Genomic DNA, 53,579 nt, shown 5'->3' with positions numbered 1-53,579 from the left:
TCCGCCGCGGCCGGGGGGGGGGGGCCCGGCCCGGGCCCCCCCCCCCCCGCGCGCGCCCCGCCCCCCCCCCCCCCCCCCCCCCCCCCCCCCCCCGCGAGTCTGCGGACCGAGCCGGTCCGCTACTCCCCCGCGTACGCCTTCTCCAGGGCCGCGATGTCCAGCTTGCCCATCTTGAGCATCGCGGCGGTCGCGCGAGCAGCCTTCTGCGGGTCCGGGTCGACGACCATCTCGACGAGCCTCACCGGGACGACCTGCCAGGAGACGCCGTACTTGTCCTTGAGCCAGCCGCAGGGGCCGGGCTCGCCGCCGCCTTCGGTGAGCTTGTTCCAGTAGAAGTCCACCTCGTCCTGGTCGTCGCAGTCGATCTGGAAGGAGATGGCCTCGTTGAAGGTGAACTGCGGGCCGCCGTTGAGGGCGATGAACTTCTGGCCATTGGCCACGAACTCGACGGTCACCACGGAACCGGCGGGTCCGGGCCCGGCCTCCGTGTACCGGCTGATCCTGCCGAGCTCGGAGTTCTTGAAGATCGAGATGTAGTGGTGCGCGGCCTCCTCGGCCTGACCGTCGAACCACAGACAGGTGGTGAATCCGCTGCCGGACATGAGTGCCTCCTCGGGCGGGGAACGTCGTCACTTCTGTCGACCGATGTTCGCCCGGAAACTCATCGGCGGCGCGGTCACGGGATCCGCCGTCGTGCCCGGTGTTCCGGGGTTGGGGGACGGAGTCCGGCCGCGATGGGCATTTCGCCGCGTCGGAGGTTCCGGAGTTGCTCGTCGCGGATACGGGGACCTGCTTCCGGTCGCTTCGCGGGACCGGCCGAGCCCACGGCGGCCGGCCGGGCCGGGATGGCTCCGCGCGGCTTCGGGTCCGCCACGTACCCGCCCGCCTCCTTCCTCCTCTGCCCGTAGCGAATCTGCTGCCGGCCGAGAAAGCTGATCCCGAGCGGAATCGGTCCGAGAGTGGAGATCGCGGCGACGAGAACCGCGCCGCGCCGACACCTCACGGAGGACCGATGACTCCACTCATCACCGGCTGGGACCCGGCCCGCGCACCGCGGGCCGAGGACGGCGAGACGCCCGCCACCCGCTTCGACGACCACCTGGCCGCGCAACTCCTCTCGCAGCGGATCGTCCTGCTCGGCACGCAGGTCGACGAGGTCTCCGCCAACCGGGTCTGCGCGCAGCTGCTTCTGCTGTCCGCGGAGGACTCGCGGACCGACATCAGTCTGTACATCAACAGCCCGGGCGGATCGGTGACCGCGGGTCTGGCGATCTACGACACGATGACGCTGATCCCGAACGACGTCTCGACGCTCGCCATGGGATTCGCCGCGAGCATGGGGCAGTTCCTGCTCAGCGTCGGTGCGCGCGGCAAACGCTTCGCCCTGCCGAACGCGCGGATCATGATGCACCAGCCGTCGGCCGGTATCGGCGGGACCACCGCGGACATCGAGATCCAGGCACAGAACCTGGAGTTCACGAAGAAGGCCATCGAGCGGATCACCGCGGAGCACACCGGCCAGAGCGAGGAGACGATCTCCCGCGACGGCGACCGCGACCGGTGGTTCACGGCCGAGCAGGCGAAGGACTACGGCATGGTGGACCGGGTCGTGGAGTCGCTCGACGACGTCCGCCCGGCCGCGTCACGGCGACGGATGGGGCTCTGACATGGGTAGTTACACGATTCCGAACGTGGTCGAGCGGACTCCGCAGGGTGAGCGCTCCTACGACGTCTTCAGCCGGCTGCTGTCCGAGCGGATCATCTTCCTCGGCACGGAGATCGACGACGGGGTCGCCAACGTCGTCATCGCGCAACTCCTCCATCTGGAGTCGTCGAGCCCGGAGAGCGAGATCGCGATCTACATCAACTCGCCCGGGGGATCGTTCACTTCACTGATGGCGATCTACGACACGATGACGTACGTGCAGGCGCCGATCTCGACGGTCTGTGTCGGGCAGGCGGCCTCGACCGCGGCGGTGCTGCTGGCCGGGGGCGATCCCGGGCGCCGGTTCGTCCTTGAGCACGCGCGCGTGCTGCTGGGACAGCCCGCGAGCGGCGGACGGCAGGGGACGGTCTCCGACCTCGCCCTTCAGGCCAAGGAGATGCTCCGTATCCGCTCGCAGGTCGAGGAGGTCCTCTCGCGGCACACGCATCACGATGTCGCCACCCTCCGCGCGGACATGGACCGCGACAAAGTCTTCACCGCGCCGGAGGCCGTGGCGTACGGGATCGCCGACGAGGTGGTGAGCCGACGGATTCCGGTGATCTGACACCCGGGCAGGACGGTCGGGCCGGTCAGGCTGCGAGGCACATGCCGTCGTACCGCGAGGACGTCGTGGAACGGCTCCGCGCGGGCCTGGCCTGAGCGAGTCGGCTGAGCTCGTCCTGGGCCAGCGAGAGCAGGTCGCCGAGGCCGAGGCCCAGGGCGCGAGCCGCGGCCGCCAGGACTTCGGAGGAAGCCTCCTTGCGGCCGCGCTCCAGCTCCGAGAGGTAGGGCATGGAGATCCGGGCCGTGTCGGCCACGTCCTTGAGCGTGCGTTCCTGCGCGAGCCGTTCGCGCCGCAGGACGTCACCCACGAGGTCGCGCCAGAGCGGCTCCTTGGTCGCGGGAGCGGGGGCCGGTGGCGCCTGGCGGGGCGCGAGGACCGGACGGGGGCGCTGCGGCACTCGCGCCGGAGCGGCGGCCGGAGTCGGCGCTGTCGCCGGGCGCAGAGGGATGACGCGGGCTTCGTTCGGCGCTTGGTTGCTCACCCCTTCAGCCTAGGGCCTGAAGCGGTGAGCCCCAGGGGAAAGGGACCGGCGTTCCGCTCTCGGTGGAATCGCCCGTCGGCGGTGCGGCGCCCGCGCTGAAGTCCGCGAATCAAGTGCCGTACGGTCGCGGCGCGTCAGCGTGCAAGGCGCCGAGCAAAGCGAGCGAGTCGGCGTCCGCCGTGCCCGGTTCGGCGCTGCCGACGAGCAGGCACTGCCCGGGGGCGTCCTGCACGTCGAAGGACTGGTACGTGAGCGTGAGGCGACCTACGTCCGGATGGTTGAACACCTTGGTCTTGCTGCCCAGCCGCCCGACGGCGTGCTCGTGCCACAGCGCCGCGAACTCCTCGCTGCTGTCGAGGAGTTCGTCGACCAGCGCGCCGGTCTCAGGGTCGCTCCGCTGGTGTCCGTACGCCAGTCGCAGCGCCGCCACCGTGTCCCGTGCGACGGCCGGCCAGTCGGCGAACAACTGCCGGGCGGCTGGGTCGTGGAAGAGCGAGTGGACCATGTCTCGCGGGTTCGCGAGGGGCGAGAGCAGGGCCCGGGCCGGAGCGTTCGAGGCGAGGATGTCGAGGCGGCGGTTGGTGATGTAGGCGACGGCGGCGGGAAAACCGTCCATCAGCCGCAGCAGGGCGGGAGCCACCCGCTCCTGTCGGCGGCCGACGGGCGACGTCTTCGGCACGAGGCCGGCCAGCCGGTACGCGTGCCAGCGGGCGTCCGTGTCCAGCCGCAGCGCCCCCGCGAGCGCATCGATGACCTGCCCGGAGGGGTGGCGTTCCCTGCCTTGCTCCAAGCGCGCGTAGTAATCGACGCTGACGCCAGCCAGGACGGCGACCTCCTCGCGCCGCAGCCCGGCGACCCGGCGTGCCCCGGAGCCCGGGAAGCCCACATCGGCCGGGTTCAGGCGGGACCGCCGTACCCGCAGAAACTCGCCGAGCTCATTTCCGCTCATTCAGAAATCGTACGTCGGTGTTTCCCGTGTCACCGCTTCCTGGGTGTGGCGCACCCAGGAAGCCACGTCCTGCCCCCGCGGCGGGACCGGGCGCATGCTCGGACCCTGACCGGTAACAGATCCGCAGGTAGCGGACATGTCCGAAGGGGTTCTCATGACCGTCCCATCCACCACCGACGCCTCCCTGGGCAAGGTCGTTCTGATCACCGGGGCAAGCAGCGGGATCGGCGAGGCCGCGGCCAGGAGGCTGGCGTCGGCCGGCCACCGAGTGGCCCTCGGGGCCCGCCGCACGGACCGCGTCGCCGCCCTCGCGAAGGAGATCCGGGCCGACGGGGGCAGCGCACTCCACCACGAGTTGGACGTGACCAGCCTGGAAAGCGTGCACGCCTTCGTGCGGGCCACGCAGGACCAGTACGGACGGGTCGACGTCCTGGTCAACAACGCGGGCGTGATGCCCCTGTCGCCCCTCGCCGCCCTGAAGGTCGACGAGTGGAACCGCATGATCGACGTCAACATCCGGGGCGTCCTGCACGGCATCGCGGCCGTACTCCCGCTCATGCGCGCTCAGGGCGCCGGTCACGTGGTGAACATCGCCTCCGTCTCGGGGCACCGCGTCGACCCCACCGCGGCCGTCTACAGCGCCACCAAGTTCGCGGTCCGCGCCCTCTCCGAAGGCCTGCGGCAGGAAAGCCGCGACCTGCGCGTCACCGTCATCAGCCCCGGCCTGACCCGCAGCGAGCTCACCGACGGCATCAGCGACACCGGGGTACGGGAAGCGGTCCAGGATCAGATGGGCATCGCGATCCCCGCCTCGGCGATCGGTGAGGCGATCCACTACGCCATCAGCCAGCCCCTCGATGTCGACGTCAACGAACTCGTCATCAGGCCGACGGCGCAGGGGTGAGTGCGGTGGTGACGAAGCAGCGGGTCGAGGCCTGGGTCGAGGAGTATGTGCGGGCCTGGAGGAGCAGCAGCCGCAAGGACATCGAGGCGCTCTTCTCGGCGCACGCGGAGTACCACGAGTGGCCGTACGCAACGGACTGGATCGGCCGTGAGGAGATCGTCGAGGGATGGCTCGGCCGGTCGGCGTGGCAGGAAGGGGGCTGGGAGTTCGAGTGGTCCGTCCTTGCCGTCAATGGGGACACGGCGGCCGTCGAGGGAACCGGCCGCTACAAGGAGCTCGGGACCTTCGCCAACCTGTGGACCGTGACCTTCGACGGCCGCGGGAAGTGCGCCATGTTCCGCATGTGGAACAACGAGGTGTGATCCCCGCGCCGCGCAGGGACGGCTATCGGCCCGCCCTTCCGTCGATCGGCTCGCGCGGGAGGTCGGCGTGGCCGTTGTGCTGGGCGTACTCCTCGATCATGAGAGCCCCGGGGAGGTCGCGGACGACACCGGGGCGCTGGAAGCCGAAGACGCCTCCGTCATCGATGAGGTCGTCGTCTCCGTCGTCGTGGCCGAGGACGCCAGGTCGGGTGACGAAGACGAGTCCGGTGCCGTCGTCGGAGGCTCGGAGGGCGGGGACTGCGAGTCCGGCTCCGACTCCGAGGGTGCGGACGAGGACGACGAGGGCGAGGACGGCGCCGTGGAGGTCGACACGCACACGCTCGGACTCGGAGAGCCGCTCGGCGTCGTACCGGGCGAAGAGGCGCAAGGCGACTCGGAGTTCGGCGTCGGGGACGAGACGCTCGCGGACGGGAACGGCAGACGCGCCGGCGGCTCGGTCTTCTCGTCGTGACGGCCCGTGTCGCCCTTGTGCCGGGCGATCCACTCGTCGTTGTGCGGGTCGAAGATGACGAACACGTTGATGACCGTCGTCGAGGGCGCGACGACCACGACGTTCTGCGTCCGGTACGACGGCCACGAGTCGCCGGTCGGCGTGGGCGTGGTCTTCTGCGCGACCGGCTCTCCCAGCGGGTTGCCGCAGGCGCAGCGCACTCGGGGGACACCGTGGTCGTCGACGAGGACAGCGGTGCCCGCCTGGAGGACCGCCTGATAGCCGGTGGCGGCGCCGTCGCGGTAGCCGTGGTTGGTGACGCGGGTGTCGTAGCCCAGTTGCACCGGGGTGAGCGCGCGCAGATAGCCGGGGACCTGGGAGGTCCGCAGGCCCGCCACCGAGGCGAACGCGTTGTTCTTCGCCGGGTCCGCCTGGAGGAACCTGATCTGCTTCTCCACGTCGCAGCTGGAGACGTTGCGGGTGCCGCCGTAGAGGCCGGGGGCCGAACCGTCCACGCCCCGCGTCACGTTGGCGGATTCCGACGCGGTGGATGGCGAGGGTGTGGCGGGCGGGGTGGAGCTGTCGTTGGCCGTGGACTCGGTGAACGGGTCGGGTCCCGACTTGCCTGCCGCCTGGAGGAAGACCTCGCCGCCGGCCGCGGACGTGTCGCTGTCGCCGTTGCCGCGGGTGAAGACCAGGCCGAGGATCACGGCGGCCACGAGAACGCCGGTGATCAGTGCGACGCGGGGCGCCGATTTCCACCAGGGGCGGTCGGGCCCCTTGCCCGGCTGACCCGGTCCGCCCGGTCCGCTCGGTTCACCCGGTCCGCCGGGTCCTGAGGATCCACCCGCGCCGCTTCCGCCCGAGCTGCTTCCGCCCGCGCCGCTCGGCGGCCCCGAGGGCACGCGGCCACTGGGCTGAGTCGGACTGGGCTCGGACGGACCCGGCTGGGACGGGCCCGACAGCGGGCCCGAAGGCGGTCCGGTGGGGCGGCCTGAGGACGGCGGTTCGACGCTCACGAGCTCTTCTTCCCGGTGTAGGGGTCCCGCGGCACTTCAGAAGCGTTGGACTGCTCCAGACTCGAGTTCTGTGAGGCTTCAGAAGCTTTGAGCTGCTTTCTTACGTTTGCCATCGCTTTCTTACACAACACGCCCATTGTGTGCTCGGGTCCCGTACCGCCCGCAAGCGGACGCGGTCGGCCCCTCCCGGCGGGCGGACCGCGTCAGCGCTGCTTAGCGTGGCAGTGTGAGCCCCCAGACACCGTCCGACCAGGCAGTTGTCCGCCCCGGTGGCAAAGTGGCCGCCCACCATGGCTGGCTCCAAGCCGTCCTGGCGGTGCTGGCCGGGATGATCGTCATGGGTGTGGTCGCCGCACTCGGGCTGTGGGCGGCCGGTGCGGCGGACCTGCCTGACAAGGCGTACCCCCGGGTGGTCGCGGCCACCGTCGTCACGGCCGTCGGCGGCACCATCGAGCTGTCGGGCGGTGCCGGTGTGATCGCCGACACCAAGGCGGGCCTGACCGTGGTCCCCCTGTCGGTCACGCTCGCCGGAGCGCTGGTGATGGCCGCCGGCTTTCTGCGGCCGATGCGACACCGGGCCGTCGCCGGAACCACCGAACTGGCCGGGTGGGCCGCCCGGATCGCGGTCCTGTGGCTGCTGGCCCTCGTCGCCCTCGCGCTCTTCGCCCGGCAGAACTTCAGCATCTCCCTCGGGGACGGAACGATCAGCGACATCGGCGACCTGTTCGGTGCCGCTCCCGAGGTCGGCTTCAAGACCGATGTGCCGCTGACGCTGGTCTTCGGTGTGCTGTGGCTCGTGGGCGTCCTTGTCCTCGCCCTGCTGGTCTCGCGCGCGGCCCCGCTCCCGCCCAGGCTGCTGCGCTTCCAGGAGTCGGTGCGTCCGGCCGCGTACGCGATGGTCGCGCTGCTCCTCGCTTACGTCGTCCTCGGCGTCGTCATCGCCCTGGTGGTCGCGGCGACGCGCGGGCATACCGCGGAGACGTTCGCCGTGCTCCTCCTCGGTCTCCCGAACCTCGTCTGGCTCGCTTTCACTCTCGGGCTGGGCGTCACGTGGTCCGGGCGGGTGGACGGGCCGTTCGGGCTGCCGATGCCGCATCTCCTCGACCAGGTGCTGCGCACCCCGGACATCTCCACGCTCAATCTGCGCACCCTCGCCGACTTCGACGCCAAGGTGTGGTGGCTGTTGGTCGTCGACGCGGTGCTGCTCCTGGCGGCCGCGTTCCTGATGGCCGCCCGTTCACCGGCCCGGATGCGTCTGTGGCAGCACGCCGTGCACATGGCGATCGCGCTTGCGCTGACCGCGCTCATGATCTGTCTCATGGGCCGGATCTCCGCGCACTACGGTCTGTCGGTCCTCGGCATCGGCGACATCGGCGGCGGGCTGAACGGTGAACTCTTCCTGCGGCCCGAGCTGTGGACCGCCCTCGGGTTCGCCGTGCTGTGGGGCCTGGTCACCGGGTTCCTCGGCGGCCTGCTGGCGAAGGGCGTCCGCCGGCGGGGCGAGATCGGCGCCGAGGGACCCGGAGTCAGGTCCTAACCGCAGTAGGTGTCCCGGTCGGGACGCTCCCCCGTCGCCAGGTAGTGGGAGACGGTCCGGTCGCCGCACTCGTTGCCGTTGGCGAGGTAGGCGTCGTGACCGGTGGCGTTCACCGTGACCATGGTGGCGCGCTTGCCCAGGGCCTCGCGGAGCCTCAGGGCGCCACTGAGCGGTGTGGCCACATCGCGCTCGTTCTGGATGAGCAGGATGTTGGACGGGCCGCGATCGGTGATCCGTACCGGGGGCTCCTTCGGCGTGAACGGCCAGGCCGCGCAGACCATCGCGTTCCTGGTCATTCCGGCGGTCAGTGGGTACCTGGCCCGGCTCCAGGCGACCCCCTCCTCGTACGCGGCGGCCGACTTGGGCCAGGCGATGTCGTTGCAGAGGGTCCCGGCACCGACTGCGGTGACGTTCTGCAACACCGACTCGGGCGGTGCGGCGGGAGCCGGCGGCAGAGTGCCCTTCTGCGCGGCAAGGATCAACTGAGCCAGGTCGGGGAAACCGCTGGGCGCGTAGAGGCTGTCCAGCATGGTCTGGCGCAGCACATTACCGTTCAGCTCCTCCGGGTTGGCGCCGGGCCAGGGGATCGGTTCGCGGTCCAGCTTCGCGGCGAGGTCCAGGAACAGCGGCCGGACCTCGTCCGCCGTTTCGGCCAGCCGGTCCGGATTGCCGGGAGCGGACGCCCACTTGGCGAACTCGGGGAAGGTGTCCTCGACACCGGCCTCGTGACCGGCGAGCCAGGCACGGGAGACCCGGGTGTGGTCGGGGTCGTCATTGCTGTCCAGCACGACGCGGTCGGTGCGGTGCGGGAACAACTGGCTGTAGACCGCGCCGACATAGGTCCCGTACGAGACACCCCACGCGGACAGCTTGCGCTCGCCGAGGGCCGCCCGGATGCGGTCGATGTCGCGGGCTTCGTTGGCGGTACTGATGTGCTTGATGAGCTCGCCGCCGTTGCGCTCGCAGGCGTCGGACAGCCGCTGTGCGGTGGCCATGTTCTCCGTGATCGACCCGTCGGGGGCGGGCCAGGGACGCAGTTTCGACGTGGCGAGGTCGCTGTGATCGAGGCCGCAGGTGACAGGGGTGGAGCGACCGAGCCCTCGGGGATCGAATCCGATCAGGTCGTAGGCGTCCCGCACCTCCTGCGGCAGCTGCTGCCCCTTGCCCGAGGGGTCGTTGAGGCTGGAGCCGCCGGGTCCGCCGGGGATCAGCAGCAGAGCTCCGCGACGTGCCTGCGGGGTCTCGCTGGGGATCCGGGAGACGGCGATGCTGATCTTCCGGCCGCCGGGGTCGGCGTAGTCCATCGGCACCTCGACGGTCGCGCACTGCTGCCGCGGGTCGAGCCCGCTGCCCTCACACTTCGCCCAGTCGAGGGTCCCCGGCGCATCAGCGGTCGAAGCCGTCGCGGAGAGCGGTGCGGTGAGGCCGAGCACGAAGGCGGAGGCGGCGAGCAGGGCGGCGTTGCGCTGGATCTTCGTCATGCAGACGAGCTTCGCCGCTCTTCTCCGCCCGTCCCATCCTGCCAACCGGCGTGTGTTCAGGGGGGTTTGCCCCCCGCCACAGAGGCGGAGCCGCCGGCTAGGGATCCGGAAACACCGGCCTGGCCCAGCCCGGCGGATCCGGTGGCGGACCGTACGCGGGTGTCCCGGCCACCCGGCCGTCCACCTGGGTCGGCGCGTGGCCGGCTTCCGTGGCGCCGGTCGCGGCGACCCGCAGCGCTGCCACAAAGGCGAGGCAGGAGTCGTACCGGTCGTCGGGGCTCTTCGCCAACGCCTTGGCGAGGACGTCGTCCACCGCGGCGGCGATGTCGGGGCGTCTGCCGGTCAGTGGCGGCGGCTCGTCGTACTGGTGGGCCCAGAGCAGCGCCATGTCGTCGTCGCGCTGGAAAGGCGGTTTCCCGGCCATGGTCTCGTACACGACACAGCCGAGGCTGTAGACGTCGCACCGGCCGTCCACCGGTTTCCCCGAGATCTGCTCGGGAGCCACGTAGTCGAGCGTTCCGACGAACTGGCCCACGCTGGTGAACCCGGTGAGAGACAGCGACTTCTTCGTCAGGCCGAAGTCCGTGAGGTACACATGCTCGGGGTGGTCGCTGTCGGTGCCCTGGGCCACCAGGATGTTGCCGGGTTTCACGTCCCGGTGCACCAGACCGTGATCATGGGCGGCGTCGAGCGCGGAGGCGACCTGGACGGCGATCCGGGCGGCCACCTTGACCGGCAACGGGCCTTCGCGGTCGAGCAGATGGCGCAGGTCGCGCCCGGCGACGTACCGCATGGCGATGTACAGGACACCGTCCGTCTCGCCCGCCTCGAAGACCGGCACGATGTTCGGGTGGTCGATCGCGGCGGCGACCCGCGATTCATGGGTGAAGCGGCCGCGGAAGGTGTCGTTGCGAGCCAGCTCGGGCGCGAGCAGTTTGAGGGCGACGGTCCGGTCGAGCCGCAGGTCCCTGGCCCGGTAGACGACGGCCATGCCGCCGCGGCCGATCTCCCGCTCGATCCGATAGCCGGCGATCCGCCGTCCGATCAGGTCGGACGGGCGCCCGGAGAAGAGGCTGGTGTCGTGGCGCCGGCCGTCGCCCATCAGAGGTCACCCCGGCCGTTCTCGTTGTACGTGACGACCCTCGTGGGTTCGTGGCCCACCGGAGCTTCCTCCCGTACGTGCTCCCCGGCCGCTGCCGCCGGGCTCTGTCCCGCCGCGTAGGTGCTCAGCCGTGTGCCGTCGCAGTACACCCAGCGCTCGTGCTCGCCGTCGTACAGCCAGAGCGACTCGCCGTCGACGATCACTCCGATCCGCTGGCCCTGCGTACGGCCGCGGAAGGACTGCCCGTCGAGTCGTCCGGCGGCGAGATCCTCGGCGGCGCCGCGATAGCGGGAAAGCGCCTCCTCGACGCGAGCCAGGAGCGGGCGTGGATCGGCTGTCCGGGTGAGCGGGCTGCCCGCGGCGGGCGGCGCCTGCGGTACGGCGACCAGCAGGCGGCCGTCGACCCAGGCCGACCAGCCGTTGGCGCAGAGGACCCGGCCCCAGTCGCCGAGCCGGTCGATCAGCTCGACCGGCAGCAGCGCGTCGAGCGGCACGGTGGGCCGCGACGGATCCGGGGTCTCCCAGGCGGGCAGGCCGTTCTGGGGGATCACGTGGGTGGGGCGGAACTCGGCTGTCGTCATCGCGCCTACTTCCGCATGACAGCGGGTTCGTGCCGCCGCAGCAGGCGGATCACCGCGTACCCGAAGACGACCGAGAGCACGACCAGCATCCCCATGTTCAGCAGCCAGACGTTCGCCTCGTGCCGGAAGAGCGGGTCACCGGTCAGATCCCCGGGAACGATTTGGGACAGCTCGATGGTCCCGGCCATCGCGCCCAGGGCCCAGCGTGAGGGCACCAGCCAGGCAAGCTGCTCGATGCCGGGCACGCCGTTCAGTTTCAACAGCGCGCCGCAGAAGACCACTTGGACGATGGCCAGCAGCACGAGCAGCGGCATCGTGACCTCCTCCTTGCGCACCATGGCGGAGACGAGTAGGCCGAGCATCATCGCGGTGAAGGCGAGCAGGGCCACGGCCACCGTGATCTCGACGAGCGGCGGCATCAGGACGCCTTCGCCGCCGGGCGCGTTGAGATCGACGCCGAACAGACCGACGAGGGTCAGCACGACGGCCTGCAGCACGGTGATGGTGCCCAGAACAACGACCTTGGACATCAGGTACGCCGATCTGGACAGGCCGACGGCTCGCTCGCGCTGGTAGATGACCCGTTCCTTGACCAGTTCGCGCACGGCGTTGGCGGCGCCCGTCAGGACTCCGCCGACGCACAGAATGAGCAGCGCGTTCATCGCCGTCTCCTGCGTCAAGCGGCTTCCGGCCAGTGCCCGGGCCATCGCACCCATCACGAACGGCAGCGCGATCATGATGATGAGGAAGGTCCGGTCGGCGCTGAGGGCTGCGGCGTAGCGGCGGACCAGGGTGACGAGCTGGGCGCCCCAGCTCTGGGGCTTCGGCGGTGGTCCGACGGCGGTGACCGGGGCGGCCTGAGCCGGATACGGCTGCGAGGTGGAGTTGTCGATGTACTGGCGCTGGAAGGGCGACACCCGGTATTCCCCGGCCCAGTCCCGGTCGTGGTCGCGTTCGAAGTCTTCGAACGCCTCCGGCCACTGCTCGTAACCGAAGAAGGCGAGAGCGTCCTCGGGCGGTCCGTAGTAGGCGACCTTTCCGCCGGGCGCGAGCACGAGGAGCCGGTCGCAGACGTCGAGGCTGAGCACACTGTGCGTGACCACGATGACGGTGCGGCCGTCGTCCGCGAGGCCGCGCAGCATGTGCATGACCGAGCGGTCCATGCCGGGGTCAAGGCCCGAAGTCGGTTCGTCGAGGAAGAGCAGCGAGGGCTTGGTCAGCAGTTCAAGGGCCACGCTGACCCGCTTGCGCTGGCCGCCCGAGAGGCTGTGAATGGGCTGGTCGGCGCGCTGGCCCAGACCCAGCTCGCCGATCACCTCGTCGACCCGGGCCCGTCGCTCCGCCTTCGCGGTGTCCTGCGGGAAGCGGAGTTGGGCGGCGTACGTGAGGGCTTTGTGCACGGTCAGTTGGGTGTGCAGGATGTCGTCCTGCGGGACGAGGCCGATGCGCTGGCGCAGCTCGGCGTAGTCGCGGTAGAGGTCGCGGCCGTCGTAGAGAACCGTGCCGTGGTCGGCGGGGCGCTGGCCGGTCAGGGCGTTCAGAAGCGTGGACTTTCCGGCGCCGCTCGGGCCCACGACGGCGAGCAGGCACTTCTCGCCGACGGGGAAGGACACCCGGTCCAGCAGCGTCTTGCGTCCGTGGTCGACGGCGACGGTGAGGTCCTGGACGTCGAGGGAGACCTCGCCGGTGTCGACGTACTCCTGCAGCTGGTCGCCGACGAGACAGAACGCGGAGTGACCGATGCCGACGATGTCACCGGGTGTGACCGCCGCGCGGTTCACGGGCTGGCCGTTGAGGAAGGTGCCGTTGTGGCTGCCGAGGTCGACGATCTCGTACGACCCGTCCGGCAGCGCCCGCAGCTCGGCGTGCCGTCGCGAGACGACCAGGTCGTCGATGACCAGGTCGTTGTCGCCGCCACGGCCGATGCGGACGGTGCGGGCGGGCAGCGGTCGTACGGTGGTCGGCCGCCGGAAGGTGCCGGTGGCGGAGGGCATGGAAACGGCCGAGGGGCGCTCCGGGGTCCGGCCGGCGAGTACCGCACGGGGACCGTCGGAGGGGTTGCCGAAGCGCAGGACGCTGCCCGGTCCGACGCCCCACTCGTGGACGCGCCGGCCGTCGGCGTACGTGCCGTTCGTACTGTTCTCGTCCTCGATCGTCCAGTGGTCGGCCTCGGGGCGAAGTACCGCGTGGTGCCAGGAGACGCGGGCGTCGTCGATGACGACATCGCTCAACGGGTCCCGTCCCACGTGATAGTCGCGGCGGGGGCTCATCACCACGGAACCCGTCTCGGTTTGGAGCACGAGTTCGGGCGCGATGGGCTCGACTGGCCGCTCTGCCATGCCTGAATTCTAGCTATTCGTTCACATATACGCCTACCGGGTGCCTTCACCAGGGGCGTGACCGGGGGCCGGTACCGGGTTGCGGGCCGGGCGAGCAGCCACCTCGGTCAGGCCGCCGAGCTGCCGAGCACGGCGGCGGTCCGCTGCATGCGCCGGGCGTCCACGGATTCGGCCATCAGCTCGTACTCGGTGGTGTCGTCGTTGGTGGCGATGCGGACGAGCCTTCCGGCGGCCAACTCGTCGGCGACCAGGTCCTGTTGCGTCGCGTCGCCGCACCAGGCCCGCAGGATGCTGGGCACGTCGGGTACGGACGGCCCCACCGGGGCGATGGAGTTCGGCGGAAAGGTCGGATCCTCGGGCTGCGGGTCGAGCCGCTCGGCCATCCACGCGGCACGGTCCCGCATCCACCACAGGGCGAGCGCCAGCGTGGGCGCGCGATAGCTTCCCAGCGGAACGCCTACCCGCTGACCGCCACATACTCCGTACGCGGTGACATAGCACAGGAATTCGTCGTGCACGATCGCTCCCCCATCGCGTCGCTCGCTGCCGGAACTGCCTCACTTTCGCTGCGGCTCGTCTGCTGTGCATGATGGCGCTGTTGTGCATGATGACGATGTACGGGCTTGGCTGAATTGCCCTTGGATTCGAGTATCGCCACTCCTGACACTCTGTCACCATGCCATTCCAGCCAGTCTCCTGGCATATTCGTCACCGGGTTTGGCCGAAACGAAGCAGGCCCCCTTTACCCGAGAGGTAATCGACGCCTCCGAGGGCCCCGGGGCATCGTTGCGACATCGGATCCCAGCAACGAACCACCCACCGGAATCCGGTCCGTGACCTGTACAGATCCCGCTGTGATGGAGGCTGATCAATCATGTCCGAAAGCAACGACCGTTTCGAGAGTGCCGTCGTCCGCTACTTCGATGCCTGGAACGCCGTCGAGCCGGACGCGCTCGCGAAGGCGGTCGCCGCCGCATGGGTCGCGGAGGGCGGTTACACCGACCCACTGGCCCAGGTCCGCGGCCATGAGCAGATCTCCGGCCTGATCGCCGCGGCGCACGAGCACTTCCCGGGCTTCGTCTTCCGCCTCACGGGCAAGGTCGACGGACACCACGACACCGCCCGCTTCGGCTGGGAGCTGGTCCACGAGACGGACGGTTCGGCGCCGGTCGCCGGATTCGACGTGATCACCCTCGACGGCGAGGACCGCATCCGGAGTGTGTACGGATTCCTGGACCGCGTACCCGCGCAGGTCGCCGGGGCCCCTGCAGGCGGCGCCCCGCGATGAGTTTTCCGACTCACGGTGGTCTCTTGAGTAGGGCATCCAGCGAAAGGGAGAATCCCATGAGCACCGTGAGCAAGGTGAACGCGCACTTCACCGCTGTGCTGAAGAAGAGTCCCGAAGCCGGCAGCTGGACCTACGTCAAATGGCCGGAGTCCGTCGCGTTCTTCGGAACCCGCGGACTGGTCAAGGTCAGCGGCACGATCGACGGCCATCCTTTCCGTAGTTCGTTCATGGCCCTGGGGGACGGCACCCACATGCTGCCCGTCAAGGCCGAGGTGCGCAGAGCGATCGGCAAGACGGAGGGCGACACGGTTACGGTGCGGCTGGAGGAGCGGCTCAACGCTTGAGGCCCGGCGGCGGCTCAGTTCGGTCGTTGTACTCGACGACCACGGTCGGCCGAGCCCGGGCCCGATCCGGTCCCGGGCCCCGAGCGGCAGCTCAAGGCGGGTCGAGCAGGGAGCGGCCACCAGCGCGATGTGCGCCACCGGCCCCTGCTCGACTCCCGGGGCGGCCTCCACCGCGAGAACAGTGACGTCGCTCCCCCGATGTCGCTGGAGGAGGGCCGCGCCGGACCCTCATGAACAGCTCCTGAAAGGCCGGCGTGCCGCCCTACGCCGTAGACCCCGAGGCGGTCGACCGCCTCGGGGAGCTCAGCGAGCGTCTCATCGACCGGCGGGCTTGATGATCGCGTCGATCCGGGCCAGCTCTTCCGGGTCGAAGTCCAGGGTACGGGTGGCCGTCACGCTGTCCTCAAGCTGCTGAGTGCTGCTCGCCCCGATGAGCGCCGAGGTCACCCGGCCGCCGCGCAGCACCCAGGCCAGCGCCAGCTGGGCCAGGGACTGGCCACGGGACTTGGCGATCTCATCCAGTGCGCGCAACTGTCGTACGAGCTCCTCGGTGACCGTGTCGGCGCTCAGGAACGGACTGTCACTGGCGGCGCGCGAGCCCTCCGGGATGCCGTCGAGGTAACGGCTGGTCAGCAGGCCCTGCTCCAGCGGCGAGTAGGCGATGGAGCCGACCTGCAGCTCGTCCAGAGCGTCCAGCAGCCCTTCCTCGGGGCGGCGGTCGAGCATCGAGTAGCGCGGCTGGTGGATCAGCAGCGGGGTGCCCAGTTCACCGAGAATGCGGGCGGCCTCGCGGGTCTGCTCCGGCGAGTAGTTGGAGACACCGACGTACAGTGCCTTGCCCTGCTGGACCGCCGAGTGCAGGGCGCCCATGGTCTCCTCCAGGGGAGTCTCCGGGTCGGGGCGGTGCGAGTAGAAGATGTCCACGTAGTCGAGGCCCATCCGGCTCAGGCTCTGGTCCAGCGAGGACAGCAGGTACTTGCGCGAACCCCATTCGCCGTACGGGCCCGGCCACATCAGATAGCCCGCCTTGGTCGAGATGACCAACTCGTCGCGGTAGGGCGTGAAGTCCGCCTTCAGGGCGTCGCCGAGGGCGGACTCGGCGGCGCCGGGCGGCGGGCCGTAGTTGTTCGCCAGGTCGAAGTGGGTGACGCCGAGATCGAAGGCGCGGCGCAGGATCGCGCGCTGGGTCTCCACCGGCCGGTCGGGGCCGAAGTTGTGCCACAGGCCGAGCGACAGCGCGGGGAGCTTCAGGCCGCTGCGTCCGGTGCGCCGGTAGGGCATGTCCGCGTAGCGGTCGGTGTGTGCGGTGTACAACGTGGACTCCTGAGATGCCGGGAAAATCAGGCCTCCACTCTCGCGCGCGTCCGCGCAGCGGTCCAACGGGAGAATCGGATGAGATTCAGCGCCGTCGCTTCTCAATCCGTGAGGCCGGTTCGCTGGGTGGCGACTACCCTTGCGCCTCATGGAACTGCGCCAACTCCAGCATTTCGTAGCGGTCGCGGAGGACCAGCACTTCACCCGGGCAGCCGAGCGGCTGATGGTGTCGCAGTCGGGCCTGTCGTCCTCGATCCGCGCCCTGGAACGGGAGCTGCAGGCTCCGCTGTTCGTCCGTACCACCCGCCGCGTCACGCTCACAGCGGCCGGCCGGGCCCTGGTCGGCGAGGCGGAGAGGATCCTGGCCCAGGTCCGCTCGGCCCATGACGCCGTGGCCGCCGTGCAGGGCGTGCTGCGCGGCTCGCTCACCCTCGGCGCCGAACAGTGCATCGCCGGGGTGCACGTGGCCACGCTCCTCGCCGCGTTCCGCCGCCGCCATCCTGACGTCGAGATCTGTCTGAGGCAGGCGGGATCCGGGGCACTGGCCGAGGAGGTCGCCGCCGGGCGGCTCGACCTGGCCTTCGCCGTGCGGACCCAGGCGGACACCGACCAGCTGCGTTCGGTGCCGCTGACCAGCGAGCCGATGACCGTGCTCTGCCATCCGGAGCACCGCCTCGCGACCGCCGCGGTGCTCACGCCCGAGGAGCTGGGCGGCGAGGGCTTCGTCGACTTCCATCCCGACTGGGGACCGCGCCGCACCACGGACGCGGCCTTCGCCGCCGCAGGTGTCCAGCGGACCGTGACCCTTGAGGTCAACGACGTGCACAGCCTCCTGGAACTCGTCCACGAGGGCCTCGGAATCGCCGTCGTGCCACGGCACTTCGGCTTCAAGCGCGAGGCGGGCGAGCTCACCGCCCTGCCCTTCAAGGGCGTGTCCGAGGCCTCGTACGAGACAGTCGCCATGCTGCCGCCGACGGACGCCACCAGTCCCGCGGCGCGGGCGCTGATGGTCCTGCTCGACGCCTCGGAGTAGAAGCCCGACGGCCCGCGGGAGTGGCGCGCGCGGGGGACCACGATGCGCGATGGTGGACGCATGCATGCAAAGGACATCCTCATCGACGCGTTCAGCCGCATCCAGGAAGAGGTCCATGCCACGGTCGACGGGCTGCCCCCGGACCGCCTCAACACCCCTCCTGCCGTCGGCGCCAACTCGATCTCCTGGCTGATCTGGCACCTCACCCGCGTCCAGGACGACCATGTCGCCGACGCGGCCGAGTTCGAACAGGTCTGGCTCGCGCAGGGCTGGGCCGACCGCTTCGCGCTGGGTCTCCCCCATCGGGACACCGGGTACGGGCACGCGGCCAGGCAGGTCGCCCAGGTCCGGGTGGAGTCGGGCGACCTGCTGCTGGGTTACTACGACGCCGTGCACGAACAGACGCTGGGCTTCGTCCGCGGACTGGGCGCCAAGGACTTCGAGCGCGTCGTGGACGAGCACTGGGACCCGCCGGTCACCCTGGGCGTGCGCCTGGTGAGCGTCCTTTCCGACGACCTTCAGCATGTCGGCCAGGCAGCATACGTACGCGGATTGCTCTGAAGCTCGGGCCTCAAGCGCGCGACCTCGTACCGGATTGTTCTAGAGCGCGGCCTCAAGCGCGCGACCTCGTACCGGATTGCTCTGAAGCGCGGCCTCGTACCCGGGCAGCACCACGTCACGGAGAAGGGCGTTGCGCTCGTCGAAGGGGAGGAACGCGCTCTTGACCGTGTTGACGGTGACCGTGCGCAGGTCGTCGACGGTCCAGCCCGCCTCCTCGACAAGGAGCGACATCTCGCGGGTCATCGTGGTGCCCGACACCAGACGGTTGTCGGTGTTGAGGGTGACCCGGAAACCGAGGTCGCGCAGGGTGGTGATGGGGTGGTCGGCGATGGAGGTCGCCGCGCCGGTCTGGAGGTTGGACGTCGGGCACATCTCCAGGGCGATACGGCGGTCGCGGACCCAGCCCGCGAGACGGCCGAGTTTGCCGTCGACGATGTCCTCGGTGATGCGGACCCCGTGGCCGATGCGCTGGGCGCCGCAGACCTGGAGGGCCTGGTGGATGCTGGGCAGACCGTGCGCCTCACCGGCGTGGATGGTGAACGGCACGTTCTCGCGGCGCAGGTGCTCGAAGGCGGCCAGGTGGTCTGCGGGCGGGAACCCGTCCTCGGCGCCCGCGATGTCGAAGCCGACGATGCCACCGTCCCGGAAGGCCACCGCGAGGTCCGCGATCTCACGGGTGCGGTCGAACATCCGCATCCCGCACAGCAGCGTGCCGACGCGCACCGGAGTGCCTGCGGCGGCCGCCTTGGCCATGCCCGCCGCCAGGCCCTCCTGCACGGTCTCGACGACCTCGGGCAGCTTGAGCCCGGCGTTCAGCATCAGCTCCGGCGCGTACCGCACCTCTCCGTAGACGACGCCGTCGGCGGCCAGGTCGAGGACGTACTCCTCGGCGGTGCGCAGCAGGCCCTCGCGGCTCTGCATCACGGCGAGGGTGTGCTCGAAGGTGGCTATGTAGCGCACCAGGTCCCCGGAGTTGGCGGCCTCGTAGTACCAGGCGGCCAGGGCCTGCGGGTCGGTGGTGGGCAGGGTGTGGCCGACCGTCTCGGCGAGCTCCACGAGGGTGGCGGGGCGCAGGCCCCCGTCGAGGTGGTCGTGCAGGACGGCCTTGGGGAGCCGGCGGATGGTGTCGATGTCGATGCGGGGCGCGGTCATGCGTGTGTTTCCTCGGGTGGTTCGTTCGTTCGGTGGCTCAGGCGGTGGGGGCGGGCTGGAGCAGGTCCCAGCGGTTTCCGTACAGGTCCTGGAAGACGACGACCGAGCCGTACGGTTCGTGGCGCGGCTCCTCCAGGAAGGTGACTCCCGCGGCGCGCATCCGCGCGTGGTCGCGGGCGAAGTCGTCGGTGTGCAGGAAGAAGCCCACCCGCCCGCCGGTCTGGTCACCGATCCGCGCGCGCTGTGCCTCGTCCTTGGCGCGGCCCAGCACAAGACCGGTGTTCTGGCCTCCCTGTCCTTCCGCACCTGGTTCGACCACGACCCAGCGGGAGCCGTCGGGCCGTGGTGTGTCCTCGACCAGCCGGAATCCGAGGGCTTCGGTGTAGAAGCGGATCGCCTTGTCGTAGTCGTCGACGACAAGGGTGACCAGGGCGACGCGTCTCATCGGGACCTCTCCGGCACGCTCGTGGGTTATACGTAACACGTATAGTACGGCATCCCGGACCGGGACATCGACGGACCGCCGTTCATCGAGTGGCTCGCGACACGGGAACGATCCCGGCTCCGCGATCGTCTACAGTTGCGTCGATCGTCTACAGGATTGTAGTCAGCGTGGATGCGGTCGTCCGCCGCGCCCGCGCGCCGTCACGGAAGGGGTCCACGCCGATGCCCGCAGCGCCGCGCACCGCGCCGCCGCTCCAGGACGCCAGGGACCTCGCCGGTTCCGTCGCGGTGGGAAGCCTGGTCGCGTTCGTGCTGCTGGCGCTCACCGTGTCCGGCCGGAGCGGCGCCACTCTGTTGGGTGACGAGGACGTCACCTCGTGGTCCGTGGGCCACCGTCCGGCTGTCGCGGTCGCCTTGGCACGTCTGGTGACGAACAGCGGCACAGGGATCATCCCGTTCGTCCTGGTCGGCGTGGCCGGGTTCGTCCTCGGTCGCACCGCCGGGCAGCGGATCATCGCTGTCGCGGGCTGCCTCGGCTGCCTCGCCGCCGCGCAGTCGGTGCGGTACGGGGTGATGTCCTGGGTGGCCCGACCCCGTCCCGCGACAGCCGACTGGGCCACGCACGCCACCGGCTGGTCCTTCCCCTCCGGCCACACCACCACGTCCGCGGTCACCGGCGGGTTGCTCATTCTCGCGGTGCTCGCACGGGCCGGGCGCGGCAGAAGGCCGCTCGCCCTGCTCATCGGCTGCTGGGCCGTGCTGGTCGGGCTGTCCCGTGCCTACCTGGGCGTTCACTGGTTCTCCGACGTCCTGGGCGGCTGGCTCTTCAGCCTCTGCTGGCTGAGTCTCACCGCGTACGCCGTCGCACGGTTCGCTCCCGGCGTCTGCTCCGCACTGTCGGCGCCGCGGCTCCGCCCGGATACGGCGGCGGAAGAGGGCCACCATGCAGCCACCCAGCACCGCGAGGTCCCCGCTCACCCCGCGCCACGGCCTTCTCCTGCAAGCCGTGGGGACGGCCTGCGTGACCGAGAGTTGGGTGCCGGGCCGGGAGGAAGCACCTCAAGCACGCGTGGCATGGTGGAGATCGACTCGGGGCCAGTCCCGCCGTACCCCCACCCGATGCTGCCTTCCCAGGAGTTGAGTGCCATGTCCGAGCTGCCGAAGTCGACCGGAGCCCCCGCCCATCAGAACGTGACGTTCCCCAGCGCCGGGGCCACCGCGCACGGCTATCTCGCGTTGCCGCCCTCCGGCCGGGGGCCCGGCGTCATCGTCATCCAGGAATGGTGGGGCCTCACCGATCACATCGCGAATGTCGCCGACCGGCTGGCGGCGGAGGGATTCGTGGCTCTCGCACCGGACCTGTACGGCGGCAATGTCGCCCACGAGAAGGACGAAGCGCTGCGGATGATGAAGGAGCTTCCCGTGTCGCGCGGCGTCGAGCTGCTCTCCGGCGCGGTCGACCACCTCCTCGGGCTGCCCGAGGTGACCTCCGCCACGGTGGGTTCGGTCGGCTTCTGCATGGGCGGCGGCTTCGTTCTGTACCTGGCAAGTGCGGACCAGCGTGTCAGCGCTGCGGTGCCGTTCTACGGCGGGATCCCGGACGCGGAGCACGACTACTCCGGCCTCAAGGCACAGATCCTGGGTCATTACGGCGAACTCGACGCCAGTATTCCCAAGGAGAGCCTGGGGCAGATGAGCGCGGCGATCGAGCGGCAGTCCGGCATCACTCCGGACATCCGCCTGTACCCCGCCCAGCACGCCTTCTTCAATGACGGACGGCCCAGCGTGTACGACCCCGAGTCGGCCGCGCTGGCCTGGCAGCGCACGGTGGCCTTCCTGCACGAGCAGTTGAGCTGACCCGGCCGAACCGTGTTTCCGGAGTTCGGTGCTCCCGTTTTCGCGCGTGCGTTGCCGACCTCGACTCCGCTGGGGCGGGAGGGGTATCGACAGGGTGGCGGTATGCGTTGACTCCTGCCCGCCGGCCGGGCACCACCTGAACTCCTTCGTGTCATTGCGCCGGATCCGGAGCCCACGAAGGAGACATCGCACATGAAGGTGCCCTTTTCCGTCGACGTCCCCGACGCGCTGGTCGCGTCGTACGGCAAGCCCGACGATGCACCCGGGCGCGCCTGGCTGGCCGCGCTGCCCGCGTTGGTCGCGGACTTCCTGGACCGTTGGGAACTGCGGCCGGACGGTCCTGCCGGGCACGGCATGGCCTCGCTCGTGCTGCCGGTGATCCGCGCGGACGGAATGCCGACCGTGCTCAAGCTCCAGCCGCCCAGTGAAGAGAACGCAGGGGTGGCCACCGGTCTGCGAGCGTGGAACGGCAACGGCGCGGTGCGCCTGCTCGACCACGACCCGGTCAGCAGCACCCAGCTGCTGGAACGGCTGGACGCGGCGCGCCCGCTGTCGTCTGTGGCCGACGACACCACCGCCCTGCAGATCCTGGCAGAGTTACTGGCACGTCTTGTCGCGGCGCCCGCGCCCAAGGGCTTGCGCAACCTGGCCCACATCGCCACCGCAATGCTCGGCCAAGTACCAGGCGCGGTGCTTGTTCTGCGGAACCCATCCGAGCAACGGCTCCTGCACACCTGCGCGTCTGCCGTCGCCGAGCTGGTCGACGAACCCGGCGACCGCCTGCTGCACTGGGACCTGCACTACGACAACATTCTCGCCGGGCAGCGTGAACCGTGGCTCGCCATCGACCCCGAACCGCTCGCAGGCGACCCCGGCTTCGATCTGCTCCCCGCACTGGACAGCCGGTGGGACGACGTAGTGGCCACCGGAGATGTGCCCCGCGCGGTGCTCCGCCGATTCGACGTGCTGACCGAGACGCTCCACCTGGACCGGCAGCGGGCGACCGGCTGGACACTCGGTCGAGTGCTGCAGAACGCGTTGTGGGACATCGAGGACGGCAAAAGCGCACTTGAGCCGTCCCAGATCGCCATCGCCACGACGCTGCTGCGCCGCCGGGCACTCCCCTCCACTGACCACCGGTGATGTTCAGCGGACAGCAGCCTTTGGGGCATCGCTCGCCGGGGCGGGTTACGCCCCCTGGTGGTCGGCAAGGCGGAAGAACGGCATCGCCCTCAGTCCCCTGGCCTGTGGTGGGCGTCGAGGCGGGTCGTTTCGTCGTCGGTGAGCCGGAGCGCGCCCGCGGCCACGTTCTCCGCGAGGTGGTCGGGGTTGCCGGTGCCGGGGATGGCGAGTACGTGCGGGCCCTGCCGCAGGGTCCAGGCGAGACGGACCTGCGCGGGAGACGCGCCGTGCGCCCGCGCGACGGCGAGGAGCTCGCCGTCATCGGCCCCGCTCGCGCCCTGTGCGCCGCCCTTGCCCGCGATCGCGAAGAAGGGCACGAACGCGATGCCCTGTTCCCCGCAGACCCGCACGAGTGCGTCGGTTTCGGGGTCCGGGAAGTCGAGGCCGTACTTGTTCTGCACGCTCACCACGGGTGCGATGGCCTGTGCTTCGGTGAGGTGTCTGGATGTGACGTCGGAGATGGCGAGGTGCCGGATCAGGCCGGCGTCGCGCAGTTCGGCCAGCGCCCCGAAGTGCTCGGCTATGGAGTCCTGCCGCATCCGGCGGAGATACACCACGTCCAGATGGTCGCGGCCGAGTTGCCGCAGGTTCTCCTCGACCTGGCCGCGCAGTTGGTCCGGCCTTGCGGCGGTGCCCCACTCCCCCGAGTACTCGCGGTGCGGCCCGACCTTCGCGGCGATGACCAGGCCGTCCGGGTACGGGGTGAGCGCGCTGTTGATCAGTTCGTTCGCGGAGCGCAGCGAGGAGAAGTAGAAGGCGGCGGTGTCGATGTGGTTGACGCCCAAGTCGATCGCGCGCCGCAGCACGGCGATCGAGCGTGCGCGGTCGCTCGGTGTGCCCAGGTGAAACGCCGCACTGCCCGTCAGCCGCATCGCGCCGAATCCGATGCGGTTGACGGGCAGATCGCCGAGTTTCCAGGTGCCCGCGGCTGCCGCGGTGATCTTCGCTGAGGTCATCACGGCAGCTTCGCACATGATCTACGGACAGGTGTACGTGTTCATGGTGCCGTCCCTCATGGGACACCCTCACTGAGGTGAGGTGGCCGACCTCAGCAGTAGAGGTTGGCGCCGGCGGTGGTGCCGAGGATGCCGACGAAGCGGTTGTAGGCGTCGACGCGGCTCTGGACCTGAGCGGGGTTCTTCCCGTCGCATTCCAGCGAGCCGTTGATGCTGCGGATGGTCTGGCCGAAGCCCGCGCCGTTGACCATGGCGTTGTGCGGGGTCATGGTGCCGGGGCCGTTCTGGGTGTTCCAGTACCAGAGGCCGGTCTTCCAGGCCACGGCGGCGTCGTTCTGCACCAGCCAGGGGTTGTTCAGCAGGTCGATGCCGAGCGCGTCACCCGCGGCCTTGTAGTTGAAGTTCCAGCTGAGCTGGATCGGGCCGCGGCCGTAGTACGCGGACTGACCGGCCGGGCAGCCGTAGGACTGGCCCCAGTCGCAGTAGTGCGAGTAGTTGGCCGTGTTCTGCTCGACGATGTAGTAGAGCCCGCCGGTCTCGTGGTTCACGTTGGCGAGGAAGGCCGCGGCCTCCTGCTTCTTCACCGTGTCACTGCCGGTGTTGGCGAACGCCGGGTAGGCGCTCAGCGCGGCGACCAGCCCGCTGTAGGTGTAGAAGGAGTTCCGGCTCGGGAACATCTGGTTGAACTGCGCCTCGGTGACGACGAAGCTGGCAGCGGGGGTCCCGGTGCCGCTGTCGCAGGCGTAGGGCTCCCAGTACCAGGTGCTGACGGTGGGGTCGTAGCCCGGGTTGTCGTGCTCGGCGATGTAGGCCTTGCCGTCGGTGTAGCGGACGATGTTGCCGGTGACGTACGCCTTGCCGGCTACCCAACTGGAGTAGCTCGAACAGGCCGCGGCGGAAGCGCTCGTGGCCGGCAACAGTGCCGGTGCGGCGGTTCCGATGATGACTGCGGCCATGACTGCGGAGATGCGGCGTCTCGACACAGGATCAACTCCTCTTCGGAGCACGGCCGCACCCGACCAAGAGCAAAGCGAAGCAGAGCCTTGTGAGCACGCGCCCGTGGGACCGGACACGGCGTCGGGAGCGGCCGTGGTGGGGGGTGTGGAGGCACACTCAACCGTATTGGTCTGTACCAGTCAAGGTATAGACCAGGTGGATCCGACAACCGTTGACGGGTGAACTCCGGGGCATCCGGCGACAATTGATCAAAGCCAACGAAATCCATTTATTGCGGGACACTTCCGACACTTGAACAGCACGGTGGTCCGGGCCGGTTCACCACCGGCCCGGGCCACTGCCCGCCTCCCACCGCCCGCAGCCCGCAGCCCGCAGCCCGCAGCCCGCATCAGCCGAGCGGCTTCTCCAGCACCGCCTTGCGGTGGCTGAACGTCTCCATCGAGTAGCGCCCGTGGTAGCTGCCCATGCCGCTTTCCCCGACCCCGCCGAACGGCAGGTCGGAGACGGTCAGATGGGCGAGCGGCAGTCCGAAGCCGAGGCCGCCGGACGAGGTCTCGTCGGCGAGCCGCCGCCGGGTGGTGTCCGACTCGGTGAAGACGTACATGGCCAGCGGCTTGTCGCGGTCGTTGATGAAGCCGATGGCCTCATCGAGGTCCGCCGCCGTGATGATCGGCAGGATCGGGCCGAAGATCTCCTCCGCCATGACCGGCGACTTGGGATCGACGTCGCCCAGGACGGTCGGCGCGATGTACTTGACGGAGCGGTCACTGTCGCCGCCGGTGACCACGCGCCCGGAGCCGAGCAGCGAGCTGAGCCGGTCGAAGTGCCGTTCGTTGATGATCCGTCCGAACTCGGTGGACTTCTTCGGCTCGGCACCGAAGACCGTCTCGACCGCCCGGACGAGCTCGGGCTCCAGAGCGCGGGCCGTCTCGGGGTCGGTCAGGACGTAGTCGGGTGCGACGCAGGTCTGCCCGGCGTTGAGGAACTTGCCGCGGACGAGCCGGTCGGCGACGACGGCCAGATCGGTGCCGCGGTCGACGAACGCAGGGGACTTGCCTCCCAGTTCGAGGGCGACGGGCGTGAGGTGCTCGGCGGCGGCGCGCATCACGATGCGGCCGACCGTGCCGTTGCCGGTGTAGAAGATCTGGTCGAAGCGCTCGGCCAGCAGGGCCGTGGTCTCCGGAATGGCGCCCTCGACAACGGCGACAGCGTCGGTGTCGAGGTACTGCGGCAGCAGCCGGGCCAGCACGGCGGACGTGGCGGGGGCCAGCTCACTCGGCTTGGCGACCACCGCGTTGCCCGCGGCCAGGGCGCCGAGCAGCGGGGTGAGCAGAAGCTGAACCGGGTAGTTCCAGGGAGCAATGACCAGGACGACGCCCAGTGGGTCGTACTGCGTCCAAGCCGTGGCGTCGTCGCCGAGGTGTGCCGGGACCGGGGCGGGCTCGGGGCGCAGCCAGGTGTCGAGATGGTCCAGGGTGTGGTCGATCTCGCGCACGGTGAAGTTGATCTCGGTGCGGAAGGCCTCCGTGGAGCTCTTACCGAGGTCCGCGTGGAGGGCGGCGGCGATGTCCTCACCGTGCGTGGTGAGCAGCTCGCGCAGCCGACGCAGCTGGGTCTTGCGCCATTCGACGGGCTTGGTCCGGCCGGAGCGGAAGGTGGAGCGCAGCCGGGAGACGACGTCGGCCGGCTGCTCGGGGGTGGACTGGTTCACGATGCCTCGCTGGTCTGGCGCGGACGGGTGGGGCCACCGCGCGACGTACTCGATAGCTGGTAGAGCCGCATGCAACAGCTGGATGTATATGCCAACCTTTCGTGTGCCCGAATAAATTCCGGGCACACGAAAGCACTCTCTGCGACCATAGCGATCCGGAGAGTCTCAGAGGGCTGTGTCGGCGCCTGCCCCGTCGAGCGTGTCCACCAGGCGTCCCAGCAGGGCCCGCAGCAGCTCGTCGTCGCCGTCACTCAGCACCGGCCCATGGGCGCGGACCTCGCGGTCCAGGCGCCGCCAGTACGTCTGACCGCGCGGGGTGAGGTACGCGAGGATGCGGCGCCGGTCGAGCGGGTCGACCCGGCGGTGGACGAGGTTCTGGTCGACGAGCTGGTCGACGAGCTTCGTCAGCGTCGGGGGCGGCAGGAACGCGGCCTCGGCAATCGCCGTCATGTGATGCCCTTGACCGTCACCGAGCAGGGCGAGCACCCGCCACGCGTCGAGCGAGCAGCCGTCCTCGTCGAGCACGCTCTGGAGCCGGCGCGCGACCAGCCGCTCGGCACGCGTCAGGAGGTGCGCCAGATCCTGGGGCTGACGCTGGGTTGGGATGGGCATCGCGCTCCTCGGTCCCGGGGCTGTACATGGTATGAGACAGACTGGAGTTCACCGGGCGGACCCGAAATCATGGCGCCATGTTCCGGCACGATCCGCCTCCGCCCGACTGGTTCACGGCAGACGACTCCGTGTTCCGGGTGGCGCTCGTGTTCCCCATGCAGGGATCGGCGGGGATCTTCGGACCGACCTGCGAACTGTGCGCGCAGCTTGCCGCCGAGGAGGTCAACCGCGCGGGCGGCGTCCTCGGCAGGGAGCTGCGGCTGCTGCCCGTCGACGGCGGCCGCGGACCGCGCGAAGTCGCCGACCACGTCGAGGCGTTGGTGAACCTGGGAGTCGTACAGGGCGTCACGGGCTGGCACATCTCCTCGGTGCGGCAGGCCTTGGCGCCGAGGATCGCCCATCGGGTGCCGTACGTCTACACCGCACTGTACGAGGGTGGCGAGAACACCACGGGTGTGTTCCTCACCAGCGAGACTCCTCGCGATCAACTACGGCCCGCGATGGGCTTGTTGGCCCATGAGCGCGGGGTGCGGCGCTGGTTCGTGGTGGGCAACGACTATGTGTGGCCCCGCCGTACGGCCAGGGCCGCACACCGCTACGCGCGGGAGGCCGGCGGCAGGATCCAGGGAGAGGTCTATCTCCCCCTGGGCACACATGACTTCGACGCCGTAATGCGCCGCGTCGAGCGGTCGGATGCGGACGGCGTCCTCATGCTGCTCGTCGGCAGCGACGCGGTCCGCTTCAACCGGGCGTTCGCGGCCGCTGGTCTCGACACACGCTGCCTGCGGCTGAGTACGCTCATGGACGAGAACATGCTGATGGCGAGCGGCCCGACGGCCACGGTCGACCTCTACAGCACCGCGGGATTCTTCGCCTCGCTGGCGAACCAGGACACCCTGGACTTCCACGGCCAGTACGCCGGACGGTTCGGCATCGAGGCACCGGCCCTGGGGAGCCTCGGCGAATCCTGTTACGAGGGCGTGCTGTTGCTGGCCGCGCTGATCGGGCAGGCCCGGGCTCTCGACGTTTCGGCGATCGGGGCGGCGGCCGAGACAGTGTCGTACGAGGGCCCGCGCGGGCTGCTCCGCCTGCGGGACGGTCATGTCCGCCAACGCATCTACCTGGCACGGGCGGACGGTGTCGGCTTCGACGTGGTCGCCCAGCTCGACCTTCACGGTTCCCACCCTTGACATGACCGCATCCTCGCCAAGATACTTCCCCCAGGAAGTAACTAGAATGCCTCGGGCGAATTGTGAATTCGGGTCACGAATTCGGCTCGGGGCATTTTCTGTTGCCCCAGAATTTTCCTGCGTTCACTCCATGAGAGCGGGAAGATACCGCCGGGAAAGTATCGCGAAACACCTTGGAAACAGGGTCACTTGAGGCTGTGGACCGCACTTCAGGAGGTCGTCTCCTCCACAGCCCGAGGGGGTTCCTTTGTCCATCGGTTCAAGTGGTTCAAGCGGTTCCAGTTGTTCGACCGGTTCAAGCGATTCACGTCGACTCCGGCGCCGGGTGATGGCCGGCGCCGCCGCACTCGCGGCGGTCGTCGCGCTCTCCGCGTGCGGCGCGAAGACCGACGCGGGCGGTACGTCCGACAAGGCCGCACAGGCGGACGTGAGCGGCGACACCGTCAAGGTCGGACTGCTCAACTCGCTGTCCGGCACGATGGCGATCAGCGAGGTGACCGTACGGGACTCGCTGAAGCTGGCGATCGAGGAGATCAACGCTTCGGGCGGGGTGCTCGGCAAGCAGATCAAGCCGATCAGCGAGGACGGCGCCTCCGACTGGCCGACGTTCGCCGAGAAGGCCCAGAAGCTGATCTCGGAGGACCGGGTAGCGGCCACCTTCGGCTGCTGGACCTCCGCGAGCCGCAAGGCGGTCAAGCCGGTCTTCGAGAAGAACAAGTCGCTGCTGTTCTACCCCGTGCAGTACGAGGGGCTCGAGGAGTCTCCGTACATCTTCTACACGGGCGCGACGACCAACCAGCAGATCATCCCCGCACTCGACTACCTCAAGAGCCAGGGCAGGAAGAAGATCTACCTGGTCGGCAGCGACTACGTCTTCCCGCGCACCGCCAACAAGGAGATCAAGGCGTACGCCAAGGCCAACGGCATGACGGTGCTGGGCGAGGACTACGCGCCGCTGGGCTCCACGGAGTTCAGCACCATCGCCAACAAGGTGAAGGCGTCGAAGGCGGACGCGGTGTTCAACACCCTCAACGGCGACTCGAACGTGGCCTTCTTCAAGGAGTACAAGTCCGCGGGCCTGACCGCCCAGGGCATGCCGGTCATCTCCGTGTCGATCGCCGAGGAAGAGGTCAAGTCGATCGGCGCGCAGTACCTGGAGGGCCAGTTGACGGCCTGGAACTACTACCAGACGACTCCGGGCGCGGCGAACACCAAGTTCGTCAAGGCCTACAAGGACAAGTACGGCCAGGACAAGCCGACCAGTGACCCGATGGAGGCCGCGTACACCTCGGTCTACCTGTGGAAGGCGATGGTCGAGAAGGCGAAGTCGTTCGACCCCGAGAAGGTCAAGGCCGCCTCCGACGGCATCACCTTCGACGCGCCCGAGGGCAAGGTCACCGTGGACGGCGCCAGCCAGCACATCTACAAGACCGCCCGCATCGGCAGGATCGATGGCGACGGGCTGATCAAGCAGGTCTGGGACTCCGGCAAGCCCATCAAGCCGGACCCGTACCTCAAGGGCTACGACTGGGCCGCCGGCCTCTCCTGATCATCGCTCGCGGGGGCCCTTCGCGAAGTGGCCCCCGCGTCCCGCCTCCTCGGAGTCGCCGCATGACCGTGATCCTCGGGCAGATGTTCACCGGCGTCAGCATCGGTGCCGTTCTGCTGCTCATCGCGCTCGGCCTCTCACTCACCTTCGGCCAGATGAATGTCATCAACATGGCCCACGGCGAGTTCATCATGGCCGGCGCCTACACCACCTATGTCCTTCAGAAGTCCATTTCCGGCGCAGGGATTTCACTGATTGTCGCGCTGCCCGTCGCCTTTCTCGTGTCGGGGGCGCTCGGCGCGCTCCTTGAATGGCTGCTCATTCGCCGCCTCTACCTCCGGCCACTGGACACACTTCTCGTCACATGGGGCGTCTCCCTGATGCTCCAGCAACTCGCCCGTGACATTTTCGGCGCGCCCAATGTGCAGACCCGCGCGCCCGACGTTCTCACCGGGAACATCACCGTCATCGGCGGCGACGACCCGCTCACGTTCGCCAACAGCCGCCTGTTCATCCTCGGGCTGGCGCTGGCGGCGGTCCTCGCGCTGGCGCTGACACTGCGGCTCACCCCGCTCGGCCGCCGCATCCGCGCCGTCGTGCAGAACCGGGACCTGGCCGAGGTGTCCGGCATCTCCACCGAACGCGTCGACCGCACCGCGTTCTTCATCGGGTCCGGTCTCGCCGGGGTCGCCGGGGTCGCCCTGACACTGGTCGGTCCGATCGGGCCGACGATGGGCACCAACGTCATCATCGACGCCTTCCTGGTGATCGTGGTCGGCGGCATCGGACAGCTCAAGGGCACCGTGATCGTCGCCTTCGTACTCGGCGTGCTGCAGTCGGTACTGGAGTACTCCACCACCGTCAGCGTCGCGAAGGTGCTGGTCCTGGTGGCCATCGTCGCGTTCCTCCAGTGGCGGCCCCAGGGGCTGTACACACTGCGTACGAGGAGTCTCGTATGACCACCACTCCCCCGGCTTCGAAACAACTCCCCGGCATCAAGGGCCGGTTCACCGCCCTGCGCCCCGCGGCGGGCTTCGCCGTGGGCGCCGTGGTGCTTTTCGCCGTGGCCCCGCTCGCGCTGTCCGACTTCCGGCTCGGGCTGCTCGCCAAATACCTGTGCACCGCGATCGTCGCCGTGGGCATCTGCCTGGCCTGGGGCCGCGGCGGACTGCTGACGCTCGGGCAGGGCGTCTTCTTCGGACTCGGCGGCTACGCCATGGCCATGCATCTGAAGATCGCGGACGCGGGGCCGGGCAACCTCCCCGACTTCATGCAGTTGTACGGCACCGCCACCGAACTCCCCTGGTGGTGGCGGCCGTTCGCCAATCCGGTCTTCGCGATCGCGGCGACCGTGCTGCTGCCGATGGCCGTCGCGGCGATCCTCGGTTCGTTCATCTTCCGGCGCCGGGTGAAGGGCGCCTACTTCGCGATCCTCAGCCAGGCCCTGGCCGCCGCCTTCGCCATCTGGCTGATCGGCCAGCAGGCCACGACCGGCGGCACCAACGGACTCACCGACATCCAGGGCTTCTTCGGCTACGACCTCGACGACCCGGTCAACCAGCGGATGGTGTACTTCATCATCGCCGCGGTCCTGCTCCTCCTGATCGCGCTGGCCCGCCAGCTGATCCACAGCCGGTACGGCGAACTCCTCGTAGCCGTACGGGACTCCGAGGAGCGGGTCCGGTTCCTCGGATACGACCCGGCGAACGTGAAGCTCGTCGCGTACGTCGTGGCGGCGGGCATGGCCGGACTCGCGGGAGCGCTGTTCGTGCCCGCGGTCGGGATCATCTCCCCCGCGCTGATCGGGATCGTGCCGTCCATCGAGCTGGTCATCGGCGCGGCGGTCGGCGGCCGGGCGAGCCTGGTGGGCGCGGTGCTCGGCGCGGTCGGTGTCGCCTGGGCCAAGACGGCGCTGTCGGAGGAGTTCCCCGCTGCCTGGACCTACTTCCAGGGGCTGCTGTTCATCGTCGCCCTGGCATTCCTGCCCGGGGGGCTCGCCTCGTTGGTAGGCATCGTGCGACGCCGCCGCGGATCCTCCCGATCGGCCGCCGACGAGCAGGGAATCGACGAGAAGGCGCCCGCCCGTCCAGTGGGAGAACCGGTATGAGTGAGCTTTCAGGTCTTGAGATACGCCAACTGCGGGTGACCTTCGACGGTTTCACCGCCGTGGACGGAGTCGACCTCGACGTGCGCCCGGGAGATCTGCGTTTCCTGATCGGGCCGAACGGCGCGGGCAAGACGACCCTGGTCGACGCCGTCACCGGACTGGTGAAGGCTCAGGGGTCGGTGCGCTTCGGGGGCGAGGACATCCTCGGGCGCAGCGTGCACCGGATCGCCCGCTCGGGGATCGGCCGGACCTTCCAGACCGCCACGGTCTTCGACGAGTTGACGGTCCTTCAGAATCTGGACATCGCGGCGGGCGCGGGCCGGGGCATGCTGACGATGCTGCGCCGCCGCAAGGGGGTACCGGAGCCCGTCGCCCGCGCGCTGGACACGGTGGGCCTCACCGAGCTCGCCGACAGCCCGGCCGGGACGCTCGCGCACGGTCAGAAGCAGTGGCTGGAGATCGGGATGCTGCTCGTCCAGGACGTACGGCTGCTGCTGCTCGACGAACCGGTGGCGGGCATGAGCCATGACGAACGGCAGGCCACCGGTGAGCTGTTGGAGCTCATCAGCCAGGAGCGGACCGTCGTGGTCATCGAGCACGACATGGACTTCATGCGCTCCTTCGCCCGCAGCGTCAGTGTGCTGCACGCGGGCAAGGTGCTGAGCGAGGGGACGGTGGCCGAGGTGCAGGCGGATCCGAAGGTGCAGGAGGTGTATCTCGGGCACGCGGCCGATACACCGACCGCCGAGCCCCCGATCGGCGAAGGTCCCGTCGGTGAGGGTCCTCTCGGTGAGGCTCCTGCCGGTGAGGCTCCGGTCAGCGAGGCCTCCGCGGGCGTCGCCGTGCGGGAGGCGTGAGCGGACATGATGCTGGAGATCGACGACGTACGCGTCGGCTACCACCGCAGTTCCGTCCTGCACGGGGTCTCTGTCGAGGTCCCGCACGACGGCGTGACAGCTGTGCTTGGACACAACGGCGCCGGCAAGAGCACCCTGCTGCGCACCGCCGTCGGACTGCTCACCCCGCAGAGCGGCACCGTCCGTCTCGACGGTGAGGACATCACCCGCCGCAAGCCCCATGAGCGGGTGGCCCGCGGTATGGCGTACGTCCCCCAGGGGCAGCAGGCCTTCCCGCACCTCACGACCGCGGAGAACCTCCAGCTGGTCGCCGACGGGCGACCGCGCGGCAAGGAGGCGGTCGCCGAGGCGCTGGATCTGTTCCCCGCGCTGCGGACCCTCTCGGGCCGGCGTGCCGGGCTGCTCTCCGGTGGCCAGCGTCAGCAACTCGCCATCGCGCGCGCCCTGGTGACGGGCCCTCGGCTGCTCCTCCTCGACGAGCCCACCGAGGGCATCCAGCCCTCCGTGGTGGCCGAGATCGAGGAGACGATCCTCGCCCTCGCCGCGCGCGGCGGGCTCTCCGTCCTCCTGGTCGAGCAGCACGTCGGCTTCGCGATGCGGGCGGCGCAGCGGTACTACGTCCTGGAGGCAGGGCGGGTCACGTCCGCCGGCGAGGGCGGACAGGAGGCGGAGCGGTCGGTGCGGGAGGCGCTCAGCGTGTGAGGGACGCTTGCACCGTCCGGGTCACCCGTGAGCGCGACGGCCGGCGCTTCGACGGGACGGTGCCCTGGTGCACGGGATGGGGGCTCAGCGACGTGATGCTGCCGGCCGGAGTGACGGAGAGGGACGAGGCGCTGTTCGCGTTCACCGAGGCGCGTGAGCAGCCCGGTCTGCGGCCCTCTCCCCCGATGCGGCTCGCCGGGGGCCGAGGTGCGCACGGCGCACCTCGCCTCGCTCGGCTCGCCCGGCTGAGTCAGCTCGCGAAGGGCACCTGTGCCGCCGGAGCGGCTTGCCTCGCGAACGGGTGCTGCCACAGGCCCTGCGCGGCGAGGCGCGGCAGGACGCCCTCGCCGAACCAGTACGCCTCCTCCAGATGCGGATAGCCGGAGAACACGAACTCATCGATGCCGAGGCGGTGGTACTCGGCGATGCGCTCGGCGACCTCGTCGTGGCTGCCCACCAAAGCCGTGCCCGCGCCGCCGCGGACCAGCCCGATCCCGGCCCACAGGTTGGGGTGGATCTCCAGTCCGTCGCGGCTGCCGCCGTGCAGTGCCAGCATCCGCTGCTGGCCCTCGGACTCGCTGCGCCCGAGCCCGGCCTGGACGGACTTCACCGTCTCCGGGTCGAAGCCGTCGAGGAGCTTGTGGGCCTCGGCCCAGGCCTGCTCGGAGGTGTCACGGGTGATGACGTGCAGCCGGATCCCGAAGCGGACGCTCCGGCCCTCCTTCTCGGCGAGGCCGCGCACCCACGCGATCTTCTCGGCGACCTGCGCCGGCGGCTCGCCCCAGGTGAGGTAGACGTCCACGTGACGGGCGGCGATCTCCCCGGCGATGGGTGAGGAGCCGCCGAAGTAGATCTCGGGAACCGGGTCGGGTACACGGGCGAGCTTGGCGTCCTCGACCTTGAGGTGTTCGCCCGCCAGGTCCACGGTCTTGCCGTCCCACAGGTCCCGGACGATCTGGAGGAACTCGCCGGTACGGCGGTAGCGGGCGTCCTTGTCGAGGAAGTCGCCGTAGGCACGCTGCTCGTGACTCTCGCCGCCGGTCACCACGTTCAGCAGCAACCGTCCGCCGGTCTGCCGCTGGAAGGTGGACGCCATTTGTGCGGCGAGGGTGGGCGAGACGAAGCCGGGCCGAAAGGCGACCAGGAACTTGAGCCGTTCGGTGTGCCGGCTGACCATCGCGGTGGTCAGCCAGGCGTCCTCGCACCAGGCGCCGGTGGGCGTGAGCGCGCCGACGAAGCCCAGGTCCTCGGCGGCACGGGCGATCTGGCTCAGATACGCGACCGTCGGCGGCCGGTCCCGTCCCGAGACGGTGGCCGGGGTGCCATGGCCGCCGCCGACGACATGCCGGCTGTCACCGTTGGTGGGCAGGAACCAGTGGAAGGTGAGGGACACGTGAGGTCTCCGTTCAGAGCAGGCCGTGCCGAGGGGGCAACACGCCGTTGAGCACGTAACGGCCGATGTGCTGGATCTTCCAGCGAGCCGGGTCGTGCAGGGTGTGGGTCCGGGCGTCGCGCCAATGCCGGTGCAGATTGAGGGAGTTGAGGGCTGAGCGGGTGCCGGAAACCTCGAAGAGGGCGTCCGCCACTTCCACGGCGGTGGCGGCGGTGTGCACCTTGGCTGCGGCCACCGCGATCGACGCCTCGGCAGCCGAGTCGTCGTTGAGGTCCTCGCCGGCCGCGTCGACCGCGCGGGCCGCCGCGCCGAGCAGCGCCTCAGACGCCCGCACCTGGACGGCGAGTTCACCGAAGCGCTGGATGAGCAGCGGATCCTCGGCCGCGGTGTCGAATCCGCTCTCGAACCACGGCCGGCTCTTGGTGCGGACGAACTCGACGGCCTCGGCGAGCGCGCCCGCGGCGATCCCCGCATCGATGGCGGCGTGCAGCAACTGTGCGACGGCGCCGTGGAGTTGGGGGCCCTGGAAAGTGAGGTGGTGGGGCACGACCCGGTCCGCGGGGACTGCCACGCCGTCCAGGCGGACGGTGCCGCTGGCCGTCGTACGCTGCCCCATGCCGTCCCAGTCGTCGACGACCGTGACCCCGGCGGCCTCCCGTGGGACGTACGCGACGTGCAGGTTGTCGTCCTCGGCCCGGGCGAGGACGGGGATCCAGTCGGCGAAGAGCGCGCCGGTGGAGTAGTGCTTGACGCCGGTGAGCGCGTAGGAGCCGTCCGGCCGGGGCTCCAGGCGGGTGCGGATGTCCTGGACGTGCTTGGTGCCCGCTTCCGACTGCGCGTTGCCGAAGCGGCGCCCGGCCAGGACTTCGGCGAAGAACAACTCCTGCTGTCGTACGGTGCCCTGACGGCGTATCACGTTCACGTACACGAAGTGGTTCTGCGGGATCTGCGCGAGGCTGGCATCGGCGGAGGCCAGCAGCCGGAAGATCTCCGCGAGGGTCTCCTGGCGTACGTCGGCGCCACCGTGCGCGGCGGGCACGGTGACGGCGAGCAGTCCGGAGGCCGAGAGCCGTTCCAACTCCTTTCGCGGGAGCCTTCGTTCGGCATCCCGCGCCGAGGCACCGGCGCGGAACTCGTCGGCGAGCGCGGCGGCGACGGCCAGCGCCTCGACGTCGTCGGCGATCACTTTGGCGGTCATGGTGTCAGCCTGCCGCGGCCAGCAGGGGCGTGCGGCCGAGAGCGGCCGAGAACTGGTCGACCACCTGGGCCAGGGCCTCGGCGGTGCCCGGCGCCACGGTGATGCTGCCGTCCTCGCCCGTCGTGATGTCCTTGTCGAGGGTGAACCAGCCCTGGACTATGTGCGCGGCGCCCATGGAGTTGAGGACGGGGCGGAGCGCGTAGTCGAGGGCGAGGACGTGCGCGGTACTGCCTCCGGTGACCAGCGGCAGCACGGTCTTACCGGTGAGCGCGTACTGCGGGAGCAGGTCGAGGAGGGCTTTGAGGACACCGGAGTAGGCAGCCTTGTAGACGGGCGTGCCGATGACGACGCCGTCGGCGCGGGCGAAGAGCTCGGTCGCCTCCACGATGGCGGGGTGCTTGAAGTCGGCGCCGAGCAGGGCCTCCGCCGGAATCGTGCGGACGTCGAGCGGAATCACCTTGTGCCCCTGCGCGGCCAGCCGGGTGTCCAGGTGGCGCAGGAGTTTGGCGGTGCGGGAGGAGACGGAGGGGCTGCCGGAGACGGACAGGACGGTGGCCATGGGCCCTCTTTCTGCGATGCGGGGCGCCTCCCGACGGAGGCGCCCCGGCGAGCGGTCAGGAGTACCAGGTGGGTTCGGGCAGTTCGCCCTCGAGTACCCAGCGGCCGACCTCGCGCCGCTTGTAGGCGACCGGGTCGTGGAGGGAGTGCGTGCGGATGTTGCGCCAGAACCGGTCGAGACCTTCGGAGCCGGCGGTGGAGCGGGCACCGGTCACCTCGAAGATCCGGTTGCCGATCTCCAGGGCGACGTCCGTGGCACGGGCCTTGGCGGCGGCGACCCTGACCTCGAAGTCGCCGCGCGTCTGCTCGGTGACGGCATCGGGGTTCTCGTGCAGCTTCTGTCCCTCGGCGGCGACGGCGTCGGCGAGCGCCTCGACCGCCCAGAGCTTCGCGGTGAGGTCGCCATAGGTGTCGATGACGTACGGCTCGTCGACCGCGCGCTCATGGCCGCCGTGCAGCCAGGAGCGGGCCTTGGTGCGGGTGTAGGTCGCCGCGGTCTCCAGGGCCCCGGCGGCGATGCCGACGTAGAAGCTGACGAAGACCAGCTGGATGGTGGGGACGTTGAGGGTGTTGTAGATCCGCGGCTGGAACTCCTTGTCGACGTACCCGGCGGCGCTCGCCCAGGGAGTGCGGACCCGGTCGAGGGTGACGCTGCCGCTCTCGGTGAGACGCTGGCCGATGTTGTCCCAGTCGTCATGGAAGGTCAGGCCCTCGCTGTCGGAGGGCACGATCGCGAAGACGTGCCGGTCGGTGCCCTCGAAGACGCCTTCGAGGACGGTGACGTCGGAGACCTTGCTGCCGGTGGAGAAGGACTTGTGGCCGGTGAAGAGGAGGTCGTCGCCGTCCTCGGTGACCACGACGTCCTTGTCCCGCGGGTTGACGGCGCCACCGAAGAACCAGCGGCCCTTGGCGGCTTCTGCCTCGACGTGCTCCCACTGCTCGCGGGTGCCGACCAGGCGGGCGGCCCAGTTCCACAGATAGTGGTAGCCGAGGAGCTGGCCGATGGAACCGTCGGCTTTGGCGACCTCGCGGATGACCCGATAGGCGGTGGGCCAGTCCTGGCCTCCGCCGCCGTGCTCGGTCGGTCCGAGCAGGGTGACCAGGCCGGAGTCCTTGAGGAGCTGGACCTCCGCGTACGGGGTCGCGCCGGCCCGGTCGCGCTCGGCGGCGTCGGTGGCGAGAACGGCGGCTACTGCGGCGGCGCGGGCGATCCAGTCCTCAGCGGTCTCCGGAGCGGGGCGGGTCTGCCAGTCGGTGGGGGTGACGGTGCTCATGCTTGTCGACCTCTTTCTTCGCAGTGCGGTGCGGACGGAGAGAGTGCGGTCAGGCGTGGACGGACACGGACTGGGCCTTGAACTGCGGCAGTTGGGCTTCCAGTTCGCGTACGAGGGGCAGCACTCGGCGGCCGAAGTACTCGACCTCCTCGTGGTAGTGCAGGAAGCCGAGGAGGAGAAGGTCGACGCCGAGTCGCTTGTAGGCGACGATTCGCTCGGCGATCTGCTCCGGGGTGCCGATCAGCCCCGTACGGAAGCCGTCGTTGTACTGGACGAGGTCTTCGAAGCTGGAGTCCTGCCACATGCCCTTGCCGTCGGCGGTGGACTGGCCGGCCTGTTTCACGGCGGCGCCGAAGCCCTCGACGGCCTCGCTGTCGGCCTGAGCGACGATCTCACGCAGGGTGTCGCGGGCCTCTGCCTCGGTGTCGCGGGCGATCAGAAAGGCGTTGAGGCCGAACTTCGGTGCCTTGCGCCCGACTTCGGTCGCGGCCTTCTGGACGTCCGCGAGCTGCTCGGTGACGCCGTCGAAGTCCTTGCCGTTGGAGAAGTACCAGTCGGAGACCCGCCCCGCCATGGCGCGGGCGGCGGTGGAGTTGCCGCCCTGGAAGATCTCCGGGTGTGGGCGGTCGGGGGTGTTGAGGGGCTTCGGCTTCAGCGAGAAGTCCCTCAACCGGTAGAAGTCACCGGCGAGTTCGGTGTGGTCCTCGGTCCAGATCTGCCGCAGTGCGCGGATGAACTCCTCGGAGCGGCGGTAGCGCTCGTCGTGCTCCAGCCACGGTTCGCCGAGGGCGGTGAACTCGCCCTTGAACCAGCCGCTGACGACGTTGACCGCGAAGCGCCCCTTCGAGAGGTGGTCGGCGGTGGCGCCCAGTTTGGCGAGGACGCCCGGGTGCCACAGGCCCGGATGGACGGCGGCGATGACCTTCAGTCGTTCGGTGGCCAGGAGCAGGGCGAGGCTGAAGCTGGTCGACTCGTGCTGGAACTCGGCGCCGTAGCTGGCCATGTAACGGACCTGGCTGAGCGCGTAGTCGAAGCCGTTGTTCTCGGCGAGGACGGCGAGTTCGCGGTTGTAGTCGTAACCCCAGTCGGTGCGCTGCTCGATCTTGCTGGTGACCAGGCCGCCGCTGACGTTGGGGACCCAGTAGGCGAAGCGGACGGGTTCGGCGGTGGTGTCTGTGGGGGTGTCGGTTGCGGATTCCGTTTCGGGCACGGAGAACTCCCGGTTTCGATACGAGGGCATGACGAATTACGGGCCCGGCTATTCCGTGGGAATGCGGGCGGCGAAAGGGGGACGGCAGGTGCCGGAAAACACAGAGAGGTGCCGCGCGGGAGAATTCACCGCGGGCGGGCTGGTCTGTGCGAAGGGGACCCTACCGTCGGGATCGTCAGGCTTCGCTACAACAGAAGGAACTGGAGACACGCGCGAGGTCGACGTGGCGTCGCCGCGTGAGGTCCGGTCGCATCTTCATGTCGTCGATCGTCGCAGCCCCCCGTCCGGACCGTCAAGGAATAGCCGACCGGTCTCGCATACCGGACCGGTGAATTTCACGAAGGTGTGACAGGGAAACCCTTGAACACGGCCATCCGGCGACCACATTCTGCTGGGGTGCGAATAGAGCAGCTGGAATACATCGCGGCGGTCACCCGGCTCGGATCATTGCGCCGGGCCGCCGAGGAACTCCACCTCTCCCAGCCCGCGCTCAGCGAGACCGTACGGAACCTGGAACGCGAACTCGGCGTCGACCTGCTGGAACGCAAGCGGACCGGCGCGAGGATGAGCGCCGAGGGGCGGGACCTGCTGCCGCACATCATCAACGTGCTGGACGCCGTCGACCGACTGCGGGACGCTGCCGGCGAACAGCACCGCATCAGCCGTATGGTCCGCGTCGGCACAGTGAACGCGGCGACCGTGCCGTTACTCATCCCCACGGTCCGGGAGTTCCGTGCGACGCATCCGCTGACGCAGGTCGAGGTGGTCGGCGCCCAACAGTCGGACATCCACCGGGCCCTCTCGGAGGGCGGCTTCGACCTGGGCCTGGTGAACCATCTCGACGGCGACGACCTGCCCGCCGACTTCGAGACCACCGAACTGCTGCGCGGACGACCGGTGCTGTGCCTACGCCCGGACAGCCCCCTCGCCGCACGGGACACGGTCTCGGCGGCCGACCTCCTCGCCGGGCACGAGCCGCTGATCGCGATGCGTACCGGATACGTCATGCACCGCTACCTCCACCGGCTTCTGGAGGGCCATGCCCCGTCCTTCTCGTACTCCACGGACGGCGCCGAGATGGGCAAGCTGATGGTCGCGGAAGGCCTGGGCGCGACGGTCCTGCCCGACTTCAGCGTGATGGACGATCCGCTGGAGCGACGCGGCGCGATCACCTACCGGCCGCTGGACGACGACTCCACGCGGGTGGTGCTGATGCTGCAGCGCCGCAGGGCGGACTCGGTGCCCCGCGCGGCCGACGACCTGCACGAGGCGTTCGTCCGCAGGGCCCGGGAGCTGGGCGGGCGGCTCACGGCCGCCGCAGGACCCGCTTGAAGCCGATGAGCGTGCGATACCGGTCCCGGGCGGCGAAGTCCGCCATGTCCCACACGGCCGGACGCGCCGCCTCGGCGCTGAGGTGCAGGACCCGGCCCTCCCCCACGACCACACCGACGTGCGCGCCCCACGCGTCGTCGGTCGCGTTGAAGAGCGCCAGGTCCAACGGCCGGGCGCGCGCGACCCGTTCGGTGAGTCCGGTGTCGTCCCACAGGTCGCTCGACCGCCAGTCGGGGACCGTCAGGGAGTAGTACCGGAGTACCTCATAGGCGAAGAGCTGACAGTTGGCGCCCTCGGCGAGGCCCGGCTTCCCGGCGACCGCCCGGGAGCCGGGGAAGCGCCTGCCGACGTACGGCGTCCCCCAGATCCATTCGGGCAGCCGCGCCAACAGCTCGTCCTCGCTCTGCTCCCGCACCTCTGCCTCCGCCCGTCGTCACACCGTTGTACCGCCACCCGCTTTAACCAGGACGACTTTTTTCAAGCCTTGACTTAACACCAGGGATATTGCTTGGATCTGCCGCACCAGTGGGGACGGAGGGAGTTGCCGTGGTGGCTGTCGCCACGTCAGGACGCATGCGTACACCCCTCTGTCGGCTGCCGGACGGTACGGGCAGGCCCATCGACTCCGGATACGCCGTAGAGGCGTGCCGGGTCGCCGGGACGTGTCCGACCTCGCGGCGTTCCCTCTTGAACCGCCCGTCCCGCTCGCACTGTTGGCGGCGGAACGGGCGCGTACCTCTCGTTCAGCACAGCGCCACCCCCCTCATCCACCAAGCCCAGGAGCAGCTGTGAGACGTACTCTCACCGCGATCGCGGCCATCGCTGTCACGACACTGTCCACACTGGCCGGCACGGGTCCGGCCGCGCATGCGGACCGGGCCGCCGGCGGGTCGGCCGGGAACGGCCAGGTCGTGACCGGCACCTACTCGACCGGCGGTGAGCAGGCCTGGCAGCCGCTGCCGAGTGTCCGGACAGGCACTGGCTCCGACGGCTCCGTCGATGCCACCGTGGTCGTCGACCCCAGTGCGGCACGGCAGGAATACACGGGTATCGGCTTCTCCCTGGACGAGACCAGCGTCTCCAATCTGTGGAAGCTCACCCCTGCCAAGCGCGAGGAAGCCATCCGGCTCCTTGTCGATCCCAAGACCGGCGCGGGCCTGGACCGGTTCCGGTTGACCATCGGCAGCCCCGATCTCATCGAGCACCTCCCGTTCTGGTCGGAGGACGACCTGCCCGCCGGTGTCACCGAGGACTTCGACCTGAAGTACTTCTCCATCCAGCGGGACATCGACCTGCACATCATCGACACCATCAAGCTCATTCAGCGCTACAACCCCAAGGCGACCTTTTTCGCGTCGGCGTGGAGCGCACCGGCGTGGATGAAGACGAACAACCGCTTCACCGGCGAGGTCGCGCTCAAGCCCGGGAGCACCACGGACTACTACCAGGTCGGCAAGTTGCGCGACGACTGCATCGACGTCTTCGCGCGGTACTACGTCAAGTTCGTGCAGGCGTACGCCAAGAAGGGCATCCCTGTCGACGCGCTGACTCTGCTGAACGAGCCGGGCATGGACGTCGTCTACCCGGCCATGGACATCAGCGTCGAGCAGCAGCAGAAGCTGACCCTGGCGATCAAGCGTGAGTTCAAGAAGGCGCGGCTGAACACCGAGCTGTACGTGCACGACTTCAACTTCTGGGACTGGCGGGACCCGGGCAGCACGGCGACCAAGAACTACTACCGCATCTTCGAGGACGCCCCGGACGGCTCGGTGACCGGTGAGGAGGTCCTCGACGCGTCGGACGCCATCGCCTTCCACCCCTACTGGGGGGATCCGAGCGTCATGCGTGACGCCTATGAGGAGACGGGAAAGCCGGTCCATCTCACGGAGACGAGCGACCTGGCTCCCTCGACCGTCCTCAACGACTTCCGCCTCGACGCCGGTTCCTACATCCTGTGGGCCCAGGCCACCGACCAGGACGGCGGGACACTGCACTGGACACCTTCTCGCGACAACGACATCGACTGGGACGAGGTCGCCGCCACCACCAAGTGGCCGGACCGGCTGGTGAAGGTGAACACGCTCACGAAGGACTTCACCGTCCGCGACGAGCTGTACACGATCGGGCAGTTCTCCAAGTATCTCTCTCCGGGTGACGTGCGTCTGGAGTCCAGCGCCTCGGAGCACGGTGTCAGCAACGTGGTCTACCGCTCCGGGAACGGCACCTTCACCGCCGTCCTCGGCAACAGCGCCGGCACCGACAGCAAGGTCCGGGTCGTCGTCGCCGATCAGACGTTCGTCGTGACCGTACCCGCGGGCTCCTACGCCACCTACCAGTGGAAGGGCAAGGCGCCGACGGGTTCCCGCAACCACGCCCCTGCGTTCGAACAGCCCGCCGACGTCGTCGCCGACCAGTACGGCACCGCAAGTGTGCAGTTGAAGGCGACCGACCGTGACCGTGACCGGCTGGCCTACTACGCCACCGAACTGCCCGGCGGCGTCACCCTCGACCCGGCGACAGGTCTGGTCACGATCCGTCCCACCGTCGCCGACGAGCAGGACCTGACCTTCTACGCCACCGACGGCAGGGCGCACGACGAGGTGACCGTCCATCTCACGGTGCGGCCGCACGCGGCCCCTGTGGGTCAGAGAATCGAGGCCGAGTCCTACACCGGCCGGCAGGGCTGGCCCGCGGACGGCAGCAACCTCATCGAGAACAACCCGGCTGCAAGTGGCGGCAAGAACGTGGGCTGGACAGCCGCCGGCAACCAGCTCACGTACGCCGTCGACGTGCCGCAGGCAGGCTCCTACGATCTTGAGCTGCGCGTCGCGAACGGAACGGACACCACCGCGGCGAACGCCGTCTCCCTCCGCGACGACAACGGCACCACGCTGGCCACGGCCTCGGTGCCCGCGACAGGTGGCTGGGGCACCTACCAGTCGGTGCACGTGCCCGTGGACCTGCGGGCCGGAGAGCAGACGGTCACCGTCTACTGCGAAACCGGCGGCTTCAACCTGGACTATCTGCTCATCTCCGGCACCTGACGCCCCTCCCGCTACACATAAGGAATAAATAAGAGCACAATGGGATGAGCCTGGCACTTACCGCATACCGGACCGGAGGCGGTAGGGCCCTGGAGATCGAGAGAGCTCGAAGGAGACGAGTCATGTCCAACGTCTCGCACCCCAGAAGCGATATCAGGAGCCACCCCGACGCCGACGAAATGCGGGACCGGTATGCCCGCATGGTCGGCGGTCGCGATGTGGCGCTCGTGGACGGGCCGGTGTTCCTGCTCGGCCTGTACTGCGCGGTGTCCCCGTGGATACTCCACTACACGACAAGCCAGCCCGCGCTCGTGACGCACAATCTCGTCATCGGCATCGCGATAGGCCTGCTGGCCCTCGGATTCACCATCACGCCGGAGAGGATGTACGGCCTGAGCTGGGCGATCTGCGCGATGGGCGCGTGGATGATCATCTCGCCGTGGGTCGTCGGCAGCAGTCCGGACACCGGAGTCGTTCTCAACAGCATCATCATCGGCGCACTGGCCGTGGTGCTGGGGGCACTCTGCGCGGTCACGGCCAGGGGCAGCACGCCTCGGGCGTAGCCGCCAGGACGCGGCAGCAAGCCACGGAAGGGAAGCCGACCTGAGGCCGGCCCGCTCAAAGCGGGCCGGCCTCACGCGTGCCGCGTCGGCCCGTCTCAGTGATTCGCTCTCAGTGTGTCTCAGTGTGTCGCGTCTCAGTGTTTCGGCGCCATCCACGGCTCCTGCGACAGCGGGCTGCCGGTCTCCAGCAGGGACTTCAGGTTGGACAGCACCGCAGGCCAACCGGAGCTCACGTCGCTCAGCGCACCCTCGTCCGCCAGCTCCTCGTGGGTCACGGTCAGCCGGACGATGTCGGCGTGCGGCTGAATGTCGTAGGTGACCCGGGAGTACCTGTCCGCCCGACCCTCGTCCTCGGGCGCGGCCCAGGTGACCACGAGCAGGGTCGGACGCTCGCTCTCCACGACGGTGCCCACCACGTCCGCGATGCCCGAGCCGTCCGTACGGCGGTGCTCCCAGCGGGAGCCGGGCTGCCAGTCCGAGACGTTGCTGTGGCCCCAGTAGGCGGCGGTCAGCTCCGCGTCGGTGAGTGCGTCCCAGACCTTCTCGGGTGTGCTCTGGATGTAGGTGACGTACACATAGCTCGGTTTGTCGGTCATGGCTTCCTCGGCTCGTCGCTTGAGTGCACTGAGCGCGCGCAGACGCGGGCGCTCGAACTTGTCGATCCACCGCTCCTGGACCTCATGGAGCGGCACCGGATTGAGGTAGTGCAGCTTTTCCCGCCCTCGCCGCACCGTGCTGACCAGGTTGGCGGCCTCCAGGACCGCCAGATGCTGCGTCACCGACTGGCGTGTCATGTCGATGTGCTCGCACAGCTCGCCCAGCGTCTGGCCACTGTGCGCGTGCAGCCGATCCAGCAGCCGTCTCCGCGTCTCGTCGGCCAGCGCCTTGAAGACCTGGTCCATTCCGGGTTCACTCTCCGATCGCACACTCAACGTTATGCAGGCAATTACCTGCATGTCAAGCGACAGCCATGGAGAGCGAGCGCGACCGGGCGTATACCGATCGCCCGGCGCACCGCGGGCTGGCACGCTTCTCGCATGGATCAACCGGAGGTACTGCTCATCGGCGGGCGCGCGGGCGTCGGCAAGTCCACCGTGGGCTGGGAGGTCTCGGCGCGGCTGAAGTTCGCGGAGGTCGCTCACGCGGTGATCGAGGGCGACTTCATGGGGTACGTGCATCCGGCGCCGGACGGCGATCCGCACCGCGCCGGGATCACCGAGCGCAATCTCCGGGCAGTGTGGGGGAACTTCGCCGAGCTCGGCTACCGGCGCCTCGTCTACACCAACACCGTGAGTGTGCTGGCCGAGTCGGCGAGCCTGTTCGAACAGGCCATGGGGAGAGAAGTACGGATCTTCCGCGTGCTGTTGACCGCCACCGACGACACCACGGCCCGACGGCTCAAGGGGCGGGAGATCGGCTCCGAGCTGGAGCGCGAGATGGCGAACAGTGCACACAAGGCACGACTGCTGGACGAGCGGGTGCCCGCGGACACCGTGCGGGTGGCGACCGACGACCGCACGGTGGTGGACATCGCGCGTGAGGTCGTGGCCGCCACCGGGTGGGTGCACACCGGGTGACGCGGGCGGGCCCGGCTTCGGGCCCGCCCCTTCGCCCGCCGGTCAGCTCACGTTCAGCGACGTGTCGTCGATGACGAACGACGTCTGGAGAATGGACCCTTCGACGCCGGTGAACTTGACGGTGACCGTCTGCCCGGCATAGCTGCCGAGGTTGAACGTGCGCTGGGTGTACCCCGTCGCGGCGTTCAGGTTCGAGTACGTGGCCAGCGTCGCCAGGACCGTGCCACTGCTGTTGAGAACCTGGGCCTTGAGGGTGTCGTACGCCGTACTGGTGGTCGTTTCCGCCGTGTCCACGTGGAGATAGAAGCTCAGGGTGGCGGCGCAGCCGGCGGGGATGGTCACCGACTGGGAGAGGGTTTCGGTGTTGGCCGAGCCGTTGCCGTTCAGCCAGGCCTTGTAGGAGCCGGTGCGGGCGGCCTGACCGGCGGCGGTGGTGATCACTCCGCTGGTGGCGGTCCAGGACGAACTGCCGGACTCGAAGCCGGGGTTGGCGAGGAGCTGCGCGCTGGTGCACGTGCCGCCTCCACCTCCGCCTCCACTGTCACTGGTTCCCGCCAGCCACTCGGTGGCGTTCAGGGCGAGCGCGGCGTTCGTGCCGGCCGTGTCGTTCCAGCCGTCGTACAGTGTGTTGCCCGACTGGCCGGTGCCGTCGTCGATGGGCGAGCTGTCGCCCCAGAACGCGACCCGGCCGCTGCCGAAGGTGCTGGTCGCGAAGAAGGCACCAGTGTTGCCGGAGTACCCGGAGCGGTAGAGGAGGCCCTTGACCGCGGAGTTGGCGGTGGGGCTCAGGGTGGCCGTCGTGCCGCTGCGGATGATGCTGCCGGTGACCTTGCCGAAGGAACCGTTGAGGACCGGGTCGGTCGTGCTGGAGATGGCCCTCGGGTTCTCGGTGCCGACGGTGAGCGTGTCGACGGTGAAGCCGAACGGGTTGGTGCTGTCGACGCTGTTGTTGGACATGAGGTCGTTGATGATCTCGACCGAGTCCTCGCCGTCGTTGTTGCGGTCGGATCCGGTGTGGTCGGAGACGAGGAAGAGGCCGCCGCCGTTCTGCACGAACGTCATGACCGCGGTCTTCTCGGCGGTGCTCAGCAGGACGTTCGGCTCGGGCAGGACGAACGTGTCGAAGTTCTGCAGGTCGGTCGCGGCGGTGGTGCCGTACGTGATGCTGCTGCCTGAAGGGAGTGTCTTCAGCGAGTAGTTGCCGGTCTTCTGCAGGGCGACACCCCACGCGGAGATCGCTCCGGTCCAGTCGGTCTCGGCCGACGGTGTGGAGTCCTGGCCGAGCGGGTCCGGCTGACTGGTGCCGATGATCCAGTCGGCGTTCCCGGCGGTCTCTGACTTGGTGTTGTCGAACAGGATGCGGTGCGGGGTCGCCGCGGCGGCCGAGCCCGCGGTGGCCGTCTGAACGGCGGCGCCCGTCAGGAGCAGCCCGAAGGCGGCCAACGCCGTGGTGAGTCTGTGGCGGGACCTTCTGAATCCGAGCATCCGGCAAACCTCCGTGAGGGGTGGGAGAGGCGGTGCGGGCGCCAAGTCTGCGCGCGTAGAACGGGGCTTGGCCGTCCTCCGGGCGACAGGTTCTTGAACGGTACATGACGAGCGAGGGGCCGAACAGAAGGCGTCCGAAGCGTGCGCCTCGGTCACGCGAAAGCGGGTCGAGAACCGACCGACACCCGGACGCCAGCCGGACGACAACCGGACTTGGGCCGGATCGAGCCGGCCGAAAACCGCTCGAAAGCCGTTCGGACTGCCTGGGCGTCCAGCGGGCACCCGCATACCTACGAAGGCAACGACCAAAGAGGGGCGGAGATGGAGATCTCAGGCATCATCAGTGCCATCATCATCGGCATCGTCATCGGCGTACTGGGCAGGCTGGTCGTCCCGGGACGCCAGCGCATCGGCATCCTGCTGACGATCCTCGTCGGCATCATCGCCGCGTTGGTCGGCGCCGCGATCGCCAACGCGTTCGACGTGTCCGACACCAACGGCATCGACTGGATCGAGTGGCTCATCCAGATCGGTCTGGCCGCGCTGGGCGTGGCGGCACTCGACCGGTCCAGCGGGCGGAGCAGGGGACGGGTTCGCCGCTGAGCGGAGCAGGCGCGCAGCGGGCAGCGCGGGTCGGGCGAAGGGTTCGCCGCTGAGGTGAGTGGCGGGCCCGGCTCGTGGTGCCGCCGCCAACCCCGTTGCGGACCACGCGCCTCGGCGGCTAGGTTCTGCGGGTTTCCCCGTACCCGTCTTCCGCCACGGAGAGCCCTTGCCCGCGCATATCACGCCGCTGACCGATCCCGAGATCACACCGTCGAGCCGGCGCCTGGCATGGCTGGCGTCCGACGCCGACGGTGTCCCGCTCGGCTCCGCCTTCCTGCGGCTGTTCGCGAAGGCAGGACAGGAGCATCTCGCGGAGATCGAGATCGCCGTACATCCGGGTGAGCGGCGGCAGGGGGTGGGCGGTCTCCTGCTGGAGGCGGCCGTCGCCGCGGCGCGGAGCGAGGGGCGGCGGTCGCTCGTCGCGCAGGCCGTGGACGGCTCCCCCGGCGACCTCTTCCTGGCGGGGCGCGGGTTCCGCCGGGTACTGGCGCTGACCTACGCAAGGCTGCCGCTCCCCGACGTGGAACTCGCCCGGCTCAACGGGATCGTCCAACAACCGCATCCCGGCTACGAGTTGACGCACTGGGACGGCTCCGTGCCGCCCGCACTGGCGCGAACCTTCGCCGACTCCCGGCGGGCCATGGACGACATGCCGATGGACGGGACCGACTACGGGACGGTCGTGTGGGACGTGGAGCGGGTCCTGTCGGCGGCCGAAGCCGTCGCCAAGCGTGGGGAGTTGCTCCACACGGTCGCCGCGGTGGACCTCTCGGACGGCTCGATCGCCGGGTTCTCCGAGCTGGTCGTGCCGGGCGACGGCCGCGGCGACGGTCAGCACTACGGAACCGGCGTACTGCCCGAGCACCGCGGGCACGGCCTCGGGCTGTGGACGAAGGCGGAGTCGATCCGTCGGGCCCGCGTGCGGCACCCCGAACTGGGCGGCCTGCTCACCGACACCGCCGACAGCAACGCGCCCATGCTCCGCATCAACGACGCGCTCGGCTATCTGCCGACGCACAAGGCCGTGGAGTACCAGCTCACGCTGTGAGCGACGCCTGGCAGCGGCAGCGACTGCTCCCCGGTCACGGGTCGGCTCGCGGGGTCGGCGCCCTAGGCGGACCCTGCCTCGCCCGGTGCATACACGTACGGCGTCGTGGTGGTCAGCGGCTGGAAGCCCAGGCGGGCGAGGACCGGGCGGCTCTGGCTGGAGGCGTCGACCTGGACGTAGCGGTAGCCGCGGTCGGCGGCGACGCGGGCACGGTGAGCGACCAGGGCGCGGTAGATGCCGCGTCCGCGCCAGGCCTCGACGGTGCCGCCGCCCCACAGTCCGGCGAACCGCGCCCCCGGCAGGAGTTCCATGCGGGCCGCGCTGACCGGGACGTCACCGGCGAGGGCCACCACCGCGACGACCGTGTCCTCGTCGCCGGTGAGCTGGGCGAGCAGTTGGTGGCGCAGTCGCGTGCCATCCGTGCCGAACGCCTGCTCGTGGACGTCGGCCACCAGGCCCACGCCGGCGCGGTCGGTGACGGAAAGCAGCCGTACGCCCGCGGGCGGCTCGGCGTCGAGCACGAGGTCACCCAACTCGGCGATCATGAGTGTCTCCTCGGGCTCGGAGGTGAATCCGGCGTCCCGCAGCCGCTGCCCGAGGTCCTCCGGCTGGTCGTGCCCGTAGAGCTTCCACTCGAACTCCAACCCGAGTTCGGTGAAGTACCGGATCTGCTCGGCGATCGCCGCGTCCGCGCTCGCCTCGTCGAGGTCCGACCAGGTCACCCCGCTCCAGCCCTGCCCGGTGCTCACCTGCCGCACCACCTTGCCGAGGTGCTCGATCCGGGCATCGGGGGCGTCCGGCCGCGCCCCTTCTCGCATATCCCGGTCGAACAGGGCAAGTACCGCAACGTGATCCATGGGAGCACTCCAGCATCCTGGGGCGGCCAGGGCAATGGGATAACGTTCTTGAACCCAAGCCCATACGGATCTGAACCGGATCTTCAGCATCTGAACCGGATCTTCAGCCGCTTCGAGCGCTTCGAGCGCCTTGAGCACCCGGGACGCCCCGCCCCCCGCCTCCGCCCCCCCACCTCCGGCAGGCGGCATCGGCATCGGCATCGGCATCGGCATCAGCCTGGACCGGTGGCCGGATCGGGTTCCTGCCGAGGCTTCTCACACCTCTTGGATTGCCGGCCCAACTGATGGCGTCCAAATTTCCATAAGGTTAGGCTAACCTAAGTTTTACTGCTCCGAACCCGACGGAACGGATTGCTTTCGTATGCCTGAAAGCGCCTCAACTGCCTTGCCGTGCAAGGCGCCTGTGACGTCGGAGCCCTCGTCCGCGACCGCCCACTCGAACACCGACGGAGACCCAAGGCCATGGCGCCGAATCCGCTCTTCCCGTCCCGTGGTACCGCTCCCCCGGCCGCGCCCCGACGGGTCGTGAAACTCAGCGAGACGGACCTGGACCGCGCGCTCGCCATCGGTGTCGAGCCGGGTACCTCGAAGTGAGCGCCGGCCCGGAACTCGCCGGCCGGCTCGCCCTCGTGACCGGAGCGGGCCGGGGAATCGGCGAGGCAGTGGTCGCGGCGCTCGTCGAGCACGGCGCCCGCGTCCTCGCCACCGACCTGGCCCCCGAGGGCGTGGCGGCCCTCGCCGACAAGTACGGCGAGCAGGTCACCGCCCGGCCGCTCGACGTCACCGACGGCGCTGCGGTCGAGGCCCTGGTCGCCGAGGGCGAGCGCACACTCGGCCCTCTCGACATCGCTGTCAACGTCGCCGGAATCCTGCGGAGTTCGGACGTCGTGGACCTGACGGACGAGGACTGGGCGGCCACCTTCGCCGTCAACACGAACGGCGTGTTCCACGTCTCGCGGTCCGTCGCCCGCCGGATGGCCGGACGCGGCCGGGGCAGCGTCGTCACCGTCGCCTCGAACGCGGCCGGGATACCCCGCGCGGGCATGGCCGCCTACGCCGCCTCCAAGGCCGCGGCCGTGATGTTCACCAAGTGCCTCGGCCTGGAGGTGGCCTCACGGGGCGTCCGTTGTAACACCGTGTCCCCCGGCTCGACCCTCACCGACATGCAACGCGCGCTGTGGGCCGACTCCACCGACCAGGCGGCAGCGGCCCGGCGCGTCATCGAAGGTGACCTCGCGTCGCACCGCACGGGCATCCCGCTCGGCCGGATCGCCGACCCTGCCGACGTCGCCGACGCCGTCGTCTTCCTCGCCTCCGACCGCGCCCGTCACATCACCATGCACGACCTGTACGTCGACGGCGGCGCCACGCTGCGGGCCTGAACCGGCCCCTGTCCCACCGACCACGGTCGTGCCACCTCTCCCCACTGGAGACACCCATGTCTGCATCTCTGCACGAAGCCACCAGCCCCACGCTGGTGTCCCCCGGCGCGGCAACCGCCCTGCTCGACGCCTACCGCCCCGGCCAGGACCGGTTCCTCGCCTCTCCCCGGCACACCCTCCTGGGCCGGGGCACCGCCGCCGAAATACCCCACGACACAAGACCGTTGGCGCAGCGGGTACGCGAGGTCCTCGACGCCCGGCGCCGCGCGGGCGGCCCTGCTCCGATCGTTGTGGGAGCGCTGCCCTTCGCCCCGGACGCCCCGCCCTCGCTGGCCGTCCCGCAGTCCGTACGGTGGGCGCCCCCGCTGCGAGAGGACCCGCTGATCGCGCTGCCCGTGCCCGACACCGACCAGCGAACCGACTGGCAGGTGCGGGAGGTTCCGGCCGCCGCGGGGTACGGCGAGGCGGTCGCCGCCGCCGTCGCGCGGATGCGGTCAGGGGAGTTCGACAAGGTCGTACTCGCCCGCACTCTGGAGCTCACCTCCCCGCGCGAGCCGGACCTGGCGGCCATGCTGCGCCGACTCGCGCGCCGTGACCCGGCCGGATACACCTTCGCCGTCCCCAGCGGGCCCGGCCGCACGCTCGTGGGGGCCAGCCCCGAACTCCTGGTCGCCCGCTACGGCGGACGTCTGACCGCCAATCCACTGGCCGGGTCCGCGCAGCGCAGCACCGATCTCGCCGAGGACGTCCGGCGCGCGGCCGCGCTTCTGGAGTCCCCGAAGGACCTGCACGAACACGCCGTCGTGGTGGCCGCCGTACGCGAGGCGCTGGCGCCGTTCTGCACCCGACTGAAGGTGCCCGACCGGCCCACCCTGGTGCGTACGGCGGCCATGTGGCACCTGTCGACCACCGTCACCGGCGAGCTCGCCGACCCCGCGGTCTCCGCCCTCGAACTGGCGTCGGCGCTGCACCCCACTCCGGCGGTGTGCGGGACGCCGACCGAGGTGGCCCGCGCCGTCATCGCCGAGCTGGAGCCCTTCGACCGCGGTCCCTACACCGGCATGGTCGGCTGGCAGAACGCGGACGGCGACGGCGAGTGGGTCGTGACGATCCGCTGCGCCGAGGCCGAGGGACGCTCGCTGCGGCTGTTCGCGGGGGCGGGTGTGGTGGCGGCCTCCTCTCCGGAGGCCGAGACGGCTGAGACGGGCGCCAAGTTCCGTACGTTCCTCAGTGCCGTGGGGGCCGCGCTGTGACCGCCGCCCGGCCCGACCTCGCGGCAGGTGCCACCACCCCCGGTGTCGACGCACCGACCTGGCCCGCCGAGTTCGCCGAGCGCTATCGCGAGGCGGGCTACTGGCGCGGAGAGACCTTCGGCGGCATGCTGCGCGAGCGCGCCGCCGCCCATCCCGACCGCATCGCCCTCGTCGACCCGGCTCCCGAGCGGCGCACCTGGACGTACCGCGAACTGGACGAGCGCGCCGACCGGCTGGCCGCCGGGTTCGCGGCGCGCGGGATATCCAAGGGCGACCGGGTCGTCCTGCACCTTCCGAACGTCGGCGAGTTCTTCGAGGTCGTCTTCGCGCTGTTCCGGATCGGCGCGCTCCCCGTGTACGCGCTGCCCGCGCACCGCGAGACGGAGATCGGCTACTTCTGCGCCTTCACCGAGGCCGTCGCCTATGTGATCCCCGACCGGCACGCGGGCTTCGACCACCGCGCCCTCGCCTCGAGAGTCAAGGAACGCACACCGAGCCTTCGGCACGTCTTCGTGGTCGGCGACCCTGGCGAGCACACGTCCCTCGCCGACGTGCCGTGCGATCCGTCCGGGCCACCGCTTCCCGGTCCTCAGCCGCACGAGTTGGCGTTCCTCCAGCTCTCGGGCGGTACGACGGGCGTGCCGAAGCTCATCCCGCGCACCCACGACGACTATCTGTACTCGCTGTGGGGCTCGAACGAGATCTGCGGCGTCGACGCCGACACCCGCTTCCTGGTCGTACTGCCGGCCGCGCACAACTTCCCGATGAGCTCGCCCGGTTGGCTGGGCGTGCTGTACGCCGGGGGCACCGCCGTGCTGTGCCCCGCGCCGGATCCGGCGACCGCGTTCCCCCTGGTCGAGCGGGAGCGGATCACCATGACGGGTCTGGTCCCGCCGCTCGCGCTGGTGTGGACGGAGGCCGCTCCGGGATCCGAACACGACCTGTCGAGCCTGGAGTTGGTGCTCGTCGGCGGCGCCAAGTTCAGCGAGGAGGCGGCACGGCGTCTGGAACCCGCGCTGGGTTGCGCTCTGATGCAGGTCTTCGGGATGGCCGAGGGGCTCGTCAACTACACCCGGCTGGACGACGACCGGGAGACGGTCGTCACCACTCAGGGGCTGCCGATCTCCCCGGACGACGAGATCCGCATCGTCGACGACGCCGGACTCGACGTGGCGGAAGGGGAGTTCGGGCACCTGCTGACGCGTGGCCCGTACACCATCCGCGGCTACTGGCGGGCTCCCGAGCACAACGCGACGGCCTTCACCGAGGACGGCTTCTACCGCACCGGCGACATCGTGAGCCGCCGGGCGAGCGGCCATCTCGTCGTCGAGGGCCGGGCCAAGGACCAGATCAACCGGGGCGGCGAGAAGGTCGCGCCGGAAGAGGTCGAGAACATCATCCTCGCGCACCCGTCCGTGCACGACGTGTCCGTCGTCGCGGTGGCCGACGAGTACCTCGGCGAACGCTCCCTCGCGTACGTGATCCTGCGCGAGGGCGCCGAGGCGCTGAA

53 protein-coding genes and 2 pseudogenes (1 of these 55 running past the window's edge) are annotated in these 53,579 nt (G+C 69.7%); 29 read left to right on the top strand and 26 right to left on the bottom strand.

Annotated features, from left to right (window positions below; translation table 11 throughout):
* Window positions 1–119: 119 nt before the first annotated feature.
* Complete coding sequence (locus ACFYPC_RS24630) at window positions 120–602, bottom strand: VOC family protein (protein ID WP_388679969.1); 483 nt, start codon at window positions 600–602, stop codon at window positions 120–122.
* 410 nt (window positions 603–1,012) lie between these two features.
* Between ACFYPC_RS24630 and ACFYPC_RS24625 the strand changes: the two genes are divergently transcribed.
* Both ACFYPC_RS24625 and ACFYPC_RS24620 read left to right on the top strand, forming a co-directional pair.
* On the top strand, window positions 1,013–1,666 hold the full coding sequence (locus ACFYPC_RS24625; protein ID WP_388679966.1) for an ATP-dependent Clp protease proteolytic subunit: 654 nt from the start codon (window positions 1,013–1,015) through the stop codon (window positions 1,664–1,666).
* Window position 1,667: 1 nt separating this feature from the next.
* Window positions 1,668–2,270, top strand: coding sequence for a ClpP family protease (locus ACFYPC_RS24620; protein ID WP_388679964.1), 603 nt, complete (start codon window positions 1,668–1,670; stop codon window positions 2,268–2,270).
* A 25-nt stretch (window positions 2,271–2,295) separates the two neighbouring features.
* Here ACFYPC_RS24620 and ACFYPC_RS24615 read toward each other — a convergent pair whose 3' ends face one another.
* Both ACFYPC_RS24615 and ACFYPC_RS24610 read right to left on the bottom strand, forming a co-directional pair.
* Entirely contained in the window at window positions 2,296–2,751 is a 456-nt protein-coding gene (locus ACFYPC_RS24615; protein WP_388679961.1) for a helix-turn-helix domain-containing protein, read from the bottom strand.
* Between the two features lie 109 nt (window positions 2,752–2,860).
* Window positions 2,861–3,700 carry a helix-turn-helix domain-containing protein gene (locus ACFYPC_RS24610; protein ID WP_388679958.1) on the bottom strand — a complete coding sequence of 280 codons (840 nt, stop codon included), beginning with the start codon at window positions 3,698–3,700 and terminating at the stop codon, window positions 2,861–2,863.
* A 154-nt stretch (window positions 3,701–3,854) separates the two neighbouring features.
* Here ACFYPC_RS24610 and ACFYPC_RS24605 point away from each other — a divergent pair, with 154 nt between their 5' ends.
* Window positions 3,855–4,604 carry an SDR family oxidoreductase gene (locus ACFYPC_RS24605; protein WP_388679956.1) on the top strand — a complete coding sequence of 250 codons (750 nt, stop codon included), beginning with the start codon at window positions 3,855–3,857 and terminating at the stop codon, window positions 4,602–4,604.
* A gap of 8 nt (window positions 4,605–4,612) precedes the next feature.
* The gene (locus ACFYPC_RS24600) at window positions 4,613–4,966 is read left to right on the top strand and encodes a nuclear transport factor 2 family protein (RefSeq protein ID WP_388679952.1); all 354 of its coding nucleotides are present in this window, start codon (window positions 4,613–4,615) and stop codon (window positions 4,964–4,966) included.
* Between the two features lie 96 nt (window positions 4,967–5,062).
* Here ACFYPC_RS24600 and ACFYPC_RS24595 read toward each other — a convergent pair whose 3' ends face one another.
* The gene (locus tag ACFYPC_RS24595; RefSeq protein WP_388679950.1) at window positions 5,063–6,436 is read right to left on the bottom strand and encodes a DUF6777 domain-containing protein; all 1,374 of its coding nucleotides are present in this window, start codon (window positions 6,434–6,436) and stop codon (window positions 5,063–5,065) included.
* Between the two features lie 226 nt (window positions 6,437–6,662).
* Here ACFYPC_RS24595 and ACFYPC_RS24590 point away from each other — a divergent pair, with 226 nt between their 5' ends.
* Window positions 6,663–7,973, top strand: a complete 1,311-nt coding sequence (locus ACFYPC_RS24590) for a streptophobe family protein (protein ID WP_388679947.1) — start codon at window positions 6,663–6,665, stop codon at window positions 7,971–7,973.
* Here the strand turns inward: ACFYPC_RS24590 and ACFYPC_RS24585 are convergent.
* The 5 genes from ACFYPC_RS24585 to ACFYPC_RS24565 form a co-directional block, all read right to left on the bottom strand.
* On the bottom strand, window positions 7,970–9,454 hold the full coding sequence (locus ACFYPC_RS24585; RefSeq protein ID WP_388679944.1) for an alpha/beta hydrolase: 1,485 nt from the start codon (window positions 9,452–9,454) through the stop codon (window positions 7,970–7,972). The two genes, ACFYPC_RS24590 and ACFYPC_RS24585, sit on opposite strands and share 4 nt — an antisense overlap.
* A gap of 97 nt (window positions 9,455–9,551) precedes the next feature.
* On the bottom strand, window positions 9,552–10,556 hold the full coding sequence (locus ACFYPC_RS24580) for a serine/threonine-protein kinase (RefSeq protein ID WP_388679941.1): 1,005 nt from the start codon (window positions 10,554–10,556) through the stop codon (window positions 9,552–9,554).
* Window positions 10,556–11,137: a hypothetical protein gene (locus ACFYPC_RS24575; protein WP_388679939.1), complete on the bottom strand. Its 582-nt coding sequence runs from the start codon at window positions 11,135–11,137 to the stop codon at window positions 10,556–10,558. The genes ACFYPC_RS24580 and ACFYPC_RS24575 overlap by 1 nt, the downstream gene beginning before the upstream one ends.
* Window positions 11,138–11,142: 5 nt before the next feature.
* Window positions 11,143–13,476 (bottom strand): FHA domain-containing protein, encoded by a 2,334-nt coding sequence (locus ACFYPC_RS24570; protein WP_388679937.1) that lies wholly within the window; start codon window positions 13,474–13,476, stop codon window positions 11,143–11,145.
* A 107-nt stretch (window positions 13,477–13,583) separates the two neighbouring features.
* Window positions 13,584–13,994, bottom strand: a complete 411-nt coding sequence (locus ACFYPC_RS24565) for a hypothetical protein (protein ID WP_388679934.1) — start codon at window positions 13,992–13,994, stop codon at window positions 13,584–13,586.
* Between the two features lie 356 nt (window positions 13,995–14,350).
* Here ACFYPC_RS24565 and ACFYPC_RS24560 point away from each other — a divergent pair, with 356 nt between their 5' ends.
* Window positions 14,351–14,764, top strand: a complete 414-nt coding sequence (locus ACFYPC_RS24560; RefSeq protein WP_388679931.1) for a nuclear transport factor 2 family protein — start codon at window positions 14,351–14,353, stop codon at window positions 14,762–14,764.
* 56 nt (window positions 14,765–14,820) lie between these two features.
* Window positions 14,821–15,108, top strand: a complete 288-nt coding sequence (locus ACFYPC_RS24555) for a DUF1905 domain-containing protein (protein WP_388679929.1) — start codon at window positions 14,821–14,823, stop codon at window positions 15,106–15,108.
* Between the two features lie 315 nt (window positions 15,109–15,423).
* Here the strand turns inward: ACFYPC_RS24555 and mgrA are convergent, their stop codons facing one another.
* The gene (gene mgrA / locus ACFYPC_RS24550) at window positions 15,424–16,422 is read right to left on the bottom strand and encodes an L-glyceraldehyde 3-phosphate reductase (RefSeq protein WP_388679926.1); all 999 of its coding nucleotides are present in this window, start codon (window positions 16,420–16,422) and stop codon (window positions 15,424–15,426) included.
* 148 nt (window positions 16,423–16,570) lie between these two features.
* Between mgrA and ACFYPC_RS24545 the strand changes: the two genes are divergently transcribed.
* Window positions 16,571–17,455: a LysR family transcriptional regulator gene (locus ACFYPC_RS24545; RefSeq protein ID WP_388679924.1), complete on the top strand. Its 885-nt coding sequence runs from the start codon at window positions 16,571–16,573 to the stop codon at window positions 17,453–17,455.
* A gap of 60 nt (window positions 17,456–17,515) precedes the next feature.
* Entirely contained in the window at window positions 17,516–18,016 is a 501-nt protein-coding gene (locus tag ACFYPC_RS24540; protein ID WP_388679921.1) for a DinB family protein, read from the top strand.
* 39 nt (window positions 18,017–18,055) lie between these two features.
* Here the strand turns inward: ACFYPC_RS24540 and ACFYPC_RS24535 are convergent, their stop codons facing one another.
* Together ACFYPC_RS24535 and ACFYPC_RS24530 are read right to left on the bottom strand one after the other, a co-directional pair.
* Window positions 18,056–19,168 carry an adenosine deaminase gene (locus ACFYPC_RS24535; protein WP_388679918.1) on the bottom strand — a complete coding sequence of 371 codons (1,113 nt, stop codon included), beginning with the start codon at window positions 19,166–19,168 and terminating at the stop codon, window positions 18,056–18,058.
* Window positions 19,169–19,205: 37 nt separating this feature from the next.
* Window positions 19,206–19,613: a VOC family protein gene (locus ACFYPC_RS24530; RefSeq protein ID WP_388679915.1), complete on the bottom strand. Its 408-nt coding sequence runs from the start codon at window positions 19,611–19,613 to the stop codon at window positions 19,206–19,208.
* Between the two features lie 221 nt (window positions 19,614–19,834).
* Between ACFYPC_RS24530 and ACFYPC_RS24525 the strand changes: the two are divergent.
* From ACFYPC_RS24525 to ACFYPC_RS24515, 3 genes and pseudogenes are all read left to right on the top strand, one after another.
* Window positions 19,835–20,419 (top strand): annotated as a pseudogene (locus tag ACFYPC_RS24525) (phosphatase PAP2 family protein); the annotation flags it as partial.
* Between the two features lie 339 nt (window positions 20,420–20,758).
* Window positions 20,759–21,469, top strand: coding sequence for a dienelactone hydrolase family protein (locus tag ACFYPC_RS24520; RefSeq protein ID WP_388680085.1), 711 nt, complete (start codon window positions 20,759–20,761; stop codon window positions 21,467–21,469).
* A 192-nt stretch (window positions 21,470–21,661) separates the two neighbouring features.
* Entirely contained in the window at window positions 21,662–22,612 is a 951-nt protein-coding gene (locus ACFYPC_RS24515; protein WP_388679913.1) for an aminoglycoside phosphotransferase family protein, read from the top strand.
* Between the two features lie 89 nt (window positions 22,613–22,701).
* Here the strand turns inward: ACFYPC_RS24515 and ACFYPC_RS24510 are convergent, their stop codons facing one another.
* The 4 genes from ACFYPC_RS24510 to ACFYPC_RS24495 form a co-directional block, all read right to left on the bottom strand.
* Window positions 22,702–23,625: an aldo/keto reductase gene (locus ACFYPC_RS24510; protein WP_388679911.1), complete on the bottom strand. Its 924-nt coding sequence runs from the start codon at window positions 23,623–23,625 to the stop codon at window positions 22,702–22,704.
* A gap of 74 nt (window positions 23,626–23,699) precedes the next feature.
* Complete coding sequence (locus ACFYPC_RS24505; RefSeq protein ID WP_388679909.1) at window positions 23,700–24,590, bottom strand: glycoside hydrolase family 19 protein; 891 nt, start codon at window positions 24,588–24,590, stop codon at window positions 23,700–23,702.
* 362 nt (window positions 24,591–24,952) lie between these two features.
* Window positions 24,953–26,275, bottom strand: a complete 1,323-nt coding sequence (locus tag ACFYPC_RS24500) for an aldehyde dehydrogenase family protein (RefSeq protein WP_388679906.1) — start codon at window positions 26,273–26,275, stop codon at window positions 24,953–24,955.
* Window positions 26,276–26,440: 165 nt separating this feature from the next.
* Complete coding sequence (locus ACFYPC_RS24495) at window positions 26,441–26,887, bottom strand: MarR family winged helix-turn-helix transcriptional regulator (RefSeq protein WP_388679903.1); 447 nt, start codon at window positions 26,885–26,887, stop codon at window positions 26,441–26,443.
* 77 nt (window positions 26,888–26,964) lie between these two features.
* On the opposite strand from ACFYPC_RS24495, the gene ACFYPC_RS24490 reads away from it, so the two are divergent.
* The 7 genes and pseudogenes from ACFYPC_RS24490 to ACFYPC_RS24460 all read left to right on the top strand — a co-directional run.
* On the top strand, window positions 26,965–28,077 hold the full coding sequence (locus ACFYPC_RS24490) for a substrate-binding domain-containing protein (RefSeq protein WP_388679902.1): 1,113 nt from the start codon (window positions 26,965–26,967) through the stop codon (window positions 28,075–28,077).
* 328 nt (window positions 28,078–28,405) lie between these two features.
* Window positions 28,406–29,626 (top strand): urea ABC transporter substrate-binding protein, encoded by a 1,221-nt coding sequence (urtA, locus tag ACFYPC_RS24485; protein WP_388679900.1) that lies wholly within the window; start codon window positions 28,406–28,408, stop codon window positions 29,624–29,626.
* 62 nt (window positions 29,627–29,688) lie between these two features.
* Window positions 29,689–30,585 carry an urea ABC transporter permease subunit UrtB gene (gene urtB, locus ACFYPC_RS24480; RefSeq protein ID WP_388679896.1) on the top strand — a complete coding sequence of 299 codons (897 nt, stop codon included), beginning with the start codon at window positions 29,689–29,691 and terminating at the stop codon, window positions 30,583–30,585.
* On the top strand, window positions 30,582–31,733 hold the full coding sequence (gene urtC / locus ACFYPC_RS24475) for an urea ABC transporter permease subunit UrtC (protein WP_388679893.1): 1,152 nt from the start codon (window positions 30,582–30,584) through the stop codon (window positions 31,731–31,733). Before urtB ends, urtC begins: the two co-directional genes overlap by 4 nt.
* A complete protein-coding gene (urtD, locus tag ACFYPC_RS24470; protein WP_388679890.1) occupies window positions 31,730–32,590 on the top strand; it encodes an urea ABC transporter ATP-binding protein UrtD in 861 nt (286 codons plus the stop codon). The genes urtC and urtD overlap by 4 nt, the downstream gene beginning before the upstream one ends.
* A 9-nt stretch (window positions 32,591–32,599) precedes the next feature.
* Window positions 32,600–33,292, top strand: a complete 693-nt coding sequence (urtE, locus tag ACFYPC_RS24465; RefSeq protein ID WP_388680082.1) for an urea ABC transporter ATP-binding subunit UrtE — start codon at window positions 32,600–32,602, stop codon at window positions 33,290–33,292.
* A gap of 14 nt (window positions 33,293–33,306) precedes the next feature.
* Window positions 33,307–33,489: pseudogene (locus ACFYPC_RS24460) on the top strand (acyl-CoA dehydrogenase); the annotation flags it as partial.
* Between the two features lie 53 nt (window positions 33,490–33,542).
* On the opposite strand, the gene ACFYPC_RS24455 reads toward ACFYPC_RS24460, so the two are convergent.
* The 6 genes from ACFYPC_RS24455 to ACFYPC_RS24430 all read right to left on the bottom strand — a co-directional run bounded on the left by ACFYPC_RS24455 (window position 33,543) and on the right by ACFYPC_RS24430 (window position 39,178).
* Window positions 33,543–34,685, bottom strand: a complete 1,143-nt coding sequence (locus ACFYPC_RS24455; protein ID WP_388679888.1) for an LLM class flavin-dependent oxidoreductase — start codon at window positions 34,683–34,685, stop codon at window positions 33,543–33,545.
* Between the two features lie 13 nt (window positions 34,686–34,698).
* Window positions 34,699–35,883, bottom strand: coding sequence for an SfnB family sulfur acquisition oxidoreductase (locus ACFYPC_RS24450; protein WP_388679885.1), 1,185 nt, complete (start codon window positions 35,881–35,883; stop codon window positions 34,699–34,701).
* A 4-nt stretch (window positions 35,884–35,887) separates the two neighbouring features.
* Window positions 35,888–36,442, bottom strand: coding sequence for an NADPH-dependent FMN reductase (ssuE, locus tag ACFYPC_RS24445; RefSeq protein ID WP_388679882.1), 555 nt, complete (start codon window positions 36,440–36,442; stop codon window positions 35,888–35,890).
* 55 nt (window positions 36,443–36,497) lie between these two features.
* On the bottom strand, window positions 36,498–37,715 hold the full coding sequence (locus ACFYPC_RS24440; RefSeq protein WP_388679880.1) for an acyl-CoA dehydrogenase family protein: 1,218 nt from the start codon (window positions 37,713–37,715) through the stop codon (window positions 36,498–36,500).
* 49 nt (window positions 37,716–37,764) lie between these two features.
* On the bottom strand, window positions 37,765–38,925 hold the full coding sequence (gene sfnG, locus ACFYPC_RS24435) for a dimethylsulfone monooxygenase SfnG (RefSeq protein ID WP_388679877.1): 1,161 nt from the start codon (window positions 38,923–38,925) through the stop codon (window positions 37,765–37,767).
* 175 nt (window positions 38,926–39,100) lie between these two features.
* Window positions 39,101–39,178, bottom strand: coding sequence for a putative leader peptide (locus ACFYPC_RS24430; protein ID WP_365446020.1), 78 nt, complete (start codon window positions 39,176–39,178; stop codon window positions 39,101–39,103).
* Window positions 39,179–39,321: 143 nt separating this feature from the next.
* On the opposite strand from ACFYPC_RS24430, the gene ACFYPC_RS24425 reads away from it, so the two are divergent.
* Window positions 39,322–40,257 (top strand): LysR family transcriptional regulator, encoded by a 936-nt coding sequence (locus ACFYPC_RS24425; protein WP_388679875.1) that lies wholly within the window; start codon window positions 39,322–39,324, stop codon window positions 40,255–40,257.
* Here ACFYPC_RS24425 and ACFYPC_RS24420 read toward each other — a convergent pair.
* Window positions 40,232–40,672, bottom strand: a complete 441-nt coding sequence (locus ACFYPC_RS24420) for a hydrolase (protein ID WP_388679873.1) — start codon at window positions 40,670–40,672, stop codon at window positions 40,232–40,234. The two genes, ACFYPC_RS24425 and ACFYPC_RS24420, sit on opposite strands and share 26 nt — an antisense overlap.
* A gap of 373 nt (window positions 40,673–41,045) precedes the next feature.
* On the opposite strand from ACFYPC_RS24420, the gene ACFYPC_RS24415 reads away from it, so the two are divergent.
* On the top strand, window positions 41,046–43,301 hold the full coding sequence (locus ACFYPC_RS24415) for a carbohydrate-binding protein (RefSeq protein ID WP_388679870.1): 2,256 nt from the start codon (window positions 41,046–41,048) through the stop codon (window positions 43,299–43,301).
* 122 nt (window positions 43,302–43,423) lie between these two features.
* Window positions 43,424–43,864, top strand: a complete 441-nt coding sequence (locus tag ACFYPC_RS24410; RefSeq protein WP_388679867.1) for an SPW repeat protein — start codon at window positions 43,424–43,426, stop codon at window positions 43,862–43,864.
* A 134-nt stretch (window positions 43,865–43,998) separates the two neighbouring features.
* Here ACFYPC_RS24410 and ACFYPC_RS24405 read toward each other — a convergent pair whose 3' ends face one another.
* Window positions 43,999–44,766 (bottom strand): ArsR/SmtB family transcription factor, encoded by a 768-nt coding sequence (locus ACFYPC_RS24405; protein ID WP_388680078.1) that lies wholly within the window; start codon window positions 44,764–44,766, stop codon window positions 43,999–44,001.
* 135 nt (window positions 44,767–44,901) lie between these two features.
* Here ACFYPC_RS24405 and ACFYPC_RS24400 point away from each other — a divergent pair, with 135 nt between their 5' ends.
* Entirely contained in the window at window positions 44,902–45,441 is a 540-nt protein-coding gene (locus tag ACFYPC_RS24400) for a hypothetical protein (protein WP_388679864.1), read from the top strand.
* A gap of 42 nt (window positions 45,442–45,483) precedes the next feature.
* Here ACFYPC_RS24400 and ACFYPC_RS24395 read toward each other — a convergent pair whose 3' ends face one another.
* A complete protein-coding gene (locus tag ACFYPC_RS24395; RefSeq protein ID WP_388679861.1) occupies window positions 45,484–46,926 on the bottom strand; it encodes a hydrolase in 1,443 nt (480 codons plus the stop codon).
* A gap of 321 nt (window positions 46,927–47,247) precedes the next feature.
* Here ACFYPC_RS24395 and ACFYPC_RS24390 point away from each other — a divergent pair, with 321 nt between their 5' ends.
* Both ACFYPC_RS24390 and ACFYPC_RS24385 read left to right on the top strand, forming a co-directional pair.
* Complete coding sequence (locus ACFYPC_RS24390) at window positions 47,248–47,529, top strand: GlsB/YeaQ/YmgE family stress response membrane protein (protein WP_388679858.1); 282 nt, start codon at window positions 47,248–47,250, stop codon at window positions 47,527–47,529.
* Between the two features lie 166 nt (window positions 47,530–47,695).
* A complete protein-coding gene (locus tag ACFYPC_RS24385; RefSeq protein ID WP_388679856.1) occupies window positions 47,696–48,577 on the top strand; it encodes a GNAT family N-acetyltransferase in 882 nt (293 codons plus the stop codon).
* A gap of 62 nt (window positions 48,578–48,639) precedes the next feature.
* Here ACFYPC_RS24385 and ACFYPC_RS24380 read toward each other — a convergent pair whose 3' ends face one another.
* Complete coding sequence (locus ACFYPC_RS24380; RefSeq protein ID WP_388679853.1) at window positions 48,640–49,434, bottom strand: GNAT family N-acetyltransferase; 795 nt, start codon at window positions 49,432–49,434, stop codon at window positions 48,640–48,642.
* Window positions 49,435–49,896: 462 nt separating this feature from the next.
* Between ACFYPC_RS24380 and ACFYPC_RS24375 the strand changes: the two genes are divergently transcribed.
* The 4 genes in view from ACFYPC_RS24375 to ACFYPC_RS24360 are tightly spaced (at most 56 nt apart) and all read left to right on the top strand, a layout consistent with a single transcriptional unit that may run on beyond the window.
* Entirely contained in the window at window positions 49,897–50,028 is a 132-nt protein-coding gene (locus ACFYPC_RS24375) for a hypothetical protein (RefSeq protein WP_388679851.1), read from the top strand.
* On the top strand, window positions 50,025–50,816 hold the full coding sequence (locus ACFYPC_RS24370) for a 2,3-dihydro-2,3-dihydroxybenzoate dehydrogenase (RefSeq protein WP_388679849.1): 792 nt from the start codon (window positions 50,025–50,027) through the stop codon (window positions 50,814–50,816). The genes ACFYPC_RS24375 and ACFYPC_RS24370 overlap by 4 nt, the downstream gene beginning before the upstream one ends.
* A gap of 56 nt (window positions 50,817–50,872) precedes the next feature.
* The gene (locus ACFYPC_RS24365) at window positions 50,873–52,069 is read left to right on the top strand and encodes an isochorismate synthase (RefSeq protein WP_388679847.1); all 1,197 of its coding nucleotides are present in this window, start codon (window positions 50,873–50,875) and stop codon (window positions 52,067–52,069) included.
* On the top strand, window positions 52,066–53,579 hold the 5' portion of the coding sequence (locus ACFYPC_RS24360; protein ID WP_388679845.1) for a (2,3-dihydroxybenzoyl)adenylate synthase. 154 nt of this gene lie beyond the right edge of the window; 1,514 of the gene's 1,668 nt are visible here — the first part of the coding sequence; the start codon lies at window positions 52,066–52,068; the stop codon falls past the right edge of the window. The genes ACFYPC_RS24365 and ACFYPC_RS24360 overlap by 4 nt, the downstream gene beginning before the upstream one ends.

The organism is Streptomyces sp. NPDC005808 (assembly GCF_042871385.1).
In the GTDB taxonomy this organism is placed as follows: Bacteria; Actinomycetota; Actinomycetes; order Streptomycetales; family Streptomycetaceae; genus Streptomyces.
This window is presented reverse-complemented; position numbering and strand designations above follow the sequence as displayed.

Excerpts from the sequence above, each read along its gene's own strand:
- ACFYPC_RS24630 (WP_388679969.1), bottom strand. The coding sequence starts at position 602 with ATGTCCGGCAGCGGATTCACCACCTGTCTGTGGTTCGACGGTCAGGCC.
- ACFYPC_RS24625 (WP_388679966.1), top strand. The coding sequence starts at position 1,013 with ATGACTCCACTCATCACCGGCTGGGACCCGGCCCGCGCACCGCGGGCC.
- ACFYPC_RS24620 (WP_388679964.1), top strand. The coding sequence starts at position 1,668 with ATGGGTAGTTACACGATTCCGAACGTGGTCGAGCGGACTCCGCAGGGT.
- ACFYPC_RS24610 (WP_388679958.1), bottom strand. The coding sequence starts at position 3,700 with ATGAGCGGAAATGAGCTCGGCGAGTTTCTGCGGGTACGGCGGTCCCGC.
- ACFYPC_RS24605 (WP_388679956.1), top strand. The coding sequence starts at position 3,855 with ATGACCGTCCCATCCACCACCGACGCCTCCCTGGGCAAGGTCGTTCTG.
- ACFYPC_RS24585 (WP_388679944.1), bottom strand. The coding sequence starts at position 9,454 with ATGACGAAGATCCAGCGCAACGCCGCCCTGCTCGCCGCCTCCGCCTTC.
- ACFYPC_RS24580 (WP_388679941.1), bottom strand. The coding sequence starts at position 10,556 with ATGGGCGACGGCCGGCGCCACGACACCAGCCTCTTCTCCGGGCGCCCG.
- ACFYPC_RS24575 (WP_388679939.1), bottom strand. The coding sequence starts at position 11,137 with ATGACGACAGCCGAGTTCCGCCCCACCCACGTGATCCCCCAGAACGGC.
- ACFYPC_RS24570 (WP_388679937.1), bottom strand. The coding sequence starts at position 13,476 with ATGGCAGAGCGGCCAGTCGAGCCCATCGCGCCCGAACTCGTGCTCCAA.
- ACFYPC_RS24560 (WP_388679931.1), top strand. The coding sequence starts at position 14,351 with ATGTCCGAAAGCAACGACCGTTTCGAGAGTGCCGTCGTCCGCTACTTC.
- ACFYPC_RS24555 (WP_388679929.1), top strand. The coding sequence starts at position 14,821 with ATGAGCACCGTGAGCAAGGTGAACGCGCACTTCACCGCTGTGCTGAAG.
- ACFYPC_RS24545 (WP_388679924.1), top strand. The coding sequence starts at position 16,571 with ATGGAACTGCGCCAACTCCAGCATTTCGTAGCGGTCGCGGAGGACCAG.
- ACFYPC_RS24540 (WP_388679921.1), top strand. The coding sequence starts at position 17,516 with ATGCATGCAAAGGACATCCTCATCGACGCGTTCAGCCGCATCCAGGAA.
- ACFYPC_RS24535 (WP_388679918.1), bottom strand. The coding sequence starts at position 19,168 with ATGACCGCGCCCCGCATCGACATCGACACCATCCGCCGGCTCCCCAAG.
- ACFYPC_RS24530 (WP_388679915.1), bottom strand. The coding sequence starts at position 19,613 with ATGAGACGCGTCGCCCTGGTCACCCTTGTCGTCGACGACTACGACAAG.
- ACFYPC_RS24520 (WP_388680085.1), top strand. The coding sequence starts at position 20,759 with ATGTCCGAGCTGCCGAAGTCGACCGGAGCCCCCGCCCATCAGAACGTG.
- ACFYPC_RS24515 (WP_388679913.1), top strand. The coding sequence starts at position 21,662 with ATGAAGGTGCCCTTTTCCGTCGACGTCCCCGACGCGCTGGTCGCGTCG.
- ACFYPC_RS24510 (WP_388679911.1), bottom strand. The coding sequence starts at position 23,625 with ATGTGCGAAGCTGCCGTGATGACCTCAGCGAAGATCACCGCGGCAGCC.
- ACFYPC_RS24495 (WP_388679903.1), bottom strand. The coding sequence starts at position 26,887 with ATGCCCATCCCAACCCAGCGTCAGCCCCAGGATCTGGCGCACCTCCTG.
- ACFYPC_RS24490 (WP_388679902.1), top strand. The coding sequence starts at position 26,965 with ATGTTCCGGCACGATCCGCCTCCGCCCGACTGGTTCACGGCAGACGAC.
- urtA (WP_388679900.1), top strand. The coding sequence starts at position 28,406 with ATGGCCGGCGCCGCCGCACTCGCGGCGGTCGTCGCGCTCTCCGCGTGC.
- urtB (WP_388679896.1), top strand. The coding sequence starts at position 29,689 with ATGACCGTGATCCTCGGGCAGATGTTCACCGGCGTCAGCATCGGTGCC.
- urtC (WP_388679893.1), top strand. The coding sequence starts at position 30,582 with ATGACCACCACTCCCCCGGCTTCGAAACAACTCCCCGGCATCAAGGGC.
- urtD (WP_388679890.1), top strand. The coding sequence starts at position 31,730 with ATGAGTGAGCTTTCAGGTCTTGAGATACGCCAACTGCGGGTGACCTTC.
- urtE (WP_388680082.1), top strand. The coding sequence starts at position 32,600 with ATGCTGGAGATCGACGACGTACGCGTCGGCTACCACCGCAGTTCCGTC.
- ACFYPC_RS24450 (WP_388679885.1), bottom strand. The coding sequence starts at position 35,883 with ATGACCGCCAAAGTGATCGCCGACGACGTCGAGGCGCTGGCCGTCGCC.
- ssuE (WP_388679882.1), bottom strand. The coding sequence starts at position 36,442 with ATGGCCACCGTCCTGTCCGTCTCCGGCAGCCCCTCCGTCTCCTCCCGC.
- ACFYPC_RS24440 (WP_388679880.1), bottom strand. The coding sequence starts at position 37,715 with ATGAGCACCGTCACCCCCACCGACTGGCAGACCCGCCCCGCTCCGGAG.
- ACFYPC_RS24430 (WP_365446020.1), bottom strand. The coding sequence starts at position 39,178 with ATGCGACCGGACCTCACGCGGCGACGCCACGTCGACCTCGCGCGTGTC.
- ACFYPC_RS24410 (WP_388679867.1), top strand. The coding sequence starts at position 43,424 with ATGTCCAACGTCTCGCACCCCAGAAGCGATATCAGGAGCCACCCCGAC.
- ACFYPC_RS24405 (WP_388680078.1), bottom strand. The coding sequence starts at position 44,766 with ATGGACCAGGTCTTCAAGGCGCTGGCCGACGAGACGCGGAGACGGCTG.
- ACFYPC_RS24400 (WP_388679864.1), top strand. The coding sequence starts at position 44,902 with ATGGATCAACCGGAGGTACTGCTCATCGGCGGGCGCGCGGGCGTCGGC.
- ACFYPC_RS24395 (WP_388679861.1), bottom strand. The coding sequence starts at position 46,926 with ATGCTCGGATTCAGAAGGTCCCGCCACAGACTCACCACGGCGTTGGCC.
- ACFYPC_RS24390 (WP_388679858.1), top strand. The coding sequence starts at position 47,248 with ATGGAGATCTCAGGCATCATCAGTGCCATCATCATCGGCATCGTCATC.
- ACFYPC_RS24380 (WP_388679853.1), bottom strand. The coding sequence starts at position 49,434 with ATGGATCACGTTGCGGTACTTGCCCTGTTCGACCGGGATATGCGAGAA.
- ACFYPC_RS24375 (WP_388679851.1), top strand. The coding sequence starts at position 49,897 with ATGGCGCCGAATCCGCTCTTCCCGTCCCGTGGTACCGCTCCCCCGGCC.
- ACFYPC_RS24365 (WP_388679847.1), top strand. The coding sequence starts at position 50,873 with ATGTCTGCATCTCTGCACGAAGCCACCAGCCCCACGCTGGTGTCCCCC.